At 70.2% G+C, this 55,521-nt stretch carries 52 protein-coding genes and 1 tRNA gene (2 of these 53 cut by a window edge); 27 read left to right on the top strand and 26 right to left on the bottom strand.

Annotated features, from left to right (window positions below; translation table 11 throughout):
* Positions 1-4: the 5' end (the start) of an ABC-F family ATP-binding cassette domain-containing protein gene (locus BLQ43_RS05365; protein ID WP_090019079.1), read on the bottom strand. It extends 1,880 nt beyond the left edge of the window; only the first 4 of its 1,884 coding nucleotides appear in the window; its start codon is at positions 2-4; its stop codon lies beyond the left edge, outside the window.
* A gap of 176 nt (positions 5-180) precedes the next feature.
* On the opposite strand from BLQ43_RS05365, the gene ndk reads away from it, so the two are divergent.
* On the top strand, positions 181-603 hold the full coding sequence (gene ndk / locus BLQ43_RS05360) for a nucleoside-diphosphate kinase (RefSeq protein WP_090019078.1): 423 nt from the start codon (positions 181-183) through the stop codon (positions 601-603).
* Between the two features lie 453 nt (positions 604-1,056).
* Here ndk and BLQ43_RS05355 read toward each other — a convergent pair whose 3' ends face one another.
* The 3 genes from BLQ43_RS05355 to purM all read right to left on the bottom strand — a co-directional run bounded on the left by BLQ43_RS05355 (position 1,057) and on the right by purM (position 3,007).
* The gene (locus tag BLQ43_RS05355) at positions 1,057-1,239 is read right to left on the bottom strand and encodes an aa3-type cytochrome c oxidase subunit IV (RefSeq protein WP_143006165.1); all 183 of its coding nucleotides are present in this window, start codon (positions 1,237-1,239) and stop codon (positions 1,057-1,059) included.
* Between the two features lie 65 nt (positions 1,240-1,304).
* On the bottom strand, positions 1,305-1,955 hold the full coding sequence (gene purN, locus BLQ43_RS05350; protein WP_090019076.1) for a phosphoribosylglycinamide formyltransferase: 651 nt from the start codon (positions 1,953-1,955) through the stop codon (positions 1,305-1,307).
* Positions 1,943-3,007 (bottom strand): phosphoribosylformylglycinamidine cyclo-ligase, encoded by a 1,065-nt coding sequence (gene purM / locus BLQ43_RS05345; protein ID WP_090019075.1) that lies wholly within the window; start codon positions 3,005-3,007, stop codon positions 1,943-1,945. The genes purN and purM overlap by 13 nt, the downstream gene beginning before the upstream one ends.
* 153 nt (positions 3,008-3,160) lie before the next feature.
* On the opposite strand from purM, the gene BLQ43_RS05340 reads away from it, so the two are divergent.
* The 5 genes from BLQ43_RS05340 (at position 3,161) to BLQ43_RS05320 (ending at position 8,342) form a co-directional block, all read left to right on the top strand.
* Entirely contained in the window at positions 3,161-4,315 is a 1,155-nt protein-coding gene (locus BLQ43_RS05340; RefSeq protein ID WP_090019074.1) for a DUF2066 domain-containing protein, read from the top strand.
* Positions 4,316-4,320: 5 nt separating this feature from the next.
* The gene (locus BLQ43_RS05335; protein ID WP_090019073.1) at positions 4,321-4,884 is read left to right on the top strand and encodes a CDP-alcohol phosphatidyltransferase family protein; all 564 of its coding nucleotides are present in this window, start codon (positions 4,321-4,323) and stop codon (positions 4,882-4,884) included.
* On the top strand, positions 4,881-5,969 hold the full coding sequence (locus tag BLQ43_RS05330; RefSeq protein WP_090019072.1) for an AI-2E family transporter: 1,089 nt from the start codon (positions 4,881-4,883) through the stop codon (positions 5,967-5,969). Before BLQ43_RS05335 ends, BLQ43_RS05330 begins: the two co-directional genes overlap by 4 nt.
* The gene (locus tag BLQ43_RS05325; protein ID WP_090019071.1) at positions 5,966-6,709 is read left to right on the top strand and encodes an HdaA/DnaA family protein; all 744 of its coding nucleotides are present in this window, start codon (positions 5,966-5,968) and stop codon (positions 6,707-6,709) included. Before BLQ43_RS05330 ends, BLQ43_RS05325 begins: the two co-directional genes overlap by 4 nt.
* A gap of 61 nt (positions 6,710-6,770) precedes the next feature.
* Positions 6,771-8,342, top strand: a complete 1,572-nt coding sequence (locus tag BLQ43_RS05320) for a CYTH and CHAD domain-containing protein (RefSeq protein WP_176758528.1) — start codon at positions 6,771-6,773, stop codon at positions 8,340-8,342.
* 9 nt (positions 8,343-8,351) lie between these two features.
* Here the strand turns inward: BLQ43_RS05320 and BLQ43_RS05315 are convergent, their stop codons facing one another.
* Positions 8,352-8,894, bottom strand: coding sequence for a SixA phosphatase family protein (locus BLQ43_RS05315; protein WP_090019069.1), 543 nt, complete (start codon positions 8,892-8,894; stop codon positions 8,352-8,354).
* Between the two features lie 138 nt (positions 8,895-9,032).
* Between BLQ43_RS05315 and BLQ43_RS05310 the strand changes: the two genes are divergently transcribed.
* The 4 genes from BLQ43_RS05310 to pgi all read left to right on the top strand — a co-directional run bounded on the left by BLQ43_RS05310 (position 9,033) and on the right by pgi (position 15,505).
* Entirely contained in the window at positions 9,033-11,255 is a 2,223-nt protein-coding gene (locus tag BLQ43_RS05310) for an RNA degradosome polyphosphate kinase (RefSeq protein ID WP_245659456.1), read from the top strand.
* Positions 11,256-11,264: 9 nt separating this feature from the next.
* The gene (locus tag BLQ43_RS05305) at positions 11,265-12,764 is read left to right on the top strand and encodes a Ppx/GppA family phosphatase (protein WP_090019068.1); all 1,500 of its coding nucleotides are present in this window, start codon (positions 11,265-11,267) and stop codon (positions 12,762-12,764) included.
* A 147-nt stretch (positions 12,765-12,911) separates the two neighbouring features.
* Positions 12,912-13,856: a carbohydrate kinase family protein gene (locus BLQ43_RS05300; RefSeq protein WP_090019067.1), complete on the top strand. Its 945-nt coding sequence runs from the start codon at positions 12,912-12,914 to the stop codon at positions 13,854-13,856.
* Positions 13,853-15,505, top strand: coding sequence for a glucose-6-phosphate isomerase (gene pgi, locus BLQ43_RS05295; RefSeq protein WP_090019066.1), 1,653 nt, complete (start codon positions 13,853-13,855; stop codon positions 15,503-15,505). The genes BLQ43_RS05300 and pgi overlap by 4 nt, the downstream gene beginning before the upstream one ends.
* A gap of 9 nt (positions 15,506-15,514) precedes the next feature.
* On the opposite strand, the gene BLQ43_RS05290 is transcribed toward pgi, so the two are convergent.
* Both BLQ43_RS05290 and rnd read right to left on the bottom strand, forming a co-directional pair.
* Positions 15,515-15,841, bottom strand: a complete 327-nt coding sequence (locus BLQ43_RS05290) for a hypothetical protein (protein WP_143006164.1) — start codon at positions 15,839-15,841, stop codon at positions 15,515-15,517.
* 106 nt (positions 15,842-15,947) lie between these two features.
* Complete coding sequence (gene rnd / locus BLQ43_RS05285) at positions 15,948-17,138, bottom strand: ribonuclease D (RefSeq protein WP_342670361.1); 1,191 nt, start codon at positions 17,136-17,138, stop codon at positions 15,948-15,950.
* Positions 17,139-17,254: 116 nt separating this feature from the next.
* On the opposite strand from rnd, the gene aspS reads away from it, so the two are divergent.
* Both aspS and BLQ43_RS05275 read left to right on the top strand, forming a co-directional pair.
* The gene (gene aspS, locus BLQ43_RS05280; protein WP_090019064.1) at positions 17,255-19,105 is read left to right on the top strand and encodes an aspartate--tRNA ligase; all 1,851 of its coding nucleotides are present in this window, start codon (positions 17,255-17,257) and stop codon (positions 19,103-19,105) included.
* 68 nt (positions 19,106-19,173) lie between these two features.
* Positions 19,174-20,211, top strand: coding sequence for an agmatine deiminase family protein (locus tag BLQ43_RS05275; RefSeq protein WP_218119126.1), 1,038 nt, complete (start codon positions 19,174-19,176; stop codon positions 20,209-20,211).
* Between the two features lie 22 nt (positions 20,212-20,233).
* Here the strand turns inward: BLQ43_RS05275 and BLQ43_RS05270 are convergent, their stop codons facing one another.
* From BLQ43_RS05270 to BLQ43_RS05255, 4 genes are all read right to left on the bottom strand, one after another.
* The gene (locus BLQ43_RS05270) at positions 20,234-21,199 is read right to left on the bottom strand and encodes a 2-hydroxyacid dehydrogenase (RefSeq protein WP_090019144.1); all 966 of its coding nucleotides are present in this window, start codon (positions 21,197-21,199) and stop codon (positions 20,234-20,236) included.
* A gap of 104 nt (positions 21,200-21,303) precedes the next feature.
* Positions 21,304-22,194, bottom strand: a complete 891-nt coding sequence (sucD, locus tag BLQ43_RS05265) for a succinate--CoA ligase subunit alpha (RefSeq protein WP_090019063.1) — start codon at positions 22,192-22,194, stop codon at positions 21,304-21,306.
* On the bottom strand, positions 22,191-23,378 hold the full coding sequence (locus tag BLQ43_RS05260) for a malate--CoA ligase subunit beta (RefSeq protein ID WP_090019062.1): 1,188 nt from the start codon (positions 23,376-23,378) through the stop codon (positions 22,191-22,193). Before BLQ43_RS05260 ends, sucD begins: the two co-directional genes overlap by 4 nt.
* A gap of 12 nt (positions 23,379-23,390) precedes the next feature.
* Entirely contained in the window at positions 23,391-24,581 is a 1,191-nt protein-coding gene (locus tag BLQ43_RS05255; protein WP_090019061.1) for an aminotransferase class V-fold PLP-dependent enzyme, read from the bottom strand.
* A 313-nt stretch (positions 24,582-24,894) separates the two neighbouring features.
* On the opposite strand from BLQ43_RS05255, the gene BLQ43_RS05250 reads away from it, so the two are divergent.
* Positions 24,895-25,548, top strand: a complete 654-nt coding sequence (locus BLQ43_RS05250; RefSeq protein WP_090019060.1) for a response regulator transcription factor — start codon at positions 24,895-24,897, stop codon at positions 25,546-25,548.
* A 6-nt stretch (positions 25,549-25,554) separates the two neighbouring features.
* Here the strand turns inward: BLQ43_RS05250 and BLQ43_RS05245 are convergent, their stop codons facing one another.
* On the bottom strand, positions 25,555-26,820 hold the full coding sequence (locus BLQ43_RS05245) for a DNA polymerase IV (RefSeq protein ID WP_090019059.1): 1,266 nt from the start codon (positions 26,818-26,820) through the stop codon (positions 25,555-25,557).
* A gap of 279 nt (positions 26,821-27,099) precedes the next feature.
* Here BLQ43_RS05245 and BLQ43_RS05240 point away from each other — a divergent pair, with 279 nt between their 5' ends.
* The 3 genes from BLQ43_RS05240 to rpmG all read left to right on the top strand — a co-directional run bounded on the left by BLQ43_RS05240 (position 27,100) and on the right by rpmG (position 29,207).
* Entirely contained in the window at positions 27,100-27,477 is a 378-nt protein-coding gene (locus BLQ43_RS05240) for a response regulator (RefSeq protein WP_090019058.1), read from the top strand.
* A gap of 20 nt (positions 27,478-27,497) precedes the next feature.
* The gene (locus BLQ43_RS05235; RefSeq protein WP_090019057.1) at positions 27,498-28,901 is read left to right on the top strand and encodes a PleD family two-component system response regulator; all 1,404 of its coding nucleotides are present in this window, start codon (positions 27,498-27,500) and stop codon (positions 28,899-28,901) included.
* A gap of 138 nt (positions 28,902-29,039) precedes the next feature.
* On the top strand, positions 29,040-29,207 hold the full coding sequence (gene rpmG / locus BLQ43_RS05230) for a 50S ribosomal protein L33 (protein ID WP_090019056.1): 168 nt from the start codon (positions 29,040-29,042) through the stop codon (positions 29,205-29,207).
* A 382-nt stretch (positions 29,208-29,589) separates the two neighbouring features.
* Here the strand turns inward: rpmG and BLQ43_RS05225 are convergent, their stop codons facing one another.
* The 11 genes from BLQ43_RS05225 to ruvX form a co-directional block, all read right to left on the bottom strand.
* A complete protein-coding gene (locus BLQ43_RS05225) occupies positions 29,590-31,119 on the bottom strand; it encodes a S41 family peptidase (protein WP_143006163.1) in 1,530 nt (509 codons plus the stop codon).
* A 359-nt stretch (positions 31,120-31,478) separates the two neighbouring features.
* Positions 31,479-33,848, bottom strand: coding sequence for a ribonuclease R (rnr, locus tag BLQ43_RS05220; protein WP_090019054.1), 2,370 nt, complete (start codon positions 33,846-33,848; stop codon positions 31,479-31,481).
* Positions 33,849-33,854: 6 nt separating this feature from the next.
* On the bottom strand, positions 33,855-36,518 hold the full coding sequence (topA, locus tag BLQ43_RS05215) for a type I DNA topoisomerase (protein ID WP_090019053.1): 2,664 nt from the start codon (positions 36,516-36,518) through the stop codon (positions 33,855-33,857).
* 40 nt (positions 36,519-36,558) lie between these two features.
* Positions 36,559-37,707 (bottom strand): DNA-processing protein DprA, encoded by a 1,149-nt coding sequence (gene dprA, locus BLQ43_RS05210; RefSeq protein ID WP_090019052.1) that lies wholly within the window; start codon positions 37,705-37,707, stop codon positions 36,559-36,561.
* A 313-nt stretch (positions 37,708-38,020) separates the two neighbouring features.
* Positions 38,021-38,362 (bottom strand): endonuclease domain-containing protein, encoded by a 342-nt coding sequence (locus BLQ43_RS05205; RefSeq protein ID WP_090019051.1) that lies wholly within the window; start codon positions 38,360-38,362, stop codon positions 38,021-38,023.
* Positions 38,363-38,580: 218 nt separating this feature from the next.
* A complete protein-coding gene (gene plsY, locus BLQ43_RS05200) occupies positions 38,581-39,210 on the bottom strand; it encodes a glycerol-3-phosphate 1-O-acyltransferase PlsY (RefSeq protein ID WP_090019050.1) in 630 nt (209 codons plus the stop codon).
* Positions 39,211-39,227: 17 nt separating this feature from the next.
* Positions 39,228-40,547, bottom strand: a complete 1,320-nt coding sequence (gene pyrC, locus BLQ43_RS05195) for a dihydroorotase (RefSeq protein WP_090019049.1) — start codon at positions 40,545-40,547, stop codon at positions 39,228-39,230.
* Positions 40,544-41,509, bottom strand: coding sequence for an aspartate carbamoyltransferase catalytic subunit (locus BLQ43_RS05190; protein ID WP_090019048.1), 966 nt, complete (start codon positions 41,507-41,509; stop codon positions 40,544-40,546). The genes pyrC and BLQ43_RS05190 overlap by 4 nt, the downstream gene beginning before the upstream one ends.
* A 44-nt stretch (positions 41,510-41,553) precedes the next feature.
* On the bottom strand, positions 41,554-42,777 hold the full coding sequence (locus BLQ43_RS05185; protein ID WP_090019047.1) for a CaiB/BaiF CoA transferase family protein: 1,224 nt from the start codon (positions 42,775-42,777) through the stop codon (positions 41,554-41,556).
* A 182-nt stretch (positions 42,778-42,959) separates the two neighbouring features.
* Positions 42,960-43,874: an AEC family transporter gene (locus BLQ43_RS05180; protein ID WP_090019046.1), complete on the bottom strand. Its 915-nt coding sequence runs from the start codon at positions 43,872-43,874 to the stop codon at positions 42,960-42,962.
* Positions 43,875-43,918: 44 nt separating this feature from the next.
* On the bottom strand, positions 43,919-44,419 hold the full coding sequence (ruvX, locus tag BLQ43_RS05175) for a Holliday junction resolvase RuvX (RefSeq protein ID WP_090019045.1): 501 nt from the start codon (positions 44,417-44,419) through the stop codon (positions 43,919-43,921).
* Between the two features lie 99 nt (positions 44,420-44,518).
* Here ruvX and BLQ43_RS05170 point away from each other — a divergent pair, with 99 nt between their 5' ends.
* From BLQ43_RS05170 to BLQ43_RS05125, 11 genes are all read left to right on the top strand, one after another.
* Positions 44,519-44,821, top strand: a complete 303-nt coding sequence (locus tag BLQ43_RS05170) for a nucleotidyltransferase domain-containing protein (protein WP_090019044.1) — start codon at positions 44,519-44,521, stop codon at positions 44,819-44,821.
* Complete coding sequence (locus tag BLQ43_RS05165; RefSeq protein WP_090019043.1) at positions 44,818-45,297, top strand: hypothetical protein; 480 nt, start codon at positions 44,818-44,820, stop codon at positions 45,295-45,297. The genes BLQ43_RS05170 and BLQ43_RS05165 overlap by 4 nt, the downstream gene beginning before the upstream one ends.
* Positions 45,298-45,427: 130 nt before the next feature.
* Positions 45,428-45,715 (top strand): Asp-tRNA(Asn)/Glu-tRNA(Gln) amidotransferase subunit GatC, encoded by a 288-nt coding sequence (gene gatC, locus BLQ43_RS05160; RefSeq protein WP_090019042.1) that lies wholly within the window; start codon positions 45,428-45,430, stop codon positions 45,713-45,715.
* 7 nt (positions 45,716-45,722) lie between these two features.
* Positions 45,723-47,204: an Asp-tRNA(Asn)/Glu-tRNA(Gln) amidotransferase subunit GatA gene (gene gatA / locus BLQ43_RS05155; RefSeq protein ID WP_090019041.1), complete on the top strand. Its 1,482-nt coding sequence runs from the start codon at positions 45,723-45,725 to the stop codon at positions 47,202-47,204.
* Positions 47,205-47,209: 5 nt separating this feature from the next.
* Positions 47,210-48,664: an Asp-tRNA(Asn)/Glu-tRNA(Gln) amidotransferase subunit GatB gene (gene gatB / locus BLQ43_RS05150; protein ID WP_090019040.1), complete on the top strand. Its 1,455-nt coding sequence runs from the start codon at positions 47,210-47,212 to the stop codon at positions 48,662-48,664.
* 384 nt (positions 48,665-49,048) lie between these two features.
* Positions 49,049-49,468 (top strand): Fur family transcriptional regulator, encoded by a 420-nt coding sequence (locus tag BLQ43_RS05145; RefSeq protein ID WP_090019039.1) that lies wholly within the window; start codon positions 49,049-49,051, stop codon positions 49,466-49,468.
* A complete protein-coding gene (locus BLQ43_RS14290) occupies positions 49,431-49,724 on the top strand; it encodes a hypothetical protein (protein ID WP_143006162.1) in 294 nt (97 codons plus the stop codon). The genes BLQ43_RS05145 and BLQ43_RS14290 overlap by 38 nt, the downstream gene beginning before the upstream one ends.
* Before the next feature lie 191 nt (positions 49,725-49,915).
* Positions 49,916-50,608: a glutathione binding-like protein gene (locus tag BLQ43_RS05140; RefSeq protein WP_090019038.1), complete on the top strand. Its 693-nt coding sequence runs from the start codon at positions 49,916-49,918 to the stop codon at positions 50,606-50,608.
* A 7-nt stretch (positions 50,609-50,615) separates the two neighbouring features.
* The gene (locus BLQ43_RS05135) at positions 50,616-51,800 is read left to right on the top strand and encodes a trans-sulfuration enzyme family protein (RefSeq protein ID WP_090019037.1); all 1,185 of its coding nucleotides are present in this window, start codon (positions 50,616-50,618) and stop codon (positions 51,798-51,800) included.
* A gap of 64 nt (positions 51,801-51,864) precedes the next feature.
* Positions 51,865-51,956 (top strand) — tRNA-Ser (locus BLQ43_RS05130).
* A 204-nt stretch (positions 51,957-52,160) separates the two neighbouring features.
* Positions 52,161-53,117, top strand: a complete 957-nt coding sequence (locus BLQ43_RS05125) for a L,D-transpeptidase family protein (RefSeq protein WP_218119125.1) — start codon at positions 52,161-52,163, stop codon at positions 53,115-53,117.
* Between the two features lie 8 nt (positions 53,118-53,125).
* Here the strand turns inward: BLQ43_RS05125 and BLQ43_RS05120 are convergent, their stop codons facing one another.
* The 3 genes from BLQ43_RS05120 to BLQ43_RS05110 all read right to left on the bottom strand — a co-directional run.
* The gene (locus BLQ43_RS05120; RefSeq protein ID WP_090019036.1) at positions 53,126-53,560 is read right to left on the bottom strand and encodes a hypothetical protein; all 435 of its coding nucleotides are present in this window, start codon (positions 53,558-53,560) and stop codon (positions 53,126-53,128) included.
* Between the two features lie 103 nt (positions 53,561-53,663).
* Positions 53,664-54,965 carry a methyl-accepting chemotaxis protein gene (locus BLQ43_RS05115; protein WP_090019035.1) on the bottom strand — a complete coding sequence of 434 codons (1,302 nt, stop codon included), beginning with the start codon at positions 54,963-54,965 and terminating at the stop codon, positions 53,664-53,666.
* 128 nt (positions 54,966-55,093) lie between these two features.
* Positions 55,094-55,521: the 3' portion of an NAD-dependent epimerase/dehydratase family protein gene (locus BLQ43_RS05110; protein ID WP_090019034.1), read on the bottom strand. Its footprint extends 550 nt past the window's final position; the window shows 428 of its 978 coding nt (coding positions 551-978); its start codon lies off the right edge, out of view; the stop codon is at positions 55,094-55,096.

The following is a 55,521-nucleotide window of genomic DNA, read 5'->3' as shown; positions in this document are numbered from 1 at the left end:
GCATGGCGCGCGGGGATGTAGCACGCTGGCTGCACGGGCGGAAACCGGGGTGCGCTTGTCGCTGCGCGGGTGCGCGGCTATAACCCCGGCGGCTTTGCGGGCGCGGGCCGAAGCCGCGCCCGCCGATCGACCCCTTGATGGGACCCGTCCCGAACCCAACCGGAAAGGAGGCCGCGGCAGATGGCCGTCGAGCGCACGCTGTCCATCATCAAGCCGGACGCGACCGAGCGGAACATCACCGGCAAGATCAACCAGCGCTTCGAGGATGCGGGCCTGCGCATCGTGGCGCAGCGCCGCACGCGCCTGACGCGCGAGCAGGCGGAGGCGTTCTACGCCGTCCACAAGGAGCGCTCCTTCTTCGACTCCCTGGTCGGCTTCATGACCTCCGGCCCCATCGTCGTCCAGGTCCTGGAAGGCGAGAACGCCATCGAGAAGAACCGCGAGATCATGGGCGCCACCAACCCCAAGGAAGCCGCCGAGGGCACGATCCGCGCGGACTTCGCCTACGACATCGAGAAGAACTCCGTCCACGGCTCCGACAGCCCCGAGACGGCCGCCGCCGAGGTGAAGTTCTTCTTCGCCGACGTCGACATCGTAAAGTGAGCGCACTTTAAAAGTGAGCGCACTTTAGCGGTCAGTTGGCAACGGGGGTGGCTGGACACCGGCGTTGCGCCCGGTGACCACACCCTCGTTTCCAATGGATGGGCGCGATTTCTCGCGTCCAGACGAGTACGTCCTGTGTTTCGCGCCCGGCTTTACGCTGTGCTGCGGCATTCTCCCGCCCTCGTTGCAAGACCCCGATCTTGCAAGCCAGCCGCCCCTCCCGTGTTGACCCCGATACCCCGTCTTGGGGTAACGCCATGGCGTTCAGTCCGGAAAAGACTTAATCCGCCATTCCCGGCGCGTCGACGGGGCGCTACGCGGGAGGTTCAACAAATGCGCAGCGGGCGTTCAGCCACGCGGCGAACTCCCGCCAACCCGCCGTCGAGGGTACGTTATGGCCGGAGCTATCCGCTCAGAACCGCGAACGGATGCGATCCAACTGGCCCCAGTTGGTTAGGTGAGGAAGATGAACATCAGCGCCAGCACGATCGCGATGGCGGCACTGGAATAGGCGAGCAGCTTCATCACGCCGCCGAACGTGGTCTTGCGCTCGCGCTCCAGCTCCTTGAACTCCGTCGTCTCCGATGCCATCGGCCCGTGCTCCGTGTTCTCGTTGGCCCTGTTCGGATCGGTCATGGTGATCACCCGCCGTCCGTGCGCTGCGGCAACGCATAGCCCGCGTCCGGCAGGGTGGGCAAGGGTCAAACACCGGGATTGTAGAGAACGCCGTCCGGCACTGTCCGGTCCGCGATCTCGACGCCGTGGCCGATCACGCGCACCTTGCCGGCGGCCATCTGTGCCAGGCAGTGCGGATACAGCCGGTGCTCGGCGGCGCGCACGCGCGCGCCCAGGGTGTCCGGCGTGTCGCCGGGATGCACCGGCACCGCGGCCTGACCGACGATGGGGCCGCCGTCCACGGCCTCGCTGACGAGGTGCACCGTGCAGCCGGTGATCGTCACGCCCGCCGCCAGGGCCTGCCGGTGCGTGTCCGTGCCGGGGAAGGCGGGCAGCAGCGAGGGGTGGATGTTGAGGACACGGTTCGCCCACTGATCCACGAACTCGGCCGTGAGCACGCGCATGAAGCCGGCGAGGCAGACCAGCTCGACCCCGGCACTCGTCAGGGAGTCCGTCAGCGCCGCCTCGAAGCCGGGGCGGCCGGCGAAGCGCGTGTGGTCGATCACCTCGGTCGCGATGCCGTGGTCCTCGGCATAATCCAGGCCCGGCGCGTCGGGCCGGTTCGAGATCACGTGGGCGATCTCGGCCGGGTAGGCGGGATCCCGCGCGGCTTCGATCAGGGCCTTGAGGTTGCTGCCGCGCCCCGAGATGAGGACGCCGACCTTCACGCGCGCCATGCGGCCTCCAGGTTCGCGGTCTGAACGCGGGCGGCGTCCGCGTCGCGGCGAACGACGGTGCCGATGCTGTGCACGGTCTCGCCCGCCTGCTGCAGCGCGGCCGTCACGGCGTCGGCGGCGTCCGGGCGCACGCACAGCGTGAAGCCGATGCCGCAGTTGAAGGTGCGCAGCATTTCCGTGGCCTCGATGCCGCCCGCCTCGCGCAGCCACGCCATCACGGGCGGCAGGGGCCACGCGGCGGCGTCCAGGTCCACGCCCAGGCCGTCCGGCAGCATGCGCGCCGCGTTTTCGGGCAGCCCGCCGCCGGTGATGTGGGCCATCGCGCGCACGCCGCCCGCGCGCAGCGCCGCCAGCACGGACGGCACGTAGATGCGCGTCGGCGTCATCAGCGCGTCGCCGAGCGCCCGGTCCGCCGCGAAGGGGGCGGGCGCGTCGAGGGCCGCGCCGGTGTCGGCCACGACCTTGCGCACCAGGGAGAAGCCGTTGGCGTGCACGCCGTCCGCCGCGAGGCCGAGCACCACGTCGCCCTCGTGCGCCGCATCCCCAGTCACCAGCTCGCTGCGCTCGGCGGCGCCGACGGCGAAGCCCGCGAGGTCGTAGTCGCCGGCCGCGTAGACGCCCGGCATCTCCGCGGTTTCCCCGCCGATGAGCGCGCAGCCCGCCGTGCGGCAGCCGGCGGCGATGCCGTCGACGACGGCGCGGCCAGTTTCCAGCTCCAACTTCCCGGCGGCGTAGTAGTCGAGGAAAAAGAGGGGCTGCGCGCCCTGGACCACGAGGTCGTTGACGCACATGGCCACGAGGTCCACGCCGATGCTGTCGTGGCGCTCGGTCGCGCCGGCCAGCTTCAGCTTCGTGCCCACACCGTCGGTGGCCGCAACCAGGATGGGGTCCGTGAAGCCCGCCGCCTTGGGGTCGAAGAGCGCACCGAAGCTGCCCAGGCCGGTCATCGTCCCGGGGCGCTGCGTGCTCGCAGCAAGCGGCTTGATCGCGTCCACCAGCGCGTTGCCGGCGTCGATGTCCACGCCGGCGTCCTTGTAGCTCGGGCCGCTCATCCCGGCGCGTCCCTTTCAGTGTGTTGGGCGGGTGATCGATGTCCCGGCATCGGCGGCCGTCTTCGCCCCGGCCTTGAGTGGCGGGGCGAGAGCAGCGACGATGGCGCGCCTGCCGACTGCGGCGGGACGATACTGCTTGCGGGACACGATGCAATGCCGCGCCTGGGCACCTGGCTCAGCACGATGATCGCCGTGGCGGTGCTCGCCGCCGTGGCCGGACCGGCACTGGCCGCCGGCGACGTCTACACCGTCGAGACGGTGAAGGTGGACGTGCGCGCGGAATCCGCGGCCAAGGCCCGCCAGCAGGCGCTGGCGAAGGCCCACCGCACGGCCTTCGACCGCCTGATGCGGCGGATCGTGCCGCACGACCGCCTGAGCGCGCTCCCCCAGGTGTCGCAGGATCGCCTGAACGGGCTGGTCAGCAGCTTCGAAATCAACACCTCCCAGACGTCGGACGTGCGCTATATCGGCGAGCTGACGTTCAGCTTCCAGCGCGCGGCCGTTCGGAGCTTCCTGCGGGACAATCAGGTTCCCTTCGCCGAGACGCGCAGCCAGCCCACCGTGGTGCTGGCGCTGTTCGGCTCGCGCTCGGATTCGGTGCTTTGGGCCGATCCCAACCCGTGGCGTCAGGCGTGGGTGCGGCGGCCGAACGACACCGGCCTCGTTCCCTTCGCCGTGCCGCTGGGCGATCTGGGCGACATCCAGGCCATTTCCGCCGAGGAGGCGTTGACCCACGCGGGTGAGCCCGTGCGCGCGATCGCCGAGCGTTACGACGCCGCCAAGACGCTGGTCACGCGCGCCGTGATCGCGGGCGAGCCCGAGGCCGGCACGGCGGCGGTGCGCACCGCCAACACCCTGATTCCGGGCGACGGGCGGCCCGAGAGCTTCGCCTTCACCGTAAACCAGCGCGAGGGCGAATCGCGCGAGGCCCTGTTCGACCGCGCCGCCGACCGTGTGGCGCGACGCGTTCAGGACCGCTGGAAGCGCGCCAACCTCCTCCAATTCGACCAGCGCCGCACCACCTCTGTCCATGTGCCGTTGAGCGGCCTCGACGACTGGGTGCGGGTGCGCCGCCGGCTCGCGGACGTGCCCGTGGTCGCGCGGGTTCAGGTGGAAAGGATGGCCCGAACCGGGGCAGACGTACGCTTGGTGTACTTCGGCGACCGGGACCAACTCGGCGTGGCGTTGAGCCAGAACGGCCTGCAACTGACGCCGGCCGCCGAAACAGACGGGCTGTCCGTGCTGCGGCCGGCGGGCGCGGTCGCCGAGCCCGCGATCGGGGACGGCACGCCCGCCGCCGGGGGCTGAGGCGCATGCCGCGGCGCGCCGCCCTGCCCATGGTGTTGACGTTCGCGCGTGTGCTCGCTGTTCCTGTGATGGTGTACGTTCTCCTTGTGGGGATGTACGCCCATGCGTTCTGGGTCTTCGTGGCCGCCGGGCTGTCGGACGCGCTGGACGGCATCCTGGCCAAACGGCTGAACGCGGCCTCGCGGCTGGGGGCCTTCCTCGACCCGATCGCGGACAAGGGCCTGATGGTCGCGGTCTACGTCACGCTCGGCCACACCGGGGCGATCCCGCTGTGGCTGGTGATCCTCGTGGTGTTCCGGGACGTCCTGATCGTGCTGGGGGCCGCCGTGTACCACGCGCTGACGCACAGCCTGACCATGGAACCGCTGCCGATCAGCAAGCTCAACACGGGCGCGCAGATCGTGTTCGCGGGGCTGGTGCTGGCGCAGCTCGGCCCCGGCATCGGCGTGCCGGTCGTCACCGAAACGATGCTCTACGTGGTCGCGGCCACCACCGTCGCCTCCGGGGCCGCGTACGTGTGGGGGTGGAGCCGCCGGGTCCTGGCGCATGAGCACGAGGAGGCCGGATGACCCCGCCGCGCCAGCTCATCTGGGTCGGCGCCGCGCTGCTTTTCTTCTTCGCCCTGATCTGGGCGTTTCAAAGCATCCTGCCGCCCTTCGTCATCGGCATGGCGGTGGCCTACTTCCTGGACCCGGTGTGCGACCGGCTGCAGGCCGTCGGGCTGTCGCGCACGCTGGCGACCTCCGTGGTGACGCTGCTCTTCATCGTCCTGGTGGGGCTGGTCCTTGGGCTGATCGTGCCGCTCGTGGCCGGGGAGGTGACGCAGCTCTTCCGTCAGCTGCCGTCCTACTTCGAGCAACTGCGCGCGCGCGTCGTGGAGCTGTCGCAGCTCATGGAGGCGCAGCTCGATCCCTTCGTGCTCGACCAGATCCAGCAGTTCCTCACCGGTTCTCAGGAGCGCCTGACGAAATGGGTCACGGGGATCGTTCGCAATGTCGTCACCGGCGGCTTCGCGCTGTTCCACGTGCTCTCGCTGCTGCTCATCACACCCATTGTCGCCTTCTACCTGCTGCGCGACTGGGATGTGCTGATGGGGGAGGCGGATTCCCTGCTGCCGCCGGCCTATGCCGACACGATCCGGGAACAGCTGCGCGAAGTCGACCGCAAGCTGGCCGGCTTCGTGCGCGGGGTCGGAACCGTGTGCCTGGTGCTGGGCGCCTTCTATGCCATCGGGCTGACGGCCGCCGGGCTGAAGTTCGGGCTCGTGATCGGGCTGGTTTCGGGGCTCATCTCCTTCGTGCCCTTCCTGGGCGCGTTCGTGGGGTTGCTGGCCTCGGTGGGCATGGCGCTGGCGCAGTTCGACAGCTACCTGATGGTGGCGGTGATCGCGGTCATCTACTTCGCGGGGCAGTTCCTGGAAGGCAACGTGCTGCACCCGCTGCTGGTTGGTGAGCGCGTGGGCCTGCACCCGGTGTGGGTCATCTTCGCGGTCATGGCGGGGGGCGTTTTGTTCGGCCTCGTGGGCGTGTTGATTGCCGTGCCGGGCGCGGCCGTGATCGGTGTGGGCGTGCGCTTCGCCGTCCAGCAGTACCGCACCAAGGTGCTGGAGCCCGAGGCCCGCCAGACCCAGCAAGCGGTGGACTCCGAGACGTGAGCGAAAACGGCCGTCAACTGCCGCTGGACCTGCCGCACCGGCCGGCGCTTGGGCGCGCGGATTTCCTGGTCGCGCCGGCGAACGAGGTGGCGGTGGCGTGGCTCGACCGCTGGCCGGAGTGGCCCGGCTCGGTGTTGGTGCTCACCGGCCCGGCGGGCAGCGGCAAGACGCACCTCGCGGCCGTTTGGCAGCGCATGTCCGGCGCCGTGGCGCTGGACGGCGCGGCGCTCGCGGAAGGCACCGCCCCGGCCGAGCTGCTGGGCGACGCGACCGCGGCCGTGCTCGACGACGCTGACGCGCTCTTCACGGCCGGCGACCACGGCGAGCGCCTGGAGCGCCAACTCCTGCACCTGGTCAACCACATGCGTGAGGCGGGCGGCCATCTGCTGATCACAGCCCGCGAGCACCCGAGCCGCTGGCCCGTGGCGCTGCCGGACCTGGCCTCGCGCCTGGCCGCGGCGGCCGTCGCCGACCTGGGCCCGCCGGACGACCAGTTGATCGCCGCCGTGCTGGTGAAGCTGTTCGCGGACCGCCAGCTCAAGGTGCCGCCGGAGGTGGTGCGCTTTCTGCTGCCGCGCATGGAACGCTCCTTCGCCGCGGCCCGGCGCATCGTCGCCGCGCTCGACCATGCCTCCCTGGCGGCCAAGCGCGAGATCACCGTGCCGCTGGCGCGCGACGTCCTGGCCCGTGAAGGGGATGCCACGGGGCACGTCGAGCCGGGTGAGCCCACGTCCGGCTGACCGCGGAGGCGGCACGATTCCGCGATTGACAGACGCACCCGGCTCGCGCTGTTTCATCGGTATGACGGACGAACTCGAACTCAAACTGGCCCTGACGCCGGCGGACGCCGCGCGCGTGCCGCATCTCGGGCTGATCCGCGGGCTGCGCTGCGGCGAGGCGCGATCCCGCCACCTGATCAGCACCTACTACGACACGCCCGATCTGGCGCTGCGCCGCAGCGGCATGGCGCTGCGCATCCGCCACGACGGCGACGGCTACGTGCAGACGCTGAAGGCGCCGGCGGCGGCGAAAGGGAAGCACGGCGGCCTGCAGCACATGCGCGAGGCGGAAACGCGGCTGAGCGAGCCGGTTCCGGATCTTTCGCACCTCGACGCCGATCTGCGCGGCTTTTTCGCGGCGGATGGCGTCGGCGCGGCCCTGCGGCCGGTCTTCACCACGACGATCGAGCGCACCGAAATCCCGCTCGCGGTGCGCGGCGGCACGATCGAGCTGGCGCTCGACCAGGGCGAGGTGGCCGCGAACGGGGCCACGGTGCCGCTCAGCGAGGTCGAGTTCGAGCTCAAGGCCGGGGCGCCGGACGCGCTGCACCAGGCCGCGCGCATGCTGACCGGGCATGTGGACGCGCGCTTGCAGACCCGCAGCAAGGCCGCGCGCGGCTACGACCTCTTCACGGGAGACGTTCCGGCGCCGGTGAAGGCGCCCAAGCCCGCGCTCACGCCCGGCATGACGGTCGCCGAGGCGTTCGAGCGCCATGCCGCCGCCTGCCTGCACCAGATCCGCGCCAACATCGAGGCGGTGGTCGCCGGGGACGACCCCGAGGGCGTGCACAAGCTGCGCGTCGGCCTGCGCCGGCTGCGCGCCATGCTGGACGCCTTCGAGCCCGCCATCGATCCGGGGCGTTACGCCTGGCTGCGGTCCGAACTGCGCTGGTTCCAGCAGGAACTCGGCCCCGCGCGCGAATGGGACGTCTTCATCGCGGAAACCCTGGCGCCGCTGCGCGCGCACGTTTCGGCGAACGGCGCGCTCGACGAGTTCGCGGCCACGGCGGAAACGCTGCGCGGCGAAGCCTATGCACGGGCGCGGGCCGCGGTCGCCACGGGACGGGCGACGGGCACGCTGCTGGCGCTGGAAGCGTGGTTGGGCACCGGCGCGTGGCGGCCGGCCGCACGCGGCAACGACGTCGGGGCGGCGGACGTGACGGCCTACGCGCGCGAAACCCTCGACACGCGCTGGAAGAAGCTGCGCAAGCTGGGCCGGAAGCACGATCGGCTGGACGCGGCCAAGCTGCACCGCTTGCGCATCCGCGGCAAGAAGCTGCGCTATACCGGCGAAGCCTTCGCCTCGCTGTTCCGCGCCAAACACACCGAGCCCTGCCTGAACCGCGTGGAGGCGCTGCAGGAAACGCTGGGCTCGCTCAACGACGCCGCCACCGCCGAACGCCTGCTGGCCGAGGCCCATCCCCGCCTCGCGGCGGCGAGCGAGGACGGGCTCCGCACGGCGGACGCGGCGACGGCGGCGGTGCGCGGCTGGCTTGCGGCCCAGGTGGACCGCGACACGCGCCAACTCGGCGCGGCCTGGGCGGCCGTGGCGGATGCCCCGAAGTTCTGGCGCAAGAAGCCGGCGAAGGCCTGAAGAACCGGATCACCCGGGGCCGTCGTCCGGCTCGGGGTCGGGCAGCTTCTTGGGCTTGTGAAAGCGGGTCAGGTGGCCGCGCCCGGATTCGATCCCGTCCCAGGACTCCAGATCGAAACGCAGCTCGGCGACGGCGCCGGTGGGGTACTTGGCGTGCAGCTCCTGCAGGGCGGCGGCGTTGCCGTCGCCGGCCAGGGCCTCCGCAAGCCGCTCCATCGAGGGATTGTGTCCCACGACGATCAGCTGCTCGACCGCTGCCGGAACGGCGTGAATCGCATCCAGCAGGTCGGTGGCGTCGGCGTCGTAGAGGTCGTCGCGCACCTCCACGGGCGCGTCGTGGTCCAGCTCCGGCGCGATCAGCGCCCAGGTCTGGCGCGCGCGCCGGGCGCTGGAGCACAGCACGCGGTCCGGGGCGGCCCCCATGTCGCGCAGGGTCCGGCCCACGCGCGGGGCTGCGTCCTCGCCGCGCGGCGCGAGCGGGCGTTCGTGATCCGTCAGGGCGGGGTCGTCCCAGGCGGATTTGGCATGGCGAAGGAGATAGAGGGTCTTCACGCTTTGCCCTCCACGGCGCATGTGATCTCGTGGTGAACGCGCGCTCGAACGCGGCGCGGACGTGTCATTATGCTTAAGCCATATCAGTCTATCATGCATGCGGGCCGCATGCGGAACGCCGACAACGGGACACCAGTCATGGCCATGGAAGAGCACGGGCTCGACACGGACGAGGCGGTCACGGAGAACGCGGACACCACCCCGACGACGGTGATCAGCCGCCCCGCGCCGCGCGAGGTGGACGGGACATCGCCCAAGCGTTTCATCAACCGCGAGCTGTCCTGGCTGGACTTCAACGAGCGCGTGCTCGAGGAAGCCTACAACGAATACCACCCGCTGCTGGAACGCGTGCGCTTCCTTTCCATCTCCGGATCGAACCTGGACGAGTTCTACATGGTCCGCGTCGCGGGCCTGAAAGGGCAGGTGCAGGCGGGCGTCACCACGCCCAGCCCGGACGGCCTGAGTCCGGCGCAGCAGCTTCACGCCATCAACGACCGCGCGGGCGATCTGGTGGCGCGCCAGCAGGCGTGCTGGAAGACGCTGCAGGACCTGCTGGCCCACGCCGGCGTCGAGGTGGTGGGGACCGGCGATCTGTGCACGGCCGAGCACGACTGGCTTGAGCACCACTTCAAGGAGCAGATCTTTCCGGTGCTCACGCCCATCGCGGTGGATCCGGCGCATCCGTTCCCGTTCATTCCCAACGCCGGCTTCGCCATGGTGATGCACCTGCGCCGGATCGAGGACGGCGAGCACCTGGATGCGCTGCTGCTCATGCCGCCGCAGCTGGAGCGCTTCATTCGCCTGCCACAGGTCGGCAAGCACGACGGCGTGCGCTTCGTGCGCATGGAAGACATCATCGAGTGCTTCCTGGACGCGCTCTTCCCTGGGCTGGAGGTCATGGCACGCGGCTACTTCCGCGTGCTGCGCGACAGCGACATCGAGGTCGAGGAAGAGGCCGAAGATCTGGTTCGCGTCTTCGAGAGCGCGCTGCGCCGGCGCCGGCGCGGGTCCGTGATCCGGCTCGACATCAACGCCGAGATGCCGGAGGAGCTGCGCGCGTTCGTCGTGCGCGAGCTGAACGTGAACCGCGAAGACATCTTCGAGCTGGACGGCCTGATCGGGCTGGAGGACACCAAGCAGCTCATCGTCGACGACCGGCCGGACCTGTGCTTCCGCCCGCACACCCCGCGCTTTCCCGAGCGCATCCGCGACTTCGGCGGGGACTGCTTCGCCGCCATCCGCCAAAAGGACATTGTGGTCCACCACCCCTACGAATCCTTCGACGTGGTGGTGCAGTTCATCCGCCAGGCGGCGGCCGATCCCAACGTTCTGGCGATCAAGCAGACGCTCTACCGCACCAGCGACGATTCCCCGGTGGTGAACGCGCTGATCGAGGCCGCCGAGGCGGGCAAGGCCGTCACCGCGCTGGTGGAGCTGAAGGCGCGCTTCGACGAGGAGCGCAACATCCGCTGGGCGCGCAGCCTGGAGCGCGCGGGCGTGCAGGTGGTCTACGGCTTCATCTCGCTGAAGACGCACGCCAAGGTGTCGCTGGTGGTGCGCCGGGAGAGCGGCTCGCTGCGCAGCTACTGCCACTTCGGCACGGGCAACTACCACCCGATCACGGCCAAGATCTACACCGACCTGTCGTACTTCACGACCGAGCCGGCGCTGTGCCTGGATGCCGCGCGGCTGTTCAACTACATGACCGGCTACGCCAAGCCCGTGCCGCTGGACAGGATCTCGGTCGCGCCCATCGATCTGCGCAAGAACCTGATCGAGATGATCGAGGCCGAGATCGAGCACGCCAAGGCCGGCCGGCCGGCGGCCGTGTGGGCGAAGATGAACGCTCTGGTCGATACCGAGCTGATCGACACCCTCTACCGCGCCTCCCAGGCGGGGGTGCAGGTGGAGTTGATCGTGCGCGGCATCTGCTGCCTGCGCCCGGGCGTGCCGGGGCTGTCCGAGACCATCCAGGTGAAGAGCATCGTCGGCCGCTTCCTGGAGCACAGCCGCATCGCCTGCTTCGGCAACGGGGCCGGCCTGCCGTCGCGGGACGCCAAGGTCTTCATCACGGCCGCCGACTGGATGCCGCGCAACCTCGACCGGCGGGTGGAGACGCTGGTCCCCATCGAGAACCCCACCGTCCACCAGCAGATCCTGGATCAGATCATGATCGCCAACCTGAAGGACGAGGCGCAGTCCTGGATCCTGCAGCCCGACGGCACCTGGGAGCGCGTCGCCGCCGGCCCCGACGCCTTCAGCGCGCACACCTACTTCATGACCAACCCCAGCCTCTCCGGGCGGGGGAGCGCGCTGCGGCGGACGCGGGCGGCGCCGCGCCTGGTCCTGCACAAGGGCTGACCGGACCGCATGAGCGCCGACACGGACGCACCGGGGACGGCGCCGCGCGGCGGGCGCGTCGCCGTCGTCGACATCGGCTCCAACTCCATCCGGCTGGTCGTCTTCGACCGGCTGGCCTGCGCGCCCATCCCGGTGTTCAACGAGGCCGTGCAGTGCGGCCTGGGGCGCGGGCTGGACCGGACGGGCCGGCTGAACGAGGACGGCATCGCCGCCGCGCTCCAGAACCTGACGCGCTTCGCCCGGCTGGCGACCGCCATGGGCGTGGCGCGCTTCGACCTGCTGGCGACGGCGGCCGTGCGCGACGCCGAGAACGGCGCGGCCTTCGTCGCCGAGGTCGAGCGCTGCTGCCAGGCCCGCGTCACCGTGCTTTCGGGCACGGCGGAGGCGCGGCTGTCGGGCCTGGGGGTCATGGCCGGGACGCCGGGGGCGGCCGGCATCACGGGGGATCTGGGCGGCGGCAGCCTGGAACTCGTGCGCATCGCCGACGGCGCCATCCAGGAAATCACCACGCTGCCGCTGGGCCCGATCCGGCTGATGGAGCTGGCCGGCTCCTCGCGCAAGGCGGCGATGGCGGAGATCGACCGCCATCTGGATACGGTCGACTGGCTCGGCGCCCACGCCGGCGAAACCTTCTATCCGGTCGGCGGGGCGTGGCGGGCGTTGGCGCGCGTGCACATGGAGCAGAGCGACTTCCCGCTCCACGTCATCCACGGCTACACCCTGCCGCGCGCCACGGCGGCCGAGACGGCGCGCGTGATTTCGCAGATGAGTTCGGCGTCGGTGTCCAAGCTCAAGGCCGTGCCCAAGAAGCGCCGCGAGACGATGCCCTACGCGGCGCTGGTGCTCTACCGCGTGCTCAAGCGCATGCGGCCGGCGCAGGTGCGCTTTTCTGCCTTCGGCCTGCGCGAGGGCCACATCTTCGACCTGCTGCCCGCCGCCGAGCAGGCCCGCGACCCGCTGCTGGCGGCCGCCTCGCGGCTGGCGGCGGAGGAGGGGCGCTTCGGCGACCTCGGCCCGGCGCTGGAAGCCTGGACGCGGCCCCTGGTGCCCGACGAAACGGCGGAGGAAGCGCGGCTGCGCCAGGCCGCCTGCCATCTGGCCGACATCGCCTGGCGCGAGCACCCGGACTACCGCCAGCGCCAGGCGCTCGACCGCATCCTGCGGTTGCCGCCGCTCGCCATGGATCACCAGGAGCGCGCCTTCCTGGCCTACACCGTCTATATCCGCTACGGCGGCAAGCGCGGCCGGCCGGAACCGCAGACGGCGCGCCAGCTCATGACCGAACGCCAGATCGCCCGCGCCGAGGTGCTGGGGCTGGCATTGCGGCTGGGCATCACGGTGTCCGGCGGGGTGGGGTCCATCCTGGAGAAGGCGGCCCTGCGCGTGCACGACGCGACGATCGCTGTCGCCCTGCCGGAAGACGGCTCCGTCGTGCCCGGCGACGCCCTCCATCGCCGGCTCAAGCGGCTGGCGAAGGCCACCGGGCGCAAGCCCGGCGAGGTTGCGTAGCCCCGTTCGCTCGGGCATGCGCGAAAACGGTTGCCCCATCGGCCGAATGCACCCGGTCAACCGCTCGCAAGGTGGACTTGCGGGGCCCGGCCGCCTGCGGTCCGATTGTCGGGAGCGCGGGGCAGCCGGCAGCACGATTGAGGCGCGATGATTCTGGTCTGTGGTGAGGCCCTGTTCGACGTCTTTCGCGCGGCGACGCGCCGGGACGGTCTGACCCTGGACGCCCGGCCCGGCGGCTCGCCCCTGAACGTCGCGGTGGGGCTGGCGCGCCTGGGACAGCCGGCCGGCCTGTGGAGCGGCGTTTCGCGCGACTGGCTGGGCGAGCACCTTGTGGGGACCCTCGCCGCGGCCGGCGTGGACACGACGTGGCTGCATCGCCTGCCGCGCCCCCAGACGATGAGCTACATCAGCCTAGACGACGCCGGCGATCCCGCCTTTGCCATCTACGGCGAGGGCGCGGCGGACCGCGCGCTCTCGCCGGCGGACGTGCCCGAGGACCTGCGCGGCGTCGAGGCGGTGCACACGGGCTCCTTCGCCGCCGTCGTGGAGCCGGTCGCGAGCGCCCAGGCGGCGCTGCTGGCGCGCGTCCCGGAGGAGACGGTGGTGTCCTTCGATCCCAACGTCCGGCTCGCCGTGGAACCCGAGACGGCGCGCTGGCGTCAGCGGGCGGACGCGGTGGCCGGGCGCGCGGACATCATCAAGGCGTCCGAGGCCGATCTCGCCCACCTTTACCCCGACACGCCGGCGGATGAGATTGCGGCGGCATGGCGCGCCAGCGGCGCGGCCCTGGTGGTCGTGACGCACGGCGAGCGGGGCGCGACGGCCTGGGGCCCGGACGGCCGCGTCGATGCGGCGCCGGCTGCCACGACCGTGGCCGACACCGTGGGTGCGGGCGACGCCTTTCAGGCAGCGCTCCTGGCGGGGCTGGCGGAAACCGGACGCCTCGACCGCGACGGCCTGCGGCGGCTGACGGCGGGCGAGGTGTCGGCGCTGCTGGCGTTCGCCGGCGCGGCCGCGGCCCACAGCGTCGCCCGGCGCGGGGCCGCGATGCCGCAGCGCCATGAGCTTCCAGCGATGGAGCGCGGGGCATGACGACGGGTGCACGGCAACGGGCGTGGGCCGCCCTTGCGGATCACTGGCAGGACCTCCAGGCCACGCGCATCGACGAGATGTTCACAGCCGATCCCCGGCGGTTCCAGGGCTGGTCCGTGGCGCTGGACGACATGCTGCTGGACATCTCCAAGACCAAGCTGGATGGTCGCGCGCTCGACCTCCTCGCCGATCTGGCCCGGGCGGCGGGCGTGCCGCAGCGGCTGGAGGCGATGTTCGCGGGCGAGACGGTGAACGCCACGGAAAACCGCGCCGCGCTGCACCCCGTTCTGCGTGCCCCGGACCAGGCGCCCCGCCACGTGGACGGCCGCGACGTGAAGGCCGCGGTGGCGGCGGAGGACGCGCGCGTGCGCGCCTTCGCCGAGGGCGTGCGCGACGGCACGATCGCCGGTCGCGACGGCGAGCCCATCACGGACGTGATCAACATCGGCATCGGGGGCTCCCACCTCGGCCCCGCGCTGGCCGTGCGGTCGTTGCGCCCGTATCGCGACGGGCCGCGCGTGCATTTCGTCGCCAACGCGGACGGCGCCGATGTCTCGGACACGCTGCGCGGTCGGGATCCCCGCCGAACGCTCATCATCGTTTCGTCCAAGTCCTTCACCACCACCGAAACCCTGGCGAACGCCCGGACCGCCTGGGCGTGGAGCGCGCGGGCGCTCGGGGAAGAGGGGGTCGCTGGACATTTCGCGGCCGTGACCGCGGCTACAGACAAGGCGGCCGCCTTCGGCATCCCCGCCGAGCGTGTCTTCCGGATGTGGGACTGGGTCGGCGGCCGCTATTCCGTCTGGGGCGCGGTGGGGCTGCCCGCGATGATCGCGCTGGGCACGGACGCCTTCGACGCCTTCCGCGCCGGCGCGGCGGCCATGGACGCGCACGTGCGCGAGGCGCCGCTGACCCGGAACATGCCGGTGCTGCTCGCGCTGGTCGGGGTGTGGCACGCCAACGTGTGCGGCTACCCGACGCGCGCGGTGCTGCCCTACGACCACCGGCTGAACCGCCTGCCGGGGTATCTCCAGCAGCTCGACATGGAATCCAACGGCAAGGCGGTGAGCGCGGACGGCGCGGCGCTGACCGGGCACAGCGGACCCATCGTCTGGGGGGAGGTGGGCACGAACGCCCAGCACGCCTTCTTCCAGCTGCTGCACCAGGGCACGCGCATCGTCCCCTGCGAGTTCCTGGTCGCCGCCGATGGGCACGAACCGGACGCGCGCGACCACCACGACCTGCTGGTGGCCAACTGCTTCGCGCAGGCGCGGGCGCTCATGCGCGGGCGGTGCCGCGCGGAAACCGAGACGCTGCTGCGCCAGCAGGGGATGGACGCGCACACGGCGGCGCGCCTGGCCCCGCACCGCAGCTTCGCGGGCGACCGGCCGTCGACGATGCTGCTCTACCGCCGCCTGGACCCGTTCACGCTGGGCCGCATCATCGCGCTCTACGAGCACCGCGTGGTGATCGAGGGCACGATCTGGGGCGTGAACCCCTTCGACCAGTGGGGCGTCGAACTGGGCAAGGAATTGGCGACCAGCCTGCACGGCCGCGTCGCGGCGCGCGAGGGTGCCCCGGACGCCGACCCCTCGACCGACGGGCTGTTGGGCTGGCGGGCGCGCCTGGCCGATGGCGAGGGGGCCTGACGGTCCGGCCTACGTCTGCCTTTGGCCGCCGTTGGCCGGCCGCGCCGGCTTGTTCGCCTGCTCGATGATGCGCTGCCAGCGCTTGACCCACTCCAGGCCGAAATACTCCTGGAACAGCTCGATCTCGTACTGGCGCGTGTCGATTTCCTTGTGGGTCTGGCGCGCGATCATCTGGGCGATGGCGTCGGCGAACTGCTTGCGCTGGTCGGGGGCGACGCGGGGCAGGTTGACCTCCAGCAGCCACGCCCCCGCCAGCTCCTTGCGGCGCATGTCGGGCGTGCGACCGCTCTGCTTCACGCGCGTCTCGTAGCGGTTCCCGCCGCGGCGTCGCGGCATCCAGCGCTTCATGCTCGCCCCCGGCCGGTGCGCGTGACGGTCAGTTTCCCCGGAGGGTAGCGGAAACCGGGCGCGCGATCACACCCCGGCCGCCGTCCCGACCGGTTCAGGACGCGGCCGGTTCCCCGGTGTCCACGTGCAGCACTTCGACCTGGCCGTCGCCGGCGCTGAGCGCCAGCTCGCCGCGCTTGAGGGCGAGCGCCCACTTGCCGAAGATCTCGTAGCGCCAGCCGCGCAGCGCCGCCACGCCGGCGCGGTCGTCGCTGACCAGCTTTTCCAGATCGGCGGTGGTGGCCACCAGCCGCTGGGCGACGCCGTGCGCCTCGCACTGCGCCTTGAGGAGCACCTTGAGCAGCTCCAGCAGCGGCCCCTTGCCGGGCGGCAGCTCCGTCTTGGCGGCCGGTTTGGGAACCTGGTCGGCGGGCAGGTTCACCGCGCGCTCCACGGCTTCCAGCACGCCGCTTCCCAGCTTGCCGCGGGCGAAGTCGGCGTTGAGCCCGCGCATGCGCGCCAGCGCCTCGGGCGAGCGCGGCGCCTGGGCGGCGATGTCCTGGATCTGCTCGTCCTTGATGATCCGGTTGCGCGGCACGTCGCGGCGCTGGGCCTCGCGCTCGCGCCACGCCGCGACCTCGCGCAGCACGGCGAGGTAGCGGGAATCGCCCGAGCGCCGCTTGAGCCGCTGCCACGCCGCGTCCGGGTCCATCTCGTAGGTCGCCGGGTCGGTCAGCGCCGCCAGCTCCTCGTCCAGCCAGCGCGCGCGCCCCGATTTTTCCAGCCGGCGCAGCAGCTCGGTGTAGATCTCGCGCAGGTGCGTGACATCGGCGAGCGCGTAGGACAGCTGCTTCTCGGGCAGGGGGCGCTGCGACCAGTCGGCGAAGCGCGGCGCCTTGTCGATCTTCGCGCCGGTGATGCGCTTGGCGAGGGTGTCGTAGCCCACCTGCTCGCCGAAGCCGCACACCATCGCCGCGACCTGGGTGTCGAAGACGGGCGTGGGCAGCGTGCCGTCCATGAGGTTGTAGAAGATCTCCATGTCCTGCTTGGCGGCATGGAAGACCTTCACGACCTCGGGGTTCGCCAGCAGGTCCAGCAGCGGCCTCAGGTCCATGCCCTCGGCCAGCGGGTCCACCGCGACGACGTCGTCCGCCGCCGGGCCCGCCACCTGGATCAGGCACAGCTTGGGCCAATAGGTGCTGTCGCGCAGGAATTCGGTGTCGACCGTGACATAGGCCGCGTCGGCCTGGCGCCGGCAGAACGCGGCAAGCTGGTCGGTGTCGGTGATCAGGCTCATCGCCGCCATATATAAGGACGTCCGGCCGCGCGCGAAACACGCGGGCGCGCCTTGACATGCCTCGACGCGGTGGGTCTTGTTCGCCCCGCTTCGCAAACCCCTGCCAACAACGCGATGGCGCCGTGATGACGCAGCACACGCATCCCTACCGCACGCACACCTGCGGCGACCTGCGCCGCGACCATGTGGGCCGGGAGGTCCGGCTTTCCGGCTGGGTCCACCGCAAGCGCGATCACGGCCAGCTGCTCTTCATCGACCTGCGCGACGACTACGGCCTGACGCAGATCGTTACCGACGTCTCCAGCGACATCTTCCCCGAGGTGGAGCGCGTGCGCGTGGAAAGCGTGGTGCGCATCACGGGGCAGGTCGTCCAGCGCGAGGCCGAGACGGTCAACCCGAGCCTGCTGACGGGCGAGATCGAGGTCCGCATCCAGAGCTTCGAGGTGCTCTCGGCGGCCGCGCAGGTGCCGCTGCAGGTCAACTCCGACGAGGACGCGGGCGAGGAGGTGCGCCTGCGCCACCGCTACCTGGACCTGCGGCGCGAGCGCATGCACGAGAACATCAAGCTGCGTTCCGACGTCATCTCGGCGCTGCGCCGGCACATGGAGGCGCAGGGCTTCCGCGAGTACCAGACGCCCATCCTGACGGCGTCCAGCCCCGAGGGCGCGCGCGACTTCCTGGTGCCGGCCCGCCTGCACCCCGGGAAGTTCTATGCGCTGCCCCAGGCGCCGCAGATGTTCAAGCAGCTGCTGATGATCGCGGGCTTCGACCGCTACTTCCAGATCGCGCCCTGCTTCCGCGACGAGGCCAGCCGCGCCGACCGCTCGCCGGGTGAGTTCTACCAGCTCGACTTCGAGATGAGCTTCTGCACCCAGGAGGACGTCTTCAACGTTCTGGAGCCGGTGCTGACGGGCGTGTTCAACGAGTTCGGCGGGGAGGCCAGCGTCACCCAGCCGCCGTATCCGCGGATTCCCTACGCCGAGGCCATGCGCAAGTACGGCACCGACAAGCCGGACCTGCGCAACCCCATCGAGATGAGCTTTGTCACCGAGGTCTTCCGCGGCTCGGGCTTCGGCATCTTCGCCAAGGCCGTCGAAACCGGCGCGGTGGTGCGCGCGGTGCCGGCGCCGGGTGCGTCCTCGCGTCCGCGCAGCTTCTTCGACGGGATGAACAGCTGGGCGCAGAAAGAGGGCAAGCCGGGCCTGGGCTACATCAACTTCGCCGCCGACGGCACGGCCAAGGGCCCCATCGCCAAGAACCTGGACGAGGAGCGCCTGGCGCAGATCAAGGACACGGCCGGGGTCGGCGACGGCGACGCGGTCTTCTTCGTCTGCGACAAGCCCGACGCGGCGGCCGATTTCGGCGCCACGGTGCGCACCAAGCTGGGCGAGGAGCTGGAGCTGATCCCGGAGGGGGAGTTCAAGTTCTGCTGGATCGTGGACTTCCCGATGTACGAGCTGGACGAGGAGACGGGGGAGATCGACTTCTCCCACAACCCCTTCTCCATGCCGCAGGGCGGGCTGGAAGCCCTGGAGAACCAGGACCCGCTCACCATCAAGGCCAGTCAGTACGACATCGTCTGCAACGGCGTCGAGCTGTCGTCGGGCGCGATCCGGAACCACGTGCCGGAGATCATGTACAAGGCCTTCGGCATCGTCGGCTATTCGGCGGATCAGGTGGAGGAGCGCTTCTCCGGCCTGCTCAACGCGCTCAAGTACGGGGCGCCGCCGCACGGCGGCTGCGCGCCGGGCGTGGAGCGCATCGTCATGCTGCTGGCCGGCGAGCCCAACATCCGCGAGGTCGTGCCCTTCCCGATGACCCAGCGGGCGGAGGACCTGATGATGGGCGCGCCCGCGGAGGTGCCGGACAGCCGCCTCAAGGAGCTGGGCCTGAGCATCCGCAAGCAGCCCAAGCGCAGTGCCGGCGGCGGCCCGGGCGCGGAAAGCCAGGGGGGCGGCGCGTCGGCTTCGAGCTGAGCGCCAACCGGCGCTTGGCCGAGTCGCGACGCCCGGTATAGAGTCCGGCTGGACCGCCCGGAGGTTTCATGGCGACGCCGCGGACGCCGCGGGCCGATGGCTTTTTCATGCCGCCCGAATGGGCCCCGCACTGGCGCTGCTGGATGGCGTGGCCCGTTCGCGAATCCATTTGGCCCGACGGCCTGGACATCGCGCGCGACTGCTACGCGCAGATCGCGCGCACCATCGCCCGCTTCGAGCCCGTGACCATGATCGCGGAGCCGGCGACCGTGGCGGACGTGAGCCTCCGCTGCGGCAGCGGCGTGGGCTGCGTGCCCATGGAGCACGACGATTCCTGGATGCGCGACAGCGGCCCCACCTTCCTGGCGGACGGGGCGGGCAACGTCGCGGGCATCGACTGGATCTTCAACGGCTGGGGCGAGCGCTACACACCCTTCGCGTCCGATGCTGCCGTGGCGCGCAAGCTGCTGGCGCACCTGGACGTGCCGCGCTACGAAGCCCCCCTGGTGCTTGAGGGCGGCGCCGTTCACACGGACGGTGCGGGCACGGTCCTGACGACCGAATCCGTCGTCTTCGATTCCCGCCGCAACGAGAGCCTGATGCGCGCCCAGGCCGAGCACGAGTTGTGCGAGCTGCTGGGCGCGCGCAAGGTCATCTGGCTGGGCGAGGGGCTGGCCGACGACCCGACCGGCGGGCACGTCAACAACCTCGCCTGCTTCGTCGCGCCCGGGGTGGTGGTGGCGCTGACCAGCAACGACCCCGAGGACGTCAACTATCCGGTCCTGCAGGACAACCTGGCGCGGCTGCGCGCCGCCACCGATGCCCGCGGCGAGCAGCTGGAGGTGATCGAGGTGCCGCAGCCGAAGCCCAAGAAGGGATCGAACGGCGAGCGGCTGCCGCTGTCCTACATCAACTTCTACGTCGCCAACGGCGGCGTCGTCGTGCCCATGTTCGACGACCCGGGCGACGACGGTGCGCGCGAGAAGATCGCCAAGGCGTTCCCGAAGCACAAGACGGTGCAGGTGCCGGTGATGGACGTTCTGCGTGCGGGCGGCGGCATCCACCACATCACCCAGCCCCAGCCGACCGGCGTGGTGGAAAGCTGACGAGGCGCGCCGGGAATGGCGGTCACGCCGCCCGGTGCGGCGGTTCGGTGCCGGCGAAGACGGCGTCCAGGTTGTCCAGGCACAGCATGCCCATGGCCGTGCGCGTTTCCACGGTCGCGCTGCCCAGGTGCGGCATGAGGAAGGCGTTTTCCAGCCCGAAATAGCCGGGGTGGACGTTCGGCTCGCCGTCGTAGACGTCCAGGCCGGCGGCGAAGACGTGGCCGTTTTTGAGCGCGTCGATCAGCGCCTCGTCGTCCACCAGATCGCCGCGCGCGGTGTTCACCACGACCGCGCCCTCGGGCAGCTTCGCCAGCCGCCCGGCGTTCACCATGTGCTTCGTTTCCGCCGTCGCGGGCGCGTGGATGGAGAGCACGTCGCTGGCCCCCATCAGGGTGTCGGGCGTTTCGTGGAAGATCGCGCCCAGCTCGGTTTCGGCGTCGCTGCGGCGGCGGTTGTGGTAGTGGATCGTCATGCCGAAGGCGCGGGCGCGCCGCGCCGTGGCCTCGCCGATGCGGCCCATGCCCAGGATGCCCAGCCGCTTGCCGGACAGCTCCATGCCCAGAAGCTCGGTGGGCCGGACCCCCTGCCAGGTGCCGCTGCGCAGCACCTTTTCGCCCTCGTGCGCGCGGCGGGCGGCGCCGAGCATCAGCAGGATCGCCATCTCGGCTGTGGATTCCGTCAGCACGCCGGGCGTGTGCGTCACGGCGATGCCGCGCCGCCGGGCGGCGGCGAGGTCCACGTGGTCCGTGCCCACGGAAAAGCAGCCCACGGCCCGGAAGGTCGGCGGCAGGCGGTCGATGACGTTGGCGCTCACAGGGTCGGCGGGAATCGGGATCAGGGCCTCGGCGTCCTGGCACGCCGCGACGAGATCGTCCTCGCTGAGAAAGACGTCGGAATCGTTAATGCGGGCGTCGTAGTCGCGCTCGAGGCGCTGGCGCACGGCGGCGGGGAGGTCGCGGCTGGCAAAGACACGCGGGCGAGACGGCATCACGTTCCATCCGGCGGCCATGAAAACGGGGCGGACGCCGCGGCATCCGCCCCTGAACCCGCATGCGGAACGGGGATGGACGCCGCCGCATCCATCCCCGGTTTTTAGGCGGCGACGGCCAGCCTGTCAGCCACGGTGTCGCCGATCTCCGACGGCGTGGGCGCGATCGCCACGCCCGCGTCCTTGAGCAGCGCCACCTTTTCCGAGGCCGCTTCGCCGGCGGCCTGGATGATGGCGCCGGCGTGGCCCATGCGTCGGCCCGGCGGGGCCGAAAGGCCGGCGATGTAGGCGGTCACGGGCTTGGACATCCCGGTGCGGATGTACTCCGCCGCCGCGGCTTCCTGCGGCCCGCCGATCTCGCCGATCATCACCACGGCGTCGGTGTCGGGGTCGGCCTCGAAGCGGGCCAGCACGTCCTTGAAGGAGCTGCCGTTGATGGGGTCGCCGCCGATGCCGACGCTGGTGCTCACGCCGATGCCGTGGGCCTTCATCTGGTCCGCGGCCTCGTAGCCCAGCGTGCCCGAGCGCGAGACGATGCCCACGCGCCCCGGCAGAAAGATGTTGGTCGGCATGATGCCGGCCAGCGCCTCGCCCGGCGAGATCACGCCCGAGCAGTTGGGGCCGATGATGGTGATGCGGTTCTCCGGCTCGTAGCGGCGGATGTAGCGCTTCACCTGCATCATGTCCTGGGCGGGGATGCCGTCGGTGATCATCACCGCCAGCTCGATGCCCGCCTCGGCGGCCTCCATCGCGGCGTCGGCCGCGTAGGGCGGCGGCACGAAGATGATCGAGGTGTCGGCGCCGGTCTCGCGCACGGCCTGGCTGACGGTGTCGAACACCGGCAGGCCCAGGTGCTCGCCGCCGCCGCGGCCCGGCGTGACGCCGCCGACGACGTTGGTGCCCGCCTCCATCATCTCCTGGGCGTGGAAGCTGCCGATGCGCCCCGTGAAGCCCTGGACGATGACCTTGTTGCTGCGGTCGACGAGGATGCTCATCCCGTGGCCTCCGCTGCCCGGTTGGCGGTGAGGACGCCGACGGCCTTGTCGGCGGCTTCCTTGAGCGTGCGGCCGCTGACGATGTCCAGCCCGCTTTCGTCCAGAATGCGCTGGCCGTCCTCGACGTGCGTGCCGGCGAGGCGCACCACCAGCGGCAGGTCCAGGCCGGTCTGCTGCACCGCCTGGACGACGCCCTGGGCCACCCAGTCGCAGCGGTTGATGCCGGCGAAGATGTTCACGAGGATCGCCCGCACGTTGTCGTCGTTGCGGACGATGTTGAAAGCCTCCGCCACACGCTCGGGCGTGGCGCCGCCGCCGATGTCCAGGAAGTTCGCGGGCTCGCCGCCGGCCTGCTTGATCATGTCCAGCGTCGCCATGGCGAGGCCGGCGCCGTTGATGATGCAGCCGATGTTGCCGTCCAGACCCACGTAGCTCAGCCCGCGGTCGGTGGCGTGGCTCTCGCGCGCGTCCTCCTGCGAGCGGTCGCGCATGTCGGCGACCTCGGGGCGGCGGAAGAGGGCGTTGTCGTCGAACTGCATCTTGCAGTCGAGCGCCAGCACCGTGCCGTCCTCGGTCACCGTGAGCGGGTTGATCTCCACCATCGTGGCGTCCAGCTCGCGGAACGCCCGATAGCAACCCTGGATGGTCCGGATGACCTGGGCGATCTCGCCACCCGTGAAGCCGAGCGCGAAGGCCATGTCGCGCGCCTGGAAGGTGGGCAGGCCGGCCGCGGGGTCGACGACAATGCGGTGCACGCTCTCCGGGCGCTCGCGGGCGATCTCCTCGATCTCCATGCCGCCGGCGGCGGAGGCGACGATCATGATGCGCTCCGCCTCGCGGTCGAGCACGAGGCCCAGGTAGTACTCGCGCGCGATTTTTTGGGCCGCCTCGACGTAGAGGCGGTAGACGCCCTTGCCGTCGTCGCCGGTCTGCGGCGTGACGAGCGTGTGGCCGAGAAGGCTGTCCGCCGCCTCCCAGACCTCGTTGCGATTTCGGCACACCTTGATGCCGCCGCCCTTGCCGCGCGCGCCGGCGTGGACCTGCGCCTTCACTGCCCAGGCGTCGCCGCCCAGCTCGCGGGCGCGGTAGGCCGCCTGTTCGGGGCTGTAGGCCAGGCCGCCGCGGGGAACGGGAACGCCGAAGCGGCCCAGCAGCTCTTTCGCCTGATACTCGTGAACGTCCATGGCGGGCCCCCTTTATTCCGCGGCCATGGCCGTCGCCGCGCCGGCCGCGCGGAAGTGGTTCTGCGCCGCCGCGACGCCCGAGCCCGGCTGAATCGCGGCGCCGCAGTCGTTGAGCGCCATCTCCACGCCCGCGAGCGCGCCGAGCAGCATGACCTCGTTGACGTAGCCCATGTGGCCGATGCGGAAGACCTTGCCGGCCAGAGGGCCGAGCCCGCCGCCGAGCGCCATGTCGTAGCGCTCGTAGGCGTGGCGCACGACCGCGCCGCCGTCGACGCCCTCGGGCACCATGACGGTGGAGACGGTGTCGGAGTGCAGCGCCGGGTCGTTGCCGCACAGACTCAGGCCCCAGGCGTCGACGGCCTTGCGCACGCCCTCGGCGAGGCGGTTGTGGCGCGCGGCCACGTTGTCCATGCCCTCTTCCAGCAGCATGTTCACGGATTCGCGCAGGCCGTAGAGCAGCGTCGTCGCCGGCGTGTAGGGGAAGAAGCCGTTCTGGTGGGACATGCCGTTGCGCTGGAAGTCGAAGTAGAAGCTGCCCAGCTTCGAGGTCTTCGCCGCCTCCAGCGCCTTCGGGCTGACGGCCACGATGGCGAGGCCCGTGGGCATCATGAAGCCCTTTTGCGAACCCGTGACCGCGGCGTCGACGCCCCACTCGTCCATGCGGAAGTCCAGGCTGGCGATTGAGCTGACGCCGTCCACGAACAGCAGCGCCGGGTGGCCCGCGTCGTCCAGCGCGCGGCGCACGCCCGCGATGTCGCTGGTCACACCGGTCGCGGTTTCGTTGTGGCAGGTCAGCACGGCCTTGATCTCGTGGTCCGTGTCCGCCTGCAGGATCTCGGCGAACTGCTGCACCGGCGCGCCCTCGTGCCAGGAGCGGTCGCAGACGCGCACGTTCAGGCCGTGCGCCTGGCAGAGCTGGATCCACTGATCGGAGAACTGGCCGTGGCGCGCCGCCAGCACGGTGTCGCCGGGCGAGAGCGTGTTGGTGATCGTGGCTTCCCAGCCGCCCGTGCCGGTGCCCGGGAAGACGAAGACGCGGCCGTGCTCCGTCTTGAAGACCTTCTTCAGGTCCTCCAGCAGCGGCAGCGTCAGCTCGCCGAAGTCGGGTGCGCGGTGGTTTTCCATCGGGCGGTCGATGGCCGACCGGATTCGGTCGGGCATGTTGGTGGGACCGGGGATGAAGAGCTGGTGGTAGCCGGCCATGGCGAAACGTCCCCCTCGCGGCCTGCGGCCTGTGTTCAATCGCGTCGCATTTGGCTGAGGATCGGGCACACACCGCCCCAACGCCCCGGTCGCGCGCGGCAACCGGCCCGTGCGCGACACCCGGCGGCGCCGCGCCATCGGTGATGGAAAACGGGGATTCGGCCCGATCGGTCTGGCGAAAATGCCGGCGCGGTGGCGGGGTCGCTACACCCCTATGGGTGGGAAGACACCACGCATTCGGGTAGGCAACCGCCCGCCAGTCCGGGTAGGTTTTGCGCGGGACAACAACGACGCGAACGCCAGGGAGGCGCCCATGCGGCCCGCGCGACCGGTCACCCCCGGGGCGGATGACAGCCGGCCCGTCGACCTCGCCATCGCGGACAAGAGCCGGCTGGTGGTCGCCGGCATCGAGCGGCTGGTGGAGCAGGATTCGCGCTTCAAGGTGCGCGCCACCTGCCACGACGGCGCCACCTTCCTGCGCCACGTCGGCGACACGCGCTTCGACGTGGGCATCATCGGCTGGAATCTGCCGGGCTACGAGGGGCGCGACCTGCTTCAGGCCGTGCGCGACCGGCCCGGCGCACCGCGGCTCGTCGTCTACACCGGCGCCATGGAGCCCAGTGTGCCGCGCCATGTCATGGCGCTGGGCGGGGCGGCGTTCTGTTCCAAGCGCGAGAACCCCGAGCGCCTCTTGGAGATCGTGGGGCAGGTGGCGGCCGGCTGGACCGTCTTCCCGCGCATGGATTCGCCGGGCCTGGACAGCGATCCGCTGGAGCGGCTGACGGCGCGCGAGGTCCAGCTTCTCGATGGGCTGTCGGAGGGCGTAAGCAACGACCAGCTCGCGCGGCGCCTGTCGGTATCCCCGAACACCGTCAAGTTCCACCTGAAGAACATCTACGACAAGCTGGACGTGCGCAGCCGGGCCGGCGCCGTGGCGCTCTACCTCGGCCGCGCCGGCAAGCGCTGAGCCGACTCATCCGAGCCCGCGCCCCTTCGTGATCGCACCGGGGCCGAGCTTCGCGCGCACGGCGTCCATCGCCGATTCGACGGCCGCCGTGCGCTGGCGTTCTGGGGCCAGGAGGTTGGGCGGGTCGGCATGGACGCCGTCGGTTAGCTCCGCCGCCGCGATGCCGACGAGCCGAAACGGGCCGTATCCCGCGGCCTGCTCGACCAGCGGCGCGGCCACGGCGTAGAGGCGTTCGGCCAGCTTGGTGGGGTCGTCCAGCCGTTGCGAGCGCGAAAGCACGCGGAAGGATCGCGTCTTGAGCTTGATGCGCACCGAGCCGGCGGCGCGGTCCTGTTCCTTCAGGCGCGCGGAGACGCGTTCGGCCAGCGGCCACAGGGCGGCCAGCAGGGCATCGGTGGCCGCCACGTCGCTGTCGAAGGTGGTTTCGGCGGACACGCTCTTGGGCGGGCCGCCCGGCGCCACCGGCCGGTCGTCCAACCCCCGCGCCACCTGGGCCAGCCGTCGGCCCATGGCGCCGTAGCGGGCGACCAACTGCGACTCGCCGTGGCGGGCCAGGTCCCCGACGGTGCAGATGCCGTCGCGGAGCAACGCCTGTTCCAGGCTGCTGCCCACGCCGGGGATGATCGATACGGGCTTGGGCGCGAGAAAATCCTCGACGTCGCCGCGCCCCACCGCCACGAAGCCGCGCGGCTTGTCCGCGCCCGAGGCGATCTTGGCCAGCACCTTGGCGTAGCTCAGCCCGATGGAGGCGGTGACGCCCACCTCGCGCTCGATGCGCTGGACCAGCCGCGCCAGGGTCTGGGCCGGCGGGCCGCCGTGCAGCGCCTCGGTGCCCGAGAGGTCCAGATAGGCTTCGTCGATCGACACCGGCTCCACCAGCGGCGTCACCGATTCCATCAGTTGGCGGATGTGCCGGCCGGCCTCGCGGTACTTCGCCATGTCCGGCCGGATCACCGTGGCGTCCGGGCAAAGGGCGAGGGCGCGCCGCATGGGCATGGCCGAGCGCACGCCCGTCATGCGCGTGATATAGCAACAGGCCATGACGGCGCCGCGCCGGCCGCCGCCCACGATAAGGGGGCTGTCGGCCAGTTCGGGGCGGTCGCGCTTTTCCACGCTGGCGTAGAAGGCGTCGCAGTCCAGGTGCGCCAGGGCGAGATCACCAAGTTCGGGGTGCGCCACCAGCGCACGTCTGCCACACTGCCCGCACACGCCGCCCGCATACCCGGTCGCCCGGGTCAGGCAGTGCCGGCACACGCTCTCGACTGGCGTCATGGTGCCCCCGTCCGTGCCGTGGCCTTGTTGCGGCGTGCCTGCGTGCGGGGACGGATGTGGGGCGGACCACTGCACGACATGGCCTTGGCGCCCGGCGCCCGATCATTACGTAACGTTAACGTGGCATGGTCCAGATTGCGAACGGTGGTCCGTCCGGCGCCCCCGCGCCGGCCGATCGGCCGGGTGCATATGCGCGCACCTGCGCCCGCTGATTGTGACAAGGGGTACCACGCTTTGCTAAAAGGCGTGCGAACGCGGCAACGAACCCGGGACGCTTAGATGGCGGACGAGAAGGGCCAGACCGTTCTGGTCGTGGAAGACAACGAGCTGAACATGAAGCTGTTCCACGACCTGCTGGAGGCGCACGGCTATTCCATCCTGCAAACGCGCGACGGGATGGAAGCGCTCAAGATGGCGCGCGACCATCATCCCGATCTCATCCTCATGGACATCCAGTTGCCCGAGGTTTCGGGGCTGGAGGTGACGAAGTGGATCAAGGAGGATGACAGCCTCAAGGACATTCCGGTGGTTGCGGTGACCGCGTTCGCCATGAAGGGTGACGAGGAAAAGATTCGCGAGGGCGGCTGCGAGGCCTACATCGCGAAGCCGATCTCCGTTGCCAATTTCCTGGAAACGGTACAGCGCTTCCTCTCCTGAGGGCGTTTGCGGAAGGGTCCATGACCGCGCGGATTCTGGTTGTCGACGACATCCCGGCGAACGTGAAGCTGCTGGAGGCCAAGCTTTCGGCGGAGTACTACGACGTGCTCACCGCCGACAGCGGGCCCAAGGCGCTGGAGATCGCCGCGGAGCAGGCGCCCGACATCATCCTGCTGGACGTGATGATGCCGGAGATGGACGGCTTCGAGGTGTGCGAGCGCCTGAAGGCCGATCCCGCGACTGCGCACATCCCCGTGGTCATGGTGACGGCGCTCTCGGAAACCCAGGATCGCGTGCGTGGCCTGGAGGCCGGGGCGGACGACTTCCTATCCAAGCCCGTCAACGACACCGCGCTCTTCGCGCGCGTGCGCTCGCTTGCGCGGCTGAAGATGATGCTGGACGAGTTGCGCGTGCGCCAGGCCACGCACGGTCAGTTGGGCACGGGCGACGTCTACACCGAGGAAGACGATTCGCCCGCCAGCATCCTGGTTGTCGAAACCAGCACGATGACCGCCGAGCGCACCTGCGGCCACCTGCGCGAGGAAGGCCACAACGTCACCCACGTCGCCGATCCGGCCAAGGCGCTGAAGGCCGGCCGCGAAACCGGCTTCGACCTCATCATCGTCGGCATCGACCTGGACGGCGAGGACGGGCTGCGCCTGTGCTCGCAGTTCCGCACGCAGGAAGAGACGCGCCACGTCCCGCTGCTGTTGGTGCTGGACGACATGGACATGCAGCGCCTTGCCAAGGGGCTGGATCTGGGCGTGACCGACTACGTCGTGAAGCCGATCGACCGCGGCGAGCTGCTGGCGCGAACGCGCACGCAAATCCGGCGGCGCCGCTATCACGAGCGCCTGCGTTCGCGCATCCAGCGCAGCGTCTCCATGGCGTTCACGGATTCGCTGACGGGGCTGTACAACCGGCGTTACCTGACCACGCACCTCGACCGGAAGCTCATGGACATCGCCACGAGCGGCAAACCCGTTTCGGTGGCGATCTTCGACGTCGACAACTTCAAGGACGTCAACGACACGCACGGCCACAACGTCGGCGATGAAGTGCTGAAAACGCTGGCGTCCATCGTCAGCGACAACTTGCGCAGCGTCGACCTTGTCGCGCGCTACGGCGGCGAAGAGTTCGTGGTCGTGATGCCGGAGACGCGCGGCGATCAGGCGCAGGAGGTAGCGGAGCGCCTGCGGCGCTGCGTGGCCGAGCACACCTTCCATCCGCCGCAGATGGACGAGCCGCTTCCCGTGACCATCTCCATCGGTGTGGCGGCCACCACCGATCCCGACGAAATGGCCGAAGACGTTCTGGGTCGTGCGGACGAAGCGCTCTATGCCGCCAAGGAAAGCGGCCGCAACCGGGTGTGTTCCGCGGACGCAACCAGCAGCGAGACGGCCGACACCGACGCCGCTGGCTGACGGCCGGCCACGCGCTTGACGGAAGCGCCGCGAACCGTACAGTGCGCCGCCGTATCCGGATCGAACCGGCCGTGATTCCGCGCTCGCTGGGGCGAGGGGTCGTGGCCCGGTGCCCGCCAACCGAAGGGGCCTAACGCCATGGCGAAGCCGACGACGCAGCAGATCAAGCTGGTGAGCACCGCTGGCACCGGCTACTTCTACGTGGCCAAGAAGAACACGCGCTCGCAGACGGAAAAGCTGCAGTTCCGCAAGTACGATCCCAAGGCGCAGAAGCACGTGCTCTTCAAAGAGCAGAAGATGAAGTAGAGCAGATCGCCGTAAAGCGGAATCAGCTTATCCAGGTTGTCACGCCCACACCACCGTGGCCGTTCCGGCGTGATCCCGCTTGCTCGTGCGTGAATCTGCTCGCACTGGAAAAATAGGACCATATACCGAAGTTTCCGGATCAGCCCGCAGACACGAATTCACGCACGATGCTCTAATCCCCGCGCCCGCGGACGCAGCGCGTGATCGGGCCGCCGTTTTCGCGGGGCGTGGCCTTCGCTTCCGGCGCCGGCTCATCCCACTGGCAGCGGGAGCGCGATCCGCGCCGGCCGGGCCCATGCCCGGCCGGCCGCGTTTTTGTGCGTGCATCCAGCGACAGGGAATTTATCCAGCGACCGTAATGTACCGGACCGCGACCTGACGCTCAGCGCTTGCGCGCCAAGAGGGCGTGCCGTTCCCCGGCGGCGCGTCGGTACAGCGTGCGATCCTGCAACAGTTTCACTGCGATGGCGAGGTCCGCATCCCGGCTTGCGGAGCGGGCGGGGCAGTGCGAGCGCAGCGCGTCGATGCGCGCGTCGTCGTCGTGCGGCACCTGCCGCTGAACGACCGTGCGCGGAATGGGTTGGTTGCCCTGGCGCAATGTGCGGATCACACCGGCGCCGCCGTCGGCAGCGCGGCTGGTGCACACGTCCGGCATCACCCCGCGCCCGGACAGTGCGTAGCCGGAGGGCGCGTGGAAGCGCGCCCAGGTAAGCGTCAGTTCCCCGGCGTTGGGCAGCCGCAGGACGGTCTGGATCGTGCCTTTCCCGTAGGAGGCGGTGCCGACCACCAGCGCCCGGTTGGCGTCCTGGAGGGCCGCCGCGACGATTTCCGCGGCCGAGGCCGAGCCGCCGTTCACCAACACAACCACAGGGGCATCAGTGGCGACGTGGCTGCCGCCGGCGTCGAAGTACTGATGGCTGTCGGGGTGACGGCCGTGCGTGGACACGATCCGCCCCTCGCGCAGGAAGAGGTCGGCGACGTCCACCGCCTCGTCCAGCAGCCCGCCCGGGTTGTCGCGCAGATCCAGCACGTAGCCGTTCAGCCGGTCGCCGGTTTCCGCGGCCGCGCGGCGGATCTTGGCGCGCAGGGTTTCGGCCGTGTCGCGGTTGAAGCCCGAGATTTTGAGATGCGCCACGCCCTCGCGCATGGTCAGCGAGACAGTGCGCGGGACGACGAAGGCACGGGCGAGCTGGAGCGTTTCGCGCCGGTCGGACTCGGCGCGCTCAACGGTGATCGTCACGGTGTCGTCGACCGGCCCGCGCAGCCGTTCCAGAGCGGCCTCGGCCGCTGCCCCGGTCGCGCGCTCACCGTTGACGGCGAGGATGGTGGCGCCGGAGTCGATGCCGGCCTTGGCGGCGGGGCTGCCCTCGACGACGGACACCACCTCCAACCCCGCATCACCGGAGTCGGTACGCACGCCGATGCCACCGAAACCGTCGCGCCGCGCCCGGTTGTCGCGCGCTTCCAGCGCGCCTGAATAACGCGAGTAGCGGTCGAGCTGGTCGAGAATGCTGGCGAACACGCGGCCATGGCGCCGCGCGCGGGAGTCCGAGAGCGCGTCCGGGGCGTGCGCCTCGCTCGCCGTCAGCACCCCGGCCGTGAGGGCCGCCCAAGCGGCGGGCGATTCGGTTTCCGGTGCGTCGAAGCTGGCGAGGGTGTCGGCGCCGCGGGTCAGTTCGATCTCGGCGCCGGCACGCTCGACCCGGATGTGGCCGGAGTCGCGCAGCGCGTCGTCCAGCCCGGCGACAACGACCTCGCCAAGGGGCACGTCGCTGATGTAGACGCTTTCGATGTCCTCGTAGGCCGCGGCGAAGAGCTCCCGCGACGATGCCGGTTCATCCCCGGCCGTTGACGCGTGTCCGCATCCGCCGGCCACCAGCAAGCTTGCCGCGAGCGCGGGCACCGCGGCCATCCGGCGGGGCCGTGACCGATGTTTCCTTCGCGCTGCGTACGCCGTCCGAACGCGCCTGGGTTCCATCAGCGTAAGCATAACGGGCGAGGGGCGGGGTCGCCAGAGGATCGTGGCGGCCGGGCGGCGCGACCGCGGTTTTGAACCGGCGGGCGATCACGGAATCACGGCGCGGCGGTGTTCCCAGCCGCGGCCCGGGTAGGGAATGTGCGAATCGCAGCGCGCGATAAGCGCTCAGGCGGTGGACGACGCGGGGACTTTCCAAGAGGGCGTGGTCGCAAACCAGGCGGAAAAACACCCGATCTTCTTGATGGCGGGGCCAATTGAACACCCGGGGCCACGACGCCGTGATCGGCTGTCGCCTAGCCCTTGCGCTTCTTGGGCGGCTTGCCGGTGCCCTTGCTCTTGCCCGAGCCGCCGGTCTTGGAGGTTTTGACCTTCTTCTGGGACCGCTTCTTGGTCTGCTCGGCTTGGCGTGCCGTGGCCGTGCCGCGGGCGGCCTTGCGCTGCTTGCCCTTGTGCGGGCCGCCGCGCTCGCCGACCTGCGGCTCGTGCGTCTCGCCGGCCGGTTCGGTGACCTCCAGCACCTCCAGCACGAGCCCGCCGGTGGTGGCGTCGGCCTCGCTGAGGCGCACGCGCACGCCGTCGCCCAGGCGGTAGACGCGGCCCCAGCGCTTGCCGACCAGGCAGTGGCGCTGCGGGTCGTGCTGGTAGAAGTCGTCGGGCAGCGTGGCGATGGGCACCAAGCCGTCGGCGCCCGTTTCGTGCAGCATCACGAACAGCCCGAAGTGGGTGACGCCCGTGATCCGCCCCTGGAACTCCCCGCCCACGCGGTCGCGCAGATAGGCGGCGGTGAAGCGGTCGATGGCGTCGAACTCGGCCTGCTGGGCGCGGCGCTCGGTGAAGGAGATGTGCTCGCCCGTCTCCTCGAAGGACTCGCCGGCGTGCCCCGCGAGCCCCCCGCCGCCGAGCTTGAGCCCGTCGATGAGCGCGCGGTGCACGAGCAGGTCGCTGTAGCGGCGGATGGGCGAGGTGAAGTGGGCGTAGCGGTCCAGCGCCAGCCCGAAGTGCCCAAGGTTGTGCGGGCTGTAGTATGCCTGGCTCTGGCAGCGCAGCACCAGCTGGTTGATCATGGGCGCTTCGGGGCGGTCCTGCACCTGTTCCAGGACGCGCTTGAAGGCGCTGGGGTGCCCGGCCTGATCGGGCGCGATGTCGACGTCGAAGGTGTTGAGCGTCTGGCGCAGCGACTCGATCTTGTCCGGGTCCGGCGGCTCGTGCACGCGGTACATGCACGGCTGTTCGCGCTTTTCCAGGGTTTCCGCCGCCGCCACGTTGGCGGCGATCATGAACTCCTCGATCAGGCGGTGAGAATCCAGCCGCGCGCGCGGTTCGATGGCCGTGACCTCGCCGCGCTCGTTCACGACCACCTGCTTTTCCGCCACGTCGATGTCGAGCGTGCCGCGGTTGGCGCGGGCGCGCAGCAGGGCGTCGAGCGCGCCGTAAAGCGGCTCGATGACGTCGTCGAGCAGCGGGCCGGTCGTCTCGTCGGGCGTCCCGTCGTGGGCCGCCTGCACCTGCTCGTAGGTCAGCCGCGCGGCCGAGCGCATCAGCCCGCGCGTGAAGCGGTGCTCCAGGGCCTTGCCGTTGCGGTCGATGCGGATTTCCGTCGCCAGACAGCCGCGGTCCTCGCCCGGGCGCAGCGAACACCAGCCGTTGGACAGCCCCTCCGGCAGCATGGGCACCACGCGGTCGGGGAAGTAGACCGAGTTGCCGCGATGCCACGCCGTGCGGTCGAGCTGGCTGCCGGGGCGGACGTAGTGCGCCACGTCCGCGATCGCGACCATGATGCGGTAGCCGCCGGGGTTGTCCGGATCGTCGTCCGGCACGGCGCGCACGGCGTCGTCGAAGTCCTTGGCGTCCGCGCCGTCGATCGTCACCAGCGGGATGTCGCGCAGATCCTCGCGCCCCTCGGCCGTGACCGGAGCGGCGGATTCGGCTTCCGCGATCGCCTGATCCGGAAAGTCGGCGGGGATGTCGTTTTCGTGGATGGCGATCAGGCTGATCGCCTTGGGGGAGGTGGCGTCGCCCAGGCGCTCCACGACGCGGGCTTCGCGCAGCGGCGCGCGGCGGTGGTGCGGCTTTACTTCGCACAGCAGGAACTCGCCGGGCTCGGCGTCGCCCGCATCCGCGTCGCGCAGGATGTATTCCTGCTTCACGCGCTTGTCCGTGGGGCGCAGGCGGCCCTGCTTGCCCGACTTTTCGTAGATGCCGAGCACCTTCTTGGGCGCGCCCGCCAGCACGCGGATCAGCGTGGCGACGTAGCTGCCCGCTTCCTCCCGCTTCATGCGCGCCAGCACGCGCATGCCGGGCTGGATCGTGGGCTCGCCCTGGCGGTCGGGGGAGACGTAGATCGCCGGCGGCTCGCGGTCCGTGTCCCAGTTCACCGGGTCGGCCAGCAGCTCGCCGTCCGGGTCGCGGCCGGAGACCTCCAGTACCATCACCTCGGGCAGGGCGCCCACGGGCCGGTAGCTGCGCTTCTCGCCGCGCTCGATCTCGCCGGCGTCCTCGAGGTCCGCCAGCATGTCCTTGAGCGTCTCGCGCTGCGCGCCCTTGAGGCCGAAGTGGTTGGCGATGTCGCGCTTTTTGACGGGCGCGCCGGCCTCGGTGATGTACTGCAGCAACTGCTCGCGCGAGGGAACCTCGCCCGCCGGGTTGCCCTTGGGCTTGGCCATGGTCGCTTAGCCTTGTGACGAGGCGCCGCCGTCGTCGGCGGCGGGGGCGGCCTTCTTCGAGCCGGATTTTTTGGCATTGCCGCCGGAGCTTTTCGATTGCTTGGCGCCGCTTTTCGCGGTGCCGCCCGAGCTGGCCTTTTTACCGCCCGACTTGGTGCCCTTCTTCTCCGCCTGGGCGTTCACCAGCTCCACCGCCTTGTCGAGCGTGATCGTCTCCAGGCTCTCGCCCTCGGGCAGCGAGGCGAAGGTGCGGCCGTGCTTCACATAGGGTCCGTAGCGCCCGGAGCCCGCCGTGATCTGCTTGCCGTCGCTTGGATGCTCGCCGAGCACCGTCTGATTGCTGGCGCGCTTGCCCTTCTTGTTGCCCTCGGCCAAGAGCGCCATCGCCCGGTTTTCGCCGATCGTCAGGACGTCGTCGTCGGCGGTCAGCGAGACGTAGGTGCGGTTGTGACGCACGTAGGGGCCATAGCGCCCGATGCCCGCGACCACGTCGTTCCCGTCCTCGGGGTGCTGCGTGATCGTGCGCGGCAGGCGCAGCAGCTCGACGGCCGTGTGCAGGTCCAGCGAGGCCGGGTCGTAGCCCTTGGGCAGCGACACGCGCCGCGGCTTCTGGCCGTTCTGGGCCTCGCCCTCCTGGATGTACATCCCGTAGGGGCCGGTGCGCAGCGTCACCGCGTCGCCGCTTTCCGGATGCTTGCCCAATTCGCGCGGCCCGTTGTCCGTGCTGGCGGCGGCGTCCCCGGCCTGTGAGGCGATGAGCGGGCGCGTATAGGTGCAGTCCGGGTAGTTGGCGCACCCGATGAAGCCGCCCATCTTGCCGATCTTCAGCCCCAGCCGGCCGCCGCAGCGCGGGCACTCGCGCGGGTCGGCGTCCGGGTTCTCGGGGTCCGGCTGGAAGAAGTGCGGTCCCAACTCCGCGTCCAGGGCCTCGACCACGTCGGCCATGCGCAGGCCCTTGGTGCGCTCCACCTCCTCGTGGAACTGCTGCCAGAAGTCGCGCAGCACCTGCTTCCAGTCCGCGCGCCCGCCGGAGATCTCGTCGAGCTGGTCCTCCAGCTTCGCCGTGAAGTCGTACTCCACGTAGCGGTCGAAGAAGCTGGTGAGAAAGGCCGTGACGAGGCGCCCGCGGTCCTCGGGGACGAAGCGCTTCTTCTCCAGGCGCACGTAGTCGCGGTCCTGCAGCACCTGGAGGATCTGCGCGTAGGTGGAGGGGCGGCCGATGCCCAGCTCCTCCAGCTTGCGCACCAGCGTCGCCTCGGTGTAGCGCGGCGGCGGCTGGGTCCAGTGCTGCTCGGGCGTGATGGCCTCGCGCGCGACGCGCTCGCCCTCGCTCAGCTCGGGCAGGCGCTTGGTCTCGTCGCTCTCGCTGTCGTCGTCGCGGCCCTCGCGGTAGAGCTTCAGGAAACCGGCGAAGGCGAGCGTCTGGCCCGTGGCGCGCAGCGTCGCCATGCGGTCGTCGACAGCGATCTCGGCGGTGACCTGGTTGAAGACCGCGCTGGTCATCTGGCTGGCGACCGTGCGCGTCCAGACCAGCTCGTAGAGCTTGCGCCCCTCGTCGTCCAGGTAGCCGCCGATGTCCTCCGGCGTGCGGAAGAGGTCGGTGGGCCGGATGGCCTCGTGGGCCTCCTGGGCGTTCTTGGCCTTGGTGGCGTACTGGCGCGCCTTGGCCGGCAGGTAGTCGCCGCCGAAGCGGGCGCCGATCAGCTCGCGCGTGGAGTCCAGGGCCTCCTGCGCCATCTGCACGCCGTCGGTGCGCATGTAGGTGATGAGGCCGACGGTCGTGCCGCCGATGTCCACGCCCTCGTAGAGCCGCTGCGCGACGCGCATCGTGCGCGTGGCGCTGAAGCCGAGCTTGCGCGAGGCTTCCTGCTGCAGCGTCGAGGTGGCGAAGGGCGCCTGCGGGTTGCGGCGCGTCTGCTTGCGCTCGATGCTCTCGACGGCGAAGCGGCTGGCGGCTTCCAGGCGCTCCTTGGCGCGCGTCGCCGAGGTTTCGTCGGGCAGCGCGAACTTGCCGAGCTTTTCGCCGTCCAGGTGCGTGAGCCGCGCGGTAAAGGGCTCTTCCGCCGTGTTGAGCAGGCTGGCCGTGATCGACCAGTACTCCTGCGGCCTGAAGGCCTCGATCTCGGCTTCGCGCTCGCAGATCAGCCGCAGCGCCACCGATTGCACGCGCCCCGCCGACTTGCTGCCCGGCAGCTTGCGCCACAGCACGGGGGAGAGCGTGAAGCCGACCAGATAGTCCAGCGCACGCCGGGCCAGGTAGGCGTCGATCAGCTCCTGGTTGAGGTCGCGCGGCTCCCGGAAGGCGCTCTGGATGGCGTCCTTGGTGATGGCGTTGAAGGCGACGCGCTTGACGTCCACGCCCTTGAGGGCGCGCCGGCGCCGCAGCTCCTCCAGGATGTGCCAGGAGATCGCTTCGCCCTCGCGGTCCGGGTCCGTCGCCAGGTAGAGGGCGTCGGCCTGCTTCACCGCCTGCGCGATCTCCTTGATGCGCTTGTCGGCCTTGCTGTCGACCTCCCACTCCATGGCGAAGTCCTCGTCGGGGCGGACGGAGCCGTCCTTGGACGGGAGATCGCGGACGTGGCCGTAGGAGGCGAGGACCGTGTAGGCGTCGCCCAGGTATTTGTTGATCGTCTTGGCCTTGGCCGGGGACTCGACAACGACGACGTTCATGCGCGAACCAACTCTCTCGCCCCGCACAACCCGGGGCGGATCAGGGCGTCCGGGATGCGTCCTCCTGGTAAAGGGCGACGCGGTTGCCGGGGTGCCGCTGGCAGCGCCCGGCAAGCTCCAGTTCGAGGATCGCAGTCGCCACGACTGGCGGCGACAATTGGCACTCCCGGATCAGGTCGTCAACCGCGACCGGCGTGGCACCCAGCAGTTCCAGCACGGCGGCGCGCGCGGATTCCAGGTCTTCGGCGTCGAGGGCGTCGGGCAGGGCGCTGCCGGTGGCGTAGGCCATGGGCTCCGGCTCCTCGGGTTCGCGGCGCAGATCGTCGGCCAGCGCGTCCAGCACGTCGCGGGCGTTTTCCACCAGCGCGGCGCCCTGCTTGAGCAGGCGGTTGCAGCCGCGGGCGCGGCCGTCCGCCGGGCTGCCGGGCACGGCCATGACCTCGCGCCCCTGTTCCCCGGCGAAGCGCGCGGTGATGAGGGAGCCGGACTTGGGCGAGGCCTCGACCACGACGGTGCCCACGGCGATGCCGGAGATCAGGCGGTTGCGCCGGGGGAAATGGCGGTGCTGCGGCTGCACGCCCGGCGCGTTCTCCGCCAGCAACAGGCCGCGCTCGCCGATCTCGGCGTAAAGCTCGTCGTGCTCCGGCGGGTAGATGACGTCCAGCCCGCCCGCGAGCACCGCGGCCGTGCCGTCGGCGAGGCTGCCGGTGTGGGCCGCCGCGTCGATCCCGCGCGCCAGCCCCGAAACCACGAGCATGCCCTGGCGTGCCAGCTCCCCGGCGATCTCGCGCGCCTGCTTGCGCCCGTTGGCGGAGGCGTTGCGCGCGCCCACCATCGCCACCGCGGGCCGCTCCAAAAGCTGAGTGTTGCCGCGCGCGAACAAGAGCGGCGGCGCGTCGGGGACGGCGGCGAGGCGCGCCGGGTAGGCCGCGCTGCCGAGCGGCAGGATGTCCGCGCCCAGCTCGTGCAGGGCCGCCAGTTCGCGCTCGGCGGCGGCCTTGGAGCCCACCTTGATGGCGCGTTTGCTGCCGCCGCGCTTGGCCAGCTCGGGCAGGGCGTCCAGCGCCGCCTGGGCGTCGCCGAAGCGGGTGAGGAGGTCGCGGAAGGTGACGGGGCCGACGTTCTCGCTGCGGATCAGGCGCAGCCAGGCGCGCAGCTCGTCGCGGTTGGCGGGCGGGCGAAGCGGCATGCACGCGATGGTAGGCAGCGCGTCCGTGCCGTCAATCCGCTGGGGCGGCCCTTCGGGTGACTCTCGGACTCGTCTGATATGGATGGACAGAATCCACTTTCGCCAACCTCCCCCTTCATCATGAAGGGGGAGGTCGCGCGCCGAGAGGCGCCCGGGAGGGGGTTGCCTGCTTGGGCGAGCCGCTCATACGCATGCGCAATGAGCGGAACTCATGGCCTCATTCTGTCTTTCTCCTGAAAGGAGAAAGGACCCTGGCGAGACTCCGCTGGTACATCCTCGACTTGTCGTAGGTTCCGCTCAATGAGCGTCCGTATCAGGTGCGACACATCAGATGGTCGCGGATGGCAGCGACAACAGCATCCGTATCGCGCAGCACGTCGTGGTTCCAGAACCGCACGACGGTAAAGCCGCGGTCCTCCAGATACCTTGTCCGAGCGGTGTCCTGTTCGTGTCGCAACGCGTGCTGGCCGCCATCGACTTCCACGATCAGCCGATGGGCCATGCATACGAAATCGACCACATAGGGGCCGATCGCGTGCTGACGGCGAAACTTTACGCCCATGATCCGGCGCCGACGCAATCGTGACCACAATCGCCATTCGGCTTCAGTTGGCCGTTGGCGGATGTGTTGGGCGCGCTTGCGAGCCCCACGCATGATTTCCGCGTATCAAGGAGCGCAGGTGCAACCAAGACGGACCGGACTTTCGCGTACAGGCTTCCTCGCCGTTCGAGCCTGTCGTTGTTGCTCATTGCCGTTCGCAATTTGCCCCCTCCCGATGGCCTGCCGGCCATCGACCTCCCCCGCGCATGGGCGCGGGGGAGGTCGGCGCATACCGCAGGTCGATCAGGATACTTGGCGGTCCCGCGAGGCTGTCAGTGCGATGCGCGCTTGCCGCTGCCGATCTTCGGCTCCGTCCCGGTCAGCAGGCGCTTGATGTTGCCCGCGTGGCGGAGCCAGACGATCGCGGCGATGATGGCGGCGTACTGCACGAGCTGAATATCGGCGGTGAGATACCACGCGAAGACCGGGCCGAGCGCCAGGGCCACCAGCGCGGCCAGCGAGGAATAGCGCGTCACCGCCGCCACCAGCAGCCACGCCCCGCAACAGGCCGCGCCCACCGGCCACGCCATGACCAGGTGGACGCCCAGCGTCGTCGCCACGCCCTTGCCGCCCGAAAACTTCAGCCACACCGGGAAGAGGTGGCCGAGCACCGAGCCGTAGGCGGCCATGAGCGCGGTGTCCGGCCCCCACTGCCACGCGACGGCGACCGCTGCGGCCCCCTTGCCCGCGTCCAGCACCAGCGTCAGCGCGGCGATGGGCTTGCCGGCGGCGCGCAACACGTTCGTCGCGCCGATGTTGCCCGAGCCGACCTTGCGCAGATCCCCCTTGCCGGCAAGGAAGGTCAGCACCAGCCCGAACGGCACCGAGCCGAGCAGGTAGCCCAGCACGAACGCGGCGGCGAGGTAGGGACCGGCGGCGCCCCAGGCGATGGGATCGGGCATCCGGGCTCCGAAGCGTGTCAGGCGGCGCGGGACTCGGCGGCGGTGTAGATGGGCCGGCCGTCGACCACGGTGCGCAGCACGCGCCCGCGCACCGGCATGTCGTTGAAGGGCGCGTTCTTGCACTTGCCGATGAAGGCGTCCGGGTCGATCACCCACGCCGCATCCGGGTCGAAGACCGTCAGATCGGCGGGCGCCCCGGGCGCCAGCCGGCCCGCGTCCAGCCCCAGGATGGCGGCGGGCCCGGCCGTGAGGCGGTGGAGCACGTCCACCAGCCGCGCGCCTTCGTCGTGGACCGGCGCCAGGGAGAGCGCGAACAGCGTCTCCAGCCCCGCCATGCCGTCGGCGGCGGCCTCGAAGGGCAGGCGCTTGGAGTCCTGGTCCTGCGGGTTGTGGTCGGAGGCCACGGCGTCGATCGTGCCCTCGGCGACGGCGGCGGCGATGGCTTGCCGGTCGGCCTCGGTGCGCAGGGGCGGGGCGACCTTGGCGAAGGTGCGGTACTCGCCCACCGCCGCCTCGGTGAGCGTCAGGTAGGGCGGCGCGGTCGAAGCCGTGACGGCCAGCCCGCGGTCCTTGGCGCGGCGGATGAGGTCGACGCTCTCGGCCGCCGTGACGGGTCCGATGTGCAGGCGCCCGCCCGTCATTTCCGCGAGCCGCAGGTCGCGCTCGATCATCATCAGCTCGGCGTGGCGGGAGCGCCCCTTAAGCCCCAGCCGCGTGGCGAGCGCGCCGCTGTTCATCGAGCCCGTGGCGATCGCCGGCTCTTCCGGGCGCTGGCTGATGACGGCGCCGAAGGTCTTGGCATAGCTCAGCGCCCGGCGCATCAGGCCGGGGTCGGTCACGGGCGTCAGGCCCTCGGTGAAGCCCACCGCGCCGGCCGCCGCCAGCAGGCCGATCTCCGTCATCTCGCGCCCGGCGCAGGCCCGCGTCACGGCGCCGTGGGCGTAGACCTTCACCAGCTTGGTTTCGCGCGCCCGGCGCGCGACGAACTCCAGCCCGGCCTCGTCGTCGATCACGGGGTCGGTGTTGGGCAGGCAGGCGATCGCGGTGATCCCCGCCGAGGCCGCCGCCACGCCGGCGCTGTGGATGGTTTCCTTGTGCTCGTGGCCCGGCTCACCGACCAGTGCCTGCATGTCCACGAACCCCGGACTTATGCAGGCGCCGCCGCAGTCCACGACCTCGGCGTCGGCCGGCACGCCGTCGGCGGTCACGTCCGTGCCCGCCCCCACGATCTCGCCGCCGCGCGTGAGCACGCCGCCGTGCACGTCCAGCCCGCGCGCCGGGTCGAGCACGCGCGCGTTGGTGTAGGCGACCGTGCCGGGAGCCACGTCCACGCTCATGCCGTTTCCTCCGCCGCGCGGCCGGCGAGGACCTCCAGCACCGCCATGCGCACGGCCACGCCCATTTCCACCTGCTCGCGGATGACGGAGCGGTCGATGTCGTCGGCGACGACGGTGTCGATCTCCACGCCGCGGTTCATCGGCCCCGGATGCATGATCAGCGCGTCCGGCTTGGCGCTGGCGAGCTTGGCGTGGTCCAGGCCGTAGAAGCGGAAGTATTCGCGGATGGAGGGGATGTAGTGCCCCTGCATGCGCTCGGTTTGCAGGCGCAGCATCATCACGATGTCGCAGCCCTGGAGGCCCTCGCGCATGTCGGTGAAGGCCTCGACGCCCAGGGATTCGATGCCCGGCGGCAGCAGCGTGGGCGGCGCGATCACGCGGACCTCGGCGCCCAGGATGTTGAGCAGGTGGATGTTCGACCGCGCCACGCGCGAATGCGCGATGTCGCCGCAGATGGCGACGCGCAGCCCGCGCAGCTCGCCCTTGCGGCGGCGGATGGTCAGCGCGTCCAGCAGCGCCTGCGTGGGGTGCTCGTGCGCGCCGTCGCCGCCGTTGAGCACGGCGCAGTTGACCTTTTCCGACAGCAGCTTGACCGCGCCCGAGTCCGGCGCGCGCACCACCAGCGCATCCGGGTGCATGGCGTTCAGCGTCATCGCGGTGTCGATCAGGGTCTCGCCCTTTTTGATCGACGACCACGCGACTTCCATGTTGATCACGTCCGCGCCCAGGCGCTGCGCGGCCAGCTCGAACGAGGTGCGCGTGCGCGTGGAACTCTCGAAGAAGAGGTTCACCACCGTGCGCCCGGCCAGGCGGTCGGTCTTCTTGGTGGCGGCGCGGCTGTGCTCGACGTAACCGTCGGCCTTGTCCAGCAGCGCGATCGCCTGCTCGCGGGGCATGCCCTCGATGGCGAGGAGGTGGCGCATGGAAGCGAGGGGGTCGGTGGGGGCGGGGGTGGCGCTCATCGAAGCCGGACAGTGCCAAGCGCCGGGTGGGGTGGCAAGCGCTCTTACCGGCTGATGACACCGTTCTTGTGGAGACGGTCGATGGCCGCGTCGTCGAGGGCCAACGCGTCCCGCAGCACCGCCTCGGTGTGCTCGCCCAGCCGGGGCGGGACGCTGCGGTAGCTGACGGGCGTGGCGGAGAATCCGATGGGGTTGGCGAGCAGGTCGAGCTGCCCGGTTTCGGTGCCCGGCGCGTCCATCGTCAGCTGCATGCCCCGGTGCTGCACCTGCGGGTCGGCGAAGACGCGGTCCAGGGTGTTTACCGGCCCGCACGGGATGCCGCGGTCGGTCAGGGCTCGAACCCAGGTGTCCAGGTCCCGCTCGCGCATCAGGTTGTCGAGGATGGGGTAGAGCGTGGCCCGGTTTTCCACGCGCGCCCGGTTGGTGGCGAAGCGCGCGTCTTCGGCCAGATCGGGACGGTCCAGCACCGCGCACAGGCGCTGGAACTGGGCGTCGTTGCCCGCCGCCACGATCAGGTGGCCGTCGCGGCACGGCATCGTCTTGTAGGGCACGATGTTGGGGTGCTCGTTGCCGTGGCGCGGCGGCGGCGTGCCGGTCGTGAGGTAGTTGAGCCCCTGGTTGGCGAGCCACGCCACCTGGGTGTCCAGCAGGCCCAGGTCGATGTGCTGGCCTTCCCCCGTGGCGTCGCGGTGGCGCAGCGCGGCCAGGATGGCGGTGGCGGCGTACATCCCGCACATCAGGTCGGCGATGGCGACGCCCACCTTCATGGGCTCGCCCTCGGGCTCCCCGGTCAGGCTCATGATCCCGCCCATGCCCTGGACGGTGTAGTCGTAGCCCGCCGCGTGGCGGTACGGCCCCGTCTGCCCGAAGCCGGTGATGGAGCAGTAGATCAGCGCGGGCAGGCTGTCCTTCAGGTCGTCGTACGCCAGCCCGAACTTCGCCAGGCCGCCGACCTTGAAGTTCTCCACCACGACGTCGGACGTCGCCGCCAGCTCGCGCGCGATGCGCTGACCCTCGGGCCGGGCGATGTCCAGCGCCACGGACTGCTTGTTGCGGTTGGCCGCGCAGAAGTAGGCGCTCAGGTCGCTGGGCGCGTCGTCCGCCGTCTCGACGTAGGGCGGGCCCCAGCCGCGCGTGTCGTCGCCGCGCTCGGGGTGTTCGATCTTGATGACCTCCGCGCCCAGGTCGCCCAGAAGCTGCGTCGCGCTCGGCCCCGCGAGGACGCGCGAGAGATCCAGCACGCGGATGCCGGCCAGCGGTCCCGTCATGGCGCCTCCGTTCGGTGTGGGGTGCGCGCTCTCAATGAGCAAAACCGACCGCATGCCCTGAGTGTAGCGGCGGAATCGCGGCTAGGGTCCTTTCTCCTATAGGAGAAAGACAGAATGAGGCCATGTGTTCTCTGTCGTGATGCTGTCGAAGCCAGCCTAGCACAGCGCATCCGCGTCGCGGCTTACTGCACGATCATGAGGATAACCGGCAGCGTCACCAGCGACGCCAGCGTCTGCGCCGTCACCAGCCCGGCCATCAGCCGCGCGTCGCCGCCCAGCTCGCGCGCCAGGACGTAGGAGGCCGTGGCCGTCGGCGCCGCCATGAACAGCAGCGCCACGCTCGCCGTGATGCCCTCCACGCCGAACAGCCACAGGAAGAGGACGGCGAACGCGGGCGCGACCGCGAGCTTGAGCACGGCGCTGCGCACGATGGGACCCGCGTCGTGCCGCACGGCCGAGAAGTCCAGCGCCGCGCCCACGATCAGCAGGCCGAGGGGCAGGGCGGCGCGGCTCAGCATCTCCGCCATCGGGCCGATGACGGGCGGCAGGCCGATGCCCGTCGCGTTGAGCGCGATCCCGGCAATCGCCGCCCAGATCAGGGGGTTGCGCGCCAGCGTTCGCACGACCGCCCGCACACGCGGGTCGCCGCCGTGGCCGAAGCGCGCGAGCGTGGACACCGCCAGCACATTTACCGTGGGCACGATGGCGGCCATGGCGATCGCGGCCACCGTCAGGCCCGCGCTGCCCCAGATGTTCGCCACCAGCGAGAGGCAGATGTAGCCGTTCACGCGCGTCGAGCCCTGGACGACGCTGGAAAACGCCGGGTCGGTGCGCGCCAGCTTCGGGCGCAGCGCCAGGAGCACGGCCATGACGGCCACGAGCGTCGCCACGATGGCCGCGGCCATGGGCCCCACGCGCAGCGCGCCGAGCTGGGCGCCGCCCAGGGTTTCCAGGATCAGCGCTGGAAAGAGCACGTAGTAGGCCAGCCGCGACAGCGGCCCCCACGCCGCCTCGCCCGGAAAGTCCAGGCGGCGCAGCCCCGCGCCCACGAGGATCAGCAGGAAGACGGGCAGGATCGCCCCGAAGATCGTCAGCATGATGGGCGGAGGTTAACGCACGGACGTAAGATGTGTAGTGCCGATCAGCCGCCGTCAGGCGGCAATCCGCCAACGGGTTGCTGAAGCCGGTCCAACGCCCCCTGGAGGATGTAGGCGGCGGCCATTTGGTCGACGACCTTGGCGCGGTCCCGGTGGTTCATGTCCGCGTCGCCGATGAGCACGCGCTCCACCGCCTGGGTGGACAGGCGCTCGTCCCAGAACGCGATGGGCAGCGTGACGCCCGCCTTGTCCACGAGGTTGCGGGCGAACTGGCGCGTGGCTTGGCAGCGCCGGCCTTCCTCGCCCTGCATGTTCACGGGCAGGCCGAGGATCAGTGCCTTGACCTCGCGCTCGGCACAGATGGCCGACAGGCGCTCGGCGTCCTTGGTGAACTTCGTGCGCTTGATGGTCTCCACCGGCGAGGCCACGCGGCGGTCGCGGTCGGAGACGGCGACGCCGATTGTCTTCTCGCCCAGATCCAGGCCGAGCACGCGGGCGCGAGCGGGGATGTTTTGGAGCAGCTCCTCGAAGGCGATCACGGACATGGCGCGGAGGTTAGCGAAACGGGTCGGTGGATGCCACGGCGGGCTTGGCCCTCGCGTCGGGTGCCCGCATCGTGGCACGGCGTGAAGAGGACGGGTTCCATGCGCCTGACGGACCAGCAGCAGCGGGCCATTCGGGATGCGGCGCGCACGCGCTTCGGCGATGACGTGCGCGTCTACGTCTTCGGCTCGCGCACGGACGATCGTGCGCGCGGCGGCGACATCGATCTCTTCGTCGAGGCGGACCGCCCCATCCCGAACCGCGTGGAGACGGCGGCGCGGTATGAGGCCGACCTGATCCGTGCCCTTGGCGACCGGAAGATCGACATCGTGGTGGCCGACCCCACGGTGCGCGAAAAGCCCATCCACCGCGCCGCCCGCGACGAGGGGATCGAGCTGACATGACGGAATCGCCCGCCGAGCGGCTTGTTCGCGCGTTGGACCTGGCGGAACGCGAGGAAACGGCGCTCGTGGATGCGCGCGACCGGCTGTTCCCCGAGGGCGCGCCCGTGACGCCGGCATGGCTGCGCGGAATCGCGGACAGCCCGGCGCGCGGGGATCTCGTGGAAGCCTTCGCCGCCCGTTTCGGCCGCTTTCAGGACGGGCTGGGCACAAAGGTTCTGCCGCTGCTGCTGGCGGCGCTGGGCGAGCGCGTCGGGCCGCTGCTGGACAATCTGGACCGGGCCCATCGCTTCGGCTGGGTCGACGATCCGGATGCCTGGATGACGGCGCGCGGCCTGCGCAACCGGCTGGTGCACGAATACGTCGACGATCCCGACGACCTTGCCGACGCGCTGAACATGGCGGGCCACTACGTGCCGGCTCTTACGGCGGCGCACGCGCGCATGGCCGAGGCCGCCCGCCGCCGCGGCATCGTCTGACCAGCGGGCCGCTTGTCCGGCCCCTGACCCCCTGCTACCGTCCGCGCACCCGGCGGGCGCGACCGCCCGGCGGGTGCCTTTCCCGTGAACATCCGCGAGCCCCGCGAACACCCGAGAGAGGGACGCCCGCATGGCGGTCGATGAGCAAACCGTCGCGCAGATCGCGCAGCTTGCGCGCATCCGCCTGGAGCCGGAGCAGAAGCGCGCCCTGGCCGAGGAGATGGGCAACATCATTCACTGGGTCGAACAGCTCAACGAGCTGGACACCGAGGGCGTGGAGCCCATGACCTCCGTGGCCGAGATGGCGCTGAAGATGCGCGACGACGTCGTCGCCGACGGCGACCGGCAGGCGGACATCCTCAAGAACGCGCCCGAAACGCGCCACGGCTACTTCGTCGTGCCCAAGGTGGTGGACTGATCCGAACATGGCCGCGCTGACCGATCTCACGCTCGCGGACGCGCGCGACCTCCTGAACCAGGGCGAGGTGTCCGCGCGCGAGTTGACGGACGCGCACGTCGCGGCCGTCGAAAGCGCCCGCGAGCTCAACGCCTTCATCACGGAAACGCCGGATCTCGCGCGCGAGATGGCGAAGGCTTCCGACGAGCGCCGCGCCAAGGGGGAGGCGCGCCCGCTGGAAGGGTTGCCCATCGCCATCAAGGACCTCTTCGCCACGCGCGACGTGCTGACCACGGCGGCCTCGCACATCCTCGACGGCTTCACCCCGCCGTACGAGTCCACCGTCACCCGCAACCTGTGGGACGCCGGGGCCGTGCTGCTGGGCAAGACCAACATGGACGAGTTCGCCATGGGCTCGTCCAACGAGAACACCTACTACGGCCCGGCGAAGAACCCCTGGGCGCGCGCGGGCGACAACCGCCCGCTGGTGCCGGGCGGCTCCTCCGGCGGCTCCGCCAGCGCCATCGCCGCGCGCGCCGCGCTGGCCGCGACGGGGACGGACACCGGCGGCTCCATCCGTCAGCCCGCGTCCTTTACCGGCACCGTGGGGATGAAGCCCACCTACGGCCGGTGCTCGCGCCTGGGCATCGTCGCCTTCGCCTCCTCGCTGGACCAGGCCGGGCCGATGACGCGCTCGGTGCGCGACGCCGCGCTCATGCTGGGCGCCATGGCGGGGCACGACCCCCACGACAGCACCAGCGTCAATTCGCCCGTGCCGGACTTCGAGGCGGCGCTCACCGGCGACATTCGCGGCCTCAAGGTCGGCATCCCGCGCGAGTACCGCGTCGACGGCATGCCCGGCGAGATCGAGCGCCTGTGGCAGCAGGGCATGGACTGGCTGCGCCAGGCCGGCGCCGAGCCGGTGGAAATCTCCCTGCCGCGCACGCGCTACGCCCTGCCGGCCTACTACATCATCGCGCCGGCCGAGGCCTCGGCGAACCTGGCGCGCTACGACGGCGTGCGCTTCGGCCATCGCGCCGAGGACGCCAAGTCGCTGACGGAGATGTACGAGCGCACGCGCGCCGAGGGCTTCGGCGACGAGGTCAAGCGCCGCATCCTCATCGGCACCTACGTGCTCTCCGCCGGCTACTACGACGCCTACTACAACAAGGCGCGGCGGGTGCGCTCGCTGATCGCGCAGGACTTCCGCGAGGCCTACCGCGAGGTCGACGTCATCCTGGCGCCCACGGCGCCGTCGCCCGCGTTCGCCGTGGGCGATCTGGTGGACGATCCCATCGCCATGTACCTCAACGACGTCTTCACCGTGCCGGCGAGCCTGGCCGGGCTGCCGGGCCTGAACGTGCCGGCGGGGCTGAGCGACGACGGCCTGCCGCTGGGCCTGCAGCTCATCGGCCGCGCGTTCGACGAGGAAACCGTGCTCAAGGTCGGTCAGGTGCTGGAAACGGCCGCCGACTTCCGGCACACGCCCGGCTTCGTTGCGGGGAGCTGAACACCATGGCGAATTATCGCATCGCGGGCGAAACCGGCCAGTGGGAGATCGTCGTCGGGCTGGAGGTGCACGCCCAGGTGATCTCCAACGCCAAGCTGTTCTCGCCGGCCAGCACGGCCTTCGGCGCGGAGCCCAACACGCAGGTCTCCCCGGTGGACGCCGGCATGCCCGGCATGCTGCCGGTCATCAACAGCTTCTGCGTGGAGCAGGCGGTGAAGACCGGCCTGGGCCTGCGCGCGGAGATCAACCGAGTCTCCACCTTCGAGCGCAAGAACTACTTCTACCCGGACCTGCCGCAGGGCTACCAGATCTCGCAGTACAACACCCCGGTCGTGGGCGAGGGCACGGTCTATCTGGACATGCCGGACGGCGAGGTCGTGCCGGTGGGCATCGAGCGCCTGCACATGGAGCAGGACGCCGGCAAGTCGATGCACGACCAGGAGCCGGGCAAGACCTACATCGACCTCAACCGCTCGGGCGTGGCGCTGATGGAGATCGTCTCCCGGCCCGACATCCGCAGCCCCGAGCAGGCGGGCGCCTACATCCGCAAGCTACAGTCCATCCTGCGCTATCTGGGCACCTGCGACGGCAACATGGCCGAGGGCTCGATGCGCTGCGACATCAACCTCTCGGTGCGCCGGCCGGGCGAGGTGCCGGGCACGCGCTGCGAGGTGAAGAACGTCAACTCCGTGCGCTTCATCATGCAGGCCATCGAAGTCGAGGCCATGCGCCAGATCGAGGTGCTTGAACAGGGTGGCACCATCGAACAGGAGACGCGGCTGTACGATTCCTTCAAGGGCGAGACGCGCTCGCTGCGCTCCAAGGAATACGCGCACGACTACCGCTACTTCCCGGACCCGGACCTGCTGCCGCTCGTCGTGGAGCAGGACTGGGTGGAGCGCATCAAGCAGTCCCTGCCGGAGCTGCCGGACGAGAAAAAACAGCGCTTCATGGACGAGTACGGTTTGGGCGCGTACGACGCCGGCATCCTGGTCGCCGAGCGCGAAACGGCCGACTTCTACGAGCGGGTCGCCGCGGGTCGCGATCCCAAGGTCGCCGCCAACTGGGTGACGACGGAGCTCTTCGGCGCGCTCAACAAGGCCGGGCTGGAGCTGGACGACTCGCCGATCGATTCCGCGATGTTGGGCGAGCTCATCGACCTCATGCAGGACGAGACGATCTCGGGGCGCATCGCCAAGGACGTCTTCGAGCAGATGTGGGAAACCGGCAAGAAGCCGGGCACGATCGTCGAGGAGCAGGGCCTCAAGCAGATCACCGACACCTCGGAGCTGGAAGCCATCGTCGACCGGCTGATCGCGGAAAACCCCAAGCAGGTCGCGCAGGTTCAGGAAGGCAACAAGAAGGTGATGGGCTGGTTCACCGGGCAGGTCATGAAGGCGACCGGCGGCAAGGCGAACCCCAAGGTCGTCAACGAGATCCTGCAGAAGAAGCTCAGCTAGGGCAGCTTCGGCGAAGCTGAACGCGCCTTGGGCGGAGAATTGGTTCGGCTTGCGGGGCGACAGGGGCTTTCGGCATGGTTTGCGGCCACACCTTCGTGGAAAGCCCCAGACCATCACAGGAACCGCCCGGGTGCCGATTCGGAGCTTGGGGCGGGCCGCGCGGCCGCGTCCATCCGGTTTTGCCCCGGGCGGCCGGCCGTCGACACGGGGGACATGGCGGTCCACATGCCCTGCTGTCATGCGCTGCATTTTGAATCTTTATAAAGAACGGGCGATGTGCAAGGCTTTGACATCGACACTTGATCGGCGCCCGGCCGATGGGCTAAAAGATGACTGCCAAGGTCAGGTTCCCCGGAACCGGCCTGGCCCAGTGAGGTGCTTGGCATGACCGAGCTGGAACAGAAATGCATCGACGCCGGCCTGAAGATGACGGGCCAGCGGCGCGCGATCCTGGAGGTGCTGGAGCGCGCGGACGACCATCCCTCGGTGGAGACGGTCTATCTGCGCTCCAAGGAAATGGACTCCAGCATCTCGATCGCGACCGTGTACCGAACCCTGAATCTTCTGGGCCAGATGAATCTGGTCAAGAAGCACGACTTCAATGAGAACCACGCGCGCTTCGAGGCCAATCTGGAGCAGCACTACCACTTCATCGACGTCAACACCGGCGAGGTGGTCGAGTTCAAGGACGAGGAGCTCGACGCCCGTCTGCGCCAGATCGCAAACGATCTCGGTTTCGATTTGGTCGATCGCAGGGTAGAACTTTATGGTCACAAGAATCCGGACAACGAAGGCGATTCCTGAGCCGCACTCGGATCAGGAGCCGGAGGCGGAGCACGGCGGCGGCCCCCTGGCGTGTGAGTCGCTGGATCCGAACATCCCCTGCAAGTGCCGGGACGCCGTGGTGCGCTGCTACCGCGAGATGATGGAAAAGGGCGCGTCGCACACCGACGCCCACCTCGTCGCAGCGCGGGTGTACAGCTACCACCATCCGGGGCAGCCGGCGAACCAGGTCAATCGCCTGATCACCGAACTTGTCGAGCGCCGCGCGCTCCATTGATCCGTCCAGCGCCGACCGGCACGGCCGGGCCCGGCGCTTCTTTTCCTTTTTAAAATCTGGAATTTTTCTAATCCAAGGCGGGCACGTTGCGCCATTGCGTCGCGGGGCAGGCATGCGCCACAACGCCGCAGGCTTGTGCCGCGCGCCGGCTGCCGACCGCGACACACACACCGCGAGCCGCGAGGATCGCCATGATCGAGCTTTATTCCTGGCCGACGCCCAACGGCCATAAGGTCCACATCATGCTGGAGGAGACGGGGCTGGACTACGAGGTCCATCCTGTCGACATCGGCCAAGGGGACCAGTTCGGGGATCACTTCCTCCAGATCTCGCCCAACAACAAGATCCCGGCGATCGTCGACCGCGACGGTCCGGACGGGCATCCGCTGCCGCTCTTCGAGTCCGGCGCGATCCTGTTCTATTTGGCCGAGAAGACCGGCTACTTCCTGCCGGCCGACCAGCCCGGCCGCTACCGGACGATGCAGTGGCTGATGTGGCAGATGGGCGGCCTCGGCCCGATGGCGGGGCAGGCGCACCACTTCCGCCAGTACGCGCCCGAGCGCATCGAGTACGCCTATGAGCGCTACACGAACGAGACGACGCGGCTCTATCGCGTGATGGAACGCCGGCTGGCTGAGACGCCCTACCTGGCCGGGGAGCACTACACCGTGGCCGACATCGCCGCGTTCCCGTGGACGCGTAGCGCCTCCAAGCAGGGCGTGGACATGGACGAATTCCCGAACGTCAAGCGCTGGTTTGACGCCATCAACGAGCGCCCGGCCGTGCAGCGCGGCGTGAAGGTCCTGGCCGACCATCGCAAGGAGAGCTTCGATCAGAAGGCGCGCGAGGTCCTCTTCGGCGGCACGCAGTACAAGCAGCACTGACCCCGGCGTGACGGGCGAGAAACCGCATCCCGAAACCCGCGCGGCCCACGGCGCCGTCGGTCCCGATCCGCGCGACGGCGCCGTCGTTCCACCGCTGCAGCCGGCCTCCACCTTCGTCCAGGGGGCCGACGAGGGGCGCAGCTACGCCCGCGACCAGAGCCCCGGCGTGGAGCCGGCGGAACGCCTCCTCGCCGAGCTGGAGGGCGGCGGCGAGGCGCTGCTGTTCGCTTCCGGCATGGCGGCGGCGACGGCCATGATCGGAGCGCTGCGGCCGGGCGACCACATCGTCGCGCAGCGCGTGATGTACTGGGGACTGCGGCGGTGGCTGACGGACTTCTGCGCGGAGTGGGGCATCGGGCTCGACTTCGTCGACGCGGGGGAGCCGGGCACCATCGCGGCGGCCGTGCAGCCGGGGCGCACGCGGGTGGTGTGGATCGAAACCCCGGCCAACCCGACCTGGGACGTCGTCGACATCGCCGCGGCGGCCGAGGCCGCGCACGAAGCGGGGGCGTGGCTGGCGGTGGACAACACCGTGCCCACGCCGGTGCACACGCGGCCGCTGGCCCACGGCGCGGACGTGGTTTTCCACTCCGCCACCAAGATGCTCAACGGGCACAGCGACATCGTGGCGGGCGCGCTGGTCACAAACCAGCCCGACCACGCGCTGTGGCACCGCGTGCGCGCCACGCGGGCGCACGGCGGGGGCATCCTCGGCCCGTTCGAGGCGTGGCTGCTGCTGCGCGGCATGCGGACGCTCTACCTGCGCGCCGAGCGGGCGGCGGCGACGGCACAGGCCATCGCCGAGCACTTCGACCGGCACCCGAAGGTGAACGCGGTGCTCTATCCCGGCCTCCAATCCCATCCCGGCCACGCCACGGCGGCGCGGCAGATGGAACGCGGCTTCGGCGGCATGCTGTCCTTGCGGCTGGCGGACGGCCGCGCGGCGGCGGAACGGGTGCCCCATGCCTGCCGGACCATTCTGCCCGCGACCTCGCTGGGCGGGGTGGAGAGCCTGATCGAGCACCGCGCCGGCATCGAGGGGGCGGACAGCCCCGTGCCCGGCGACCTCGTGCGGCTGTCGGTGGGAATCGAGCACCCGGACGACCTGATCGCCGACCTGGAGCAGGCGCTGGATCGGGGTGCTTCGGGCCATAAAGGGCTGTGTTCCGGGCGCGGCGATAACCGGCATTGACAGGCGGCGGCGCACCCGCCTACATCGGGCGCACGCGGCGATCAGGGCCGACACGGATTGCTGCGGAGAGGTGGCCGAGCGGTCGAAGGCGCTCCCCTGCTAAGGGAGTAACCGGGTAATACCGGTTCGAGGGTTCGAATCCCTCCCTCTCCGCCATTCGCTTTGTTCTTCTCCAAAATGATACGCCAAGACACTCGGCCACGATGGTGGTTGTCCGCTTGGCGCGGGTGTGTCCGCCGACCGGGGCTGCGCAAAACGCCGGCGTCCCCTTGCCTTGGCGGTCCGGGACGGGACATTTTGCGGGTTCACGGCCCCGGCCTGCGCGCCCGTGCCGTCCCGCCACCGACCGGACCGATGTGGATGACCACCTCGCCCCTGACACGTCGCCGGCTGCTGACTGGAAGCCTCGCCGCCACGGCGGCGGCCGCGGTCCCCGCGCCGGCGGTGGCGATGCTCTCCGGGATGGTGCCGCGCTGGCCCGAGGCCGCACCGGTGATCGGCACGCTGGGCCGCTACACGGCGCGTCATGAGGATACCCTGCTGGACGTCGCGCGGCGCTTCGGGCTCGGCTACACCGAGATGGTGGCGGCCAATCGCGGCGTGGACCCATGGCTGCCGGGCGAGGGGACGGAGCTGGTCCTGCCCACGGCTCATCTGCTGCCCGACGCCGATCGCGAGGGCCTGGTGCTCAACCTCGCCGACCAGCGCGTCTACCGGTTCCGCGACGGCGTCGCGGTGGCCTCGCATCCCGTCGGCATCGGGCGTCAGGGCTGGTCCACGCCCACGGGGCGCACGGAGATCGTGGCGAAAACGAAGAACCCGGTGTGGCGCCCACCGGAATCCATCCGTGAAGAGAACCCGGACCTGCCGAAGGTGGTCCCGGCCGGGGACGACAACCCCTTGGGGCACTACAAGCTTGATCTGGGGTGGCCGACGTACCTCTTTCACGGCACCAACATGCCCTGGGGCATCGGCCGCCGCGTCAGCCACGGCTGCGTCCGCCTGTATCCCGAGGACATCGCCCGCTTTTTCGACCAAGTGGCCGTGGGCACGCCCGTCCAGGTGGTGGATCAGCCGGCCAAGCTCGGCTGGGTGGGTGGCACGCTGCTGCTGGAGGTGCACCCCAACCAGGAGCAGGCCAGCCAGCTCGCCCGAACGGGCAGCTTCGACCCGGCCGTCGTCAGCGACCTGCCGGGCCGTGTCGTGGCGCACGCGCAAGCGCGCGACGCCACGATCGACTGGCCCACGGTGGACCGCGTGATGCACGAGCGGCGCGGCATCCCCGAGCCCGTGGCCCGGCCGGAGCGGCGCAGCTGAGCCCTGTTCTACGCCACCTTGCCGTACTGACCGCCGCCACGGCCGATGCCCTGAACGCTCGCCAGGGTGTCCCAGTGGCGCAGCATCAGCAGGGCCACGAGCGCGGCCAGGGCGGGAATGCCGGCGTGGAAGAGGTGGTTCGGCCCCACGTAGGGATTCAGCAGGTTCTCGTAGCTCACCAGCATGCTCACCGCGTGGATCACCACGAAAAAGCCGGTCGAGACCAGCGGCACGGCGCCAATGGTGAACAGCAGGAGCATGACCGCCTGGATGGCGCCGATGACGTAGACGTGTGTGACCGTCAACTCCAGCCCGTAGAACTTGGCCCCGATGCCCACCATGCTGCTCGGCGCCACGAACTTCTCCACGACCCAGACGGCCAGGAAGATCGCCACGCTGAGCCGCAGGATCAGCAGCGCGATCGGCGCACGGGATTCCAGCATCGCGTTCCCCTCCACCCGATGAGCCGGCATGCTATGGTGCCGCATACCGGACGGTGCGCGCAACAAAGTATGTTGTTTCGCGCAATGGGTGTAGACCGCGGTGCTAGCTGTCGCTGGCGACGTCCTTCAGGAACGCGTCCACCTGGGTCGAGAGCGTGTCCGCGTGTTTGGAGAGGTTGTCGGCGGCCGAGAGCACGTCCCGGGCCGCGGTGCTGGCCAGCTCGGCTGTTTCGTTCACGCCCTGCATCTCGCTGGAGACGTTCTGCACGCCGCTGGCGGCCTCCTCGACGTTGCGGGAGATCTCCCGGGTCGAGGCGACCTGCTCCTCCACAGCCGAGGCGATCGAGGACGCGGCGTCGTCGATCTCGCGCATGTTGTCCGCCACGGTTTCGATCACGCCGACCGCCTGCTGCGTCTCGCTCTGCACGGCGCTGATGCGCTGGGTGATGTCTTCCGTGGCTTTCTGCGTCTGGTTGGCGAGCGTCTTCACCTCGTCGGCCACGACCGCGAAGCCCTTGCCGGCCTCGCCCGCGCGCGCCGCCTCGATCGTGGCGTTGAGGGCCAGCAGGTTGGTCTTCTCCGCGATGTCGTTGATCTGCTGCACGGCCTCGCCGATGCGGTCGGCCGCCTGGGCCAGGGACTGAACCTGGCTGCGCGCATTGTCGGTGCGCTCCCGCGCCGCCCGGGCGGTTTCGGAGGCGTGCTCGATGCGCGAGCCGACCTCGTCGATGGAGCTGGTGAGCTGCTGGGCCGCGGATGAAACGGTCTGGACGTTGCCCGCCGCGTGTTCGGCCGAGGCGCCGACCTTCTGCACCCGCGCGCTCGTGTCGGACGCCGCCTGCGACATCGTGTTGGCCGTCTGCTGGAGCTGCTGCGTGGCGCCCGTCACCGCGGTAACGATTTCCCCGACCTGGCTTTGCAGCCGGTCCGCCGTGTCGCGCATGGCACGCTCGCGCTCCTGCCGGGCGCGTTCGGCCGTCTGCTGCTGTTCCGTCACGTCCTGAGCGACCTTTTGAACGGCGGTCACGCGGCCCTGGCGGTCCTGGATGGGCATGTAGACCGCCTGGAGCCAGATCTGCTGGCCCTGCTTCGTCCGTCGCGGGAAGATCTTCTGAAAGGCCTCACCCTTGCGGAGGCTGCGCCAGAACTCACGGTATTCGTCGGATGCCTTCATGGCGTCGTCGACGAACAGCTTGTGGTTCTTGCCAACGATCTCGTCGAAGCGATAACCGACGGTGTCCAGAAAGTTCTGGTTCGCGTGCCGGATGGTTCCGTCGGCCGAAAATTGAATTGTGGCGAAATACTGCTCGATCACGGCGAGGAGCGCCTGCTCCCGGGCGCTCTTGCCCGTGTTGAAGAGTTTGCTCAACAAGCCGTCGCCGCTTGATGTGTCGCGCGTGTCCATGCCGGCTGGCCTTTCGGATGATCCAAAATCTTAAGGCCAAAAAACTGGAGAGGTGCGAGACGCGTCAACCATTTTCCGGACCGCCAGTGCGGGATTTCGGGGGTTGCGGGCGGTGGAAAACGGCGTCGTCAGGCCTGCCGCAGCCAGGTCACGGTGTCTTGAAGCGTGCTCATCAGGGGACGCGGATCGAAGCCCAACTCCTGCCTGGCGCGCGCACCGTCGAAGGGGCGCTGGCGGCAGGCGATGCGCACGCCGTCCAGCGGCGCCCGCGGGGCGCGGCCGGTGACCCGGTCGGCGACGACTTCGTCGGCGGCGGCGAAGCTCCGCGCCATCCAGCCGGGAATCACGCGGCTCGGCATGGGGGCGTTCGCCGCGCGGCTGAGCCGCTCCATGAACTGCGGCATCGTCACGTTCTCGCCCGCCAGGAGGTAGCGGCGGGCGCTGCGGCCGTGGTCGGCCGCCAGCAGGTGTCCCCAGGCCGCGTCGCGAACGTCCACCACGTTCATCATCGCGTCGATGGCCGCCGGGGTGCGGCCGGCCAGCATGTCCGTGACCA

Origin of the sequence: Limimonas halophila (assembly GCF_900100655.1) — a bacterium.
In the GTDB taxonomy this organism is placed as follows: Bacteria; Pseudomonadota; Alphaproteobacteria; order Kiloniellales; family Rhodovibrionaceae; genus Limimonas; species Limimonas halophila.
The sequence above is the reverse complement of the archived record's forward strand: the minus strand, read 5'-3'. Positions and strand labels throughout refer to the sequence as shown.

Coding starts and splice junctions, on each gene's coding strand:
- ndk (WP_090019078.1), top strand. CDS start 181: ATGGCCGTCGAGCGCACGCTGTCCATCATCAAGCCGGACGCGACCGAG.
- BLQ43_RS05355 (WP_143006165.1), bottom strand. CDS start 1,239: ATGACCGATCCGAACAGGGCCAACGAGAACACGGAGCACGGGCCGATG.
- purN (WP_090019076.1), bottom strand. CDS start 1,955: ATGGCGCGCGTGAAGGTCGGCGTCCTCATCTCGGGGCGCGGCAGCAAC.
- purM (WP_090019075.1), bottom strand. CDS start 3,007: ATGAGCGGCCCGAGCTACAAGGACGCCGGCGTGGACATCGACGCCGGC.
- BLQ43_RS05340 (WP_090019074.1), top strand. CDS start 3,161: ATGCCGCGCCTGGGCACCTGGCTCAGCACGATGATCGCCGTGGCGGTG.
- BLQ43_RS05335 (WP_090019073.1), top strand. CDS start 4,321: ATGCCGCGGCGCGCCGCCCTGCCCATGGTGTTGACGTTCGCGCGTGTG.
- BLQ43_RS05330 (WP_090019072.1), top strand. CDS start 4,881: ATGACCCCGCCGCGCCAGCTCATCTGGGTCGGCGCCGCGCTGCTTTTC.
- BLQ43_RS05320 (WP_176758528.1), top strand. CDS start 6,771: ATGACGGACGAACTCGAACTCAAACTGGCCCTGACGCCGGCGGACGCC.
- BLQ43_RS05310 (WP_245659456.1), top strand. CDS start 9,033: ATGGCCATGGAAGAGCACGGGCTCGACACGGACGAGGCGGTCACGGAG.
- BLQ43_RS05305 (WP_090019068.1), top strand. CDS start 11,265: ATGAGCGCCGACACGGACGCACCGGGGACGGCGCCGCGCGGCGGGCGC.
- BLQ43_RS05300 (WP_090019067.1), top strand. CDS start 12,912: ATGATTCTGGTCTGTGGTGAGGCCCTGTTCGACGTCTTTCGCGCGGCG.
- pgi (WP_090019066.1), top strand. CDS start 13,853: ATGACGACGGGTGCACGGCAACGGGCGTGGGCCGCCCTTGCGGATCAC.
- BLQ43_RS05290 (WP_143006164.1), bottom strand. CDS start 15,841: ATGCCGCGACGCCGCGGCGGGAACCGCTACGAGACGCGCGTGAAGCAG.
- rnd (WP_342670361.1), bottom strand. CDS start 17,138: ATGGCGGCGATGAGCCTGATCACCGACACCGACCAGCTTGCCGCGTTC.
- aspS (WP_090019064.1), top strand. CDS start 17,255: ATGACGCAGCACACGCATCCCTACCGCACGCACACCTGCGGCGACCTG.
- BLQ43_RS05275 (WP_218119126.1), top strand. CDS start 19,174: ATGGCGACGCCGCGGACGCCGCGGGCCGATGGCTTTTTCATGCCGCCC.
- BLQ43_RS05270 (WP_090019144.1), bottom strand. CDS start 21,199: ATGCCGTCTCGCCCGCGTGTCTTTGCCAGCCGCGACCTCCCCGCCGCC.
- sucD (WP_090019063.1), bottom strand. CDS start 22,194: ATGAGCATCCTCGTCGACCGCAGCAACAAGGTCATCGTCCAGGGCTTC.
- BLQ43_RS05260 (WP_090019062.1), bottom strand. CDS start 23,378: ATGGACGTTCACGAGTATCAGGCGAAAGAGCTGCTGGGCCGCTTCGGC.
- BLQ43_RS05255 (WP_090019061.1), bottom strand. CDS start 24,581: ATGGCCGGCTACCACCAGCTCTTCATCCCCGGTCCCACCAACATGCCC.
- BLQ43_RS05250 (WP_090019060.1), top strand. CDS start 24,895: ATGCGGCCCGCGCGACCGGTCACCCCCGGGGCGGATGACAGCCGGCCC.
- BLQ43_RS05245 (WP_090019059.1), bottom strand. CDS start 26,820: ATGACGCCAGTCGAGAGCGTGTGCCGGCACTGCCTGACCCGGGCGACC.
- BLQ43_RS05240 (WP_090019058.1), top strand. CDS start 27,100: ATGGCGGACGAGAAGGGCCAGACCGTTCTGGTCGTGGAAGACAACGAG.
- BLQ43_RS05235 (WP_090019057.1), top strand. CDS start 27,498: ATGACCGCGCGGATTCTGGTTGTCGACGACATCCCGGCGAACGTGAAG.
- rpmG (WP_090019056.1), top strand. CDS start 29,040: ATGGCGAAGCCGACGACGCAGCAGATCAAGCTGGTGAGCACCGCTGGC.
- BLQ43_RS05225 (WP_143006163.1), bottom strand. CDS start 31,119: ATGGCCGCGGTGCCCGCGCTCGCGGCAAGCTTGCTGGTGGCCGGCGGA.
- rnr (WP_090019054.1), bottom strand. CDS start 33,848: ATGGCCAAGCCCAAGGGCAACCCGGCGGGCGAGGTTCCCTCGCGCGAG.
- topA (WP_090019053.1), bottom strand. CDS start 36,518: ATGAACGTCGTCGTTGTCGAGTCCCCGGCCAAGGCCAAGACGATCAAC.
- dprA (WP_090019052.1), bottom strand. CDS start 37,707: ATGCCGCTTCGCCCGCCCGCCAACCGCGACGAGCTGCGCGCCTGGCTG.
- BLQ43_RS05205 (WP_090019051.1), bottom strand. CDS start 38,362: ATGCGTGGGGCTCGCAAGCGCGCCCAACACATCCGCCAACGGCCAACT.
- plsY (WP_090019050.1), bottom strand. CDS start 39,210: ATGCCCGATCCCATCGCCTGGGGCGCCGCCGGTCCCTACCTCGCCGCC.
- pyrC (WP_090019049.1), bottom strand. CDS start 40,547: ATGAGCGTGGACGTGGCTCCCGGCACGGTCGCCTACACCAACGCGCGC.
- BLQ43_RS05190 (WP_090019048.1), bottom strand. CDS start 41,509: ATGAGCGCCACCCCCGCCCCCACCGACCCCCTCGCTTCCATGCGCCAC.
- BLQ43_RS05185 (WP_090019047.1), bottom strand. CDS start 42,777: ATGACGGGACCGCTGGCCGGCATCCGCGTGCTGGATCTCTCGCGCGTC.
- BLQ43_RS05180 (WP_090019046.1), bottom strand. CDS start 43,874: ATGCTGACGATCTTCGGGGCGATCCTGCCCGTCTTCCTGCTGATCCTC.
- ruvX (WP_090019045.1), bottom strand. CDS start 44,419: ATGTCCGTGATCGCCTTCGAGGAGCTGCTCCAAAACATCCCCGCTCGC.
- BLQ43_RS05170 (WP_090019044.1), top strand. CDS start 44,519: ATGCGCCTGACGGACCAGCAGCAGCGGGCCATTCGGGATGCGGCGCGC.
- BLQ43_RS05165 (WP_090019043.1), top strand. CDS start 44,818: ATGACGGAATCGCCCGCCGAGCGGCTTGTTCGCGCGTTGGACCTGGCG.
- gatC (WP_090019042.1), top strand. CDS start 45,428: ATGGCGGTCGATGAGCAAACCGTCGCGCAGATCGCGCAGCTTGCGCGC.
- gatA (WP_090019041.1), top strand. CDS start 45,723: ATGGCCGCGCTGACCGATCTCACGCTCGCGGACGCGCGCGACCTCCTG.
- gatB (WP_090019040.1), top strand. CDS start 47,210: ATGGCGAATTATCGCATCGCGGGCGAAACCGGCCAGTGGGAGATCGTC.
- BLQ43_RS05145 (WP_090019039.1), top strand. CDS start 49,049: ATGACCGAGCTGGAACAGAAATGCATCGACGCCGGCCTGAAGATGACG.
- BLQ43_RS14290 (WP_143006162.1), top strand. CDS start 49,431: ATGGTCACAAGAATCCGGACAACGAAGGCGATTCCTGAGCCGCACTCG.
- BLQ43_RS05140 (WP_090019038.1), top strand. CDS start 49,916: ATGATCGAGCTTTATTCCTGGCCGACGCCCAACGGCCATAAGGTCCAC.
- BLQ43_RS05125 (WP_218119125.1), top strand. CDS start 52,161: ATGACCACCTCGCCCCTGACACGTCGCCGGCTGCTGACTGGAAGCCTC.
- BLQ43_RS05120 (WP_090019036.1), bottom strand. CDS start 53,560: ATGCTGGAATCCCGTGCGCCGATCGCGCTGCTGATCCTGCGGCTCAGC.
- BLQ43_RS05115 (WP_090019035.1), bottom strand. CDS start 54,965: ATGGACACGCGCGACACATCAAGCGGCGACGGCTTGTTGAGCAAACTC.